Raw genomic sequence first — 54,810 nt, 5'->3', positions numbered from 1 at the left:
CGTGACGTGATGCGCGGGGCCCGGGCCCTGGTCGGCGAGGGCGCGCAGACAGGCGAGGAGGTTACGGGTGCGCAGGCCGTCGGCGTCGCGGTCCCGGAAGGGGATGACGATGTGGGCCACGGCGGGGCCGGAGACCGTGCCCGTCCCCACCGCCGGTGCCTCGTCCGGGGCCACGCCGTCACCCTCCCCCAGGTGGTAGTCGATCCAGATGTGCCGGTCCGCCTCCTCGACCGCCGCCGCGAGCCGGGCCCGCTCCTCCCCGCCCGCCGCCAGCGACCGCGCGAGGCGCCGCCGCAGTTCGAGCTGCGGCGCGAGCGCGGTCGGATCGGCGACCAGGTCCTTGTACGGCCGCGCCGCGTCCGGCCGGTCCGCCAGGAAACCGGCGAGCAGCGCGTCGACCGCCCGGTAGTGCGGCTCGCTCAGCTCCCAGTAGTCGGCGGCGATCCCCGGGACCGCCGGGTCGTGGGCCAGCACGGCGTACGCCGTCAGTCGCTCGGCAAGGGTCCTGCTCGGCACGTACGAACTCCTTCGACGAAGACGAAATACGAAGACGAAAGGGGTTTGAATTCAGGCGTGTTCAGAAGGGCAACGGCGTCGGTCCCATTCAAGCCTCACGCCCCGTCGTCCCCCGACCACGCCCGCAGCCAGCGCGGATCCGGCGTGTCGCCACACCGCACGAACCGGGCGTCCACCGACAGCCGCATCGCGTCCGTCGTCGTGTCCAGGGAGGCGTGGATGATGTGCGGCAGGTGGACCATGACGTCCCCCGCCGCGTAGTCCGCCCACATCCAACGGCGGCCCAGCGCACGGGCCGTCGTGGTCAGGTCGTGGCTGATCGGCCGACGGTCGCCGGGGCGGTCGCCCGTCGCCCGCAGCGGTGCGTACGCGGCGGGCGGCAGCGTGTGGGAGCCCTCCAGGTAGACCAGGCCGCCGGTGGCGGGCGGGCAGTCGCCCACCGGTATCCACATGGTCAGCACCCGGTCCGAGCCCCGGTCCATGTAGTCGCGGTCGACGTGGGCGCGGGAGGCGAGGCGCGAGCCCCGGTGGAAGTGGCGCAGGATCCGGCGGGGGAGCATCTGTACCGGACCGCCCAGCAGGGTCTCCGCGAGGGCGGACAGCGCCGGGTCGGCCAGGAAGCGGTGAAACGTTTCCGTGCGGACGAACGCGTGCGCCGGATGACCGGGGACACCGTGCGCGGGCAGCCCCGGCGGCACCCGGCCGGAGAAGACTCCCTCGCGGTGGGTCGTCCCGGGGGCGAGCAGCACCGGATCGCAGGACGCGAAGTACGCCTCGCGCAACCGCAGTACGTCCTCCCGCGCCAGCACCCCGCGCAGATACAGACAACCGTCCGCACGCAGCCGGGCCCGTAACGAGGACGGCCGGGACCGCAGCTCCGTACTGTCCCGCAGCGGTGTGAACAGCTCCTCGTCGAAGGAGAGCGGAAGGCCGTTCGAAGACAGCGTCGTCATGGTGTTTCTCCCCCGTTCAGTAGACGCCTTCGACGGCGCCCTCCCCGTCCCCTCCGCCCGCCCCCGACGCCCAGGGGCGGACGGCCGCGACGCCGTCCCACGGGAACCACGGGTGGGGGCCGGTCCTGACCGCGCTGTCCCGCTCCAGCAGGTTCGGCAGGAACAGGTCCTCCAGCAGCGTCGTCACCCGCACCCGGCCCCGCCCGCCGACGGCCACCTCCCGCCACGGGTCGTCGGGGTCGACGACCGTCATCACGGCGAACGGCGGCGGAAGGTGGTACGAGTGGCTCCCCGGCTCCGGCCCGTCCGCCTGGAGGGCGTGCCCGACCAGCGTGTTGCCGTAGGTGTCGATCCACTGCACGCCCCGCAGCTGCTCCTTCCGCAGGAACCGCGCCTCGGCCGCCGTGCAGGACGTACCGCCCGTGCACACCGCCCGCAGCCCGTACGCGTCGATCGGCTTCGGCAGCCGCATGGCGAGGGCCAGCAGCAGTTGCGCGGTGGTGAAGAGCAGGGTGGGCCGCTCGGCGGTCAGCAGCGCCTCCGTCTGCGCCACGAGGTGATCGGTGTACGCGTCGGCCTCGCCGTGCGCCCTGATCTCCGCCTTCACCCACCGGGGGTCGAAGTCGACGGCGAAGACGGCCCCGCGCCAGCTGTCGGCGAGCCCCTCCACGAAGTGCCCGTACGCGTGCGGCCCGGAGGGCGTCATCGCGAGGACGTCACCGCCCGCCACGCCCCGGGCCTCCAGCATCGCGCGGTAGACCACCACGTCGTACGCGAGCCGGGAGACGTTGACGACCCGGCACGGCGGCCCGGTGGTGCCACCGGTCTCGAAGACGCGGAACGGGCGGTCCCGGTACCCGCGCGGCAGCAGCTCCCGGGCGCTCGCGGCCCGTAGCTCCGCCTTGTCGAACAGACCGAAGAGCGCGAGAGCCGCGAACCCGTCGACGTCGGTGAGCGGGTCGAAGCCCAGGCCGGAGCGGCGGGAGACCCAGAACGGCGAGCCGGTCGCGGGGGAGAAGTGCCAGCGCATCATCCGCCGCGTCCACGCGTCGAGCCCGATCCGCAGCTCGGGCACGCGCTCGCACATCGTCGCGAAGAGGTCGGTGGTCATGCCGGTCCCTCCGGGGGCCTGTGGACGAACAGCGAGCCGGCGGCGATGGCCTCGGCCCCGGCGGGCGACGCGGGCACCACGGCCGCGAACGGGAAGGGCACCTCGTGTCCCACCAGCGGGTGGCCGGGGTCGTCGGACGCCAGCAGCGCGAGGGCGGGCAGGGCGTACACGTCCGAGCCGGCGGCGCCGGTCCGGGCCGTCGGCGGGCGCCGGGTCAGCAGCCGGTCGCCCGGGCGCAGCCGCTCCCGCACGCCCCGGGCCGCCCGCTCGGCCTCGCCGGGCGGGCGGCAGGCGGTCAGCGGCCAGGGGGCGGCGGGACCGGTGGGGAGGGCGTCGAGCGCCTCGGCCAGGGCGACGGCCAGGGTGTCCGCCCCCGGCCCCGGACACACGACCGTCCGGACATTGCCGCAGAACCGGCCCCCGTCACCCGCGACCAGCGGCAGCAGCCACGCCACGGCCTCGGGGACGGACGTCCCCGGCGGTACGAGCGCGCAGCCGCGCCCCGGGCCGTGGACGGTCAGTCGCGGCGCGCCGCGCACGGAAGCCGCCAGATCGGCGCCCCCGTAGACGATCTGACGATCCGTGAGCCGGACGAGACCGCGCAGCGTCCGCCGCTCGGTGGGGTAGAGGCCGAGCCGCCACGCGGGCCAGCCGACCGCCAGCAGAGCCGCCACGAGACGGGCGGCGGAAAAGGGTTCGCGGCGACTGGGGCGCACCCAGACCGCCGCGCTACGGGCCGCCTCGGACAGCACGGACTCCAGGCAGGAGAAGGTGTTGCCCGGCAGCGACACCAGGGACAGCGCGTCGTCCGGCACCCCGGCGTCGGGCACCGCCTCGCGCAGCAGCCCGCACCAGCGGTCCACGAGCGCGGCCGGGACACCCGCCGTCGCCCACATCGCCGCGCGGAACTCCGCCGGGCCCTGGACCAGGGAACCGCCGATGGTCACCGTGCCGTCCGTGAACAGGTCCAGCGCGCGGGCCAGCAGTCGCCGCCGGTCGGCGGGGCGGAACTCCGCTTCGTGCGCGAGGGCCTCCGCCTCCCACCAGCGCCGGTCGGCCGCCGCCACGACCTCGGGCACCAGCGCCAGTTCGGCGGGCGGGCCGGGCAGCCGGAGCGTGTCCGCCGAGGTGTGCCAGCCCGCCCGGCGGAAGGCGGGCAGCACTGCCGTGCGCGCGTTCACGACAGCTCGCTCCGCAGCGCGGCCGCCACCCTGATCTGCTCGGCCTCCGTCAGCGTGGGGTAGAGCGGCAGCGCGACGTGCCGCTCGGCGAACCAGCGGGCCCGCGGGAAGGCCGCCCCGTGACCCCGCTCGCGGAAGAACGGCTGGTCGCAGAGCAACGTGTCGTAGACCTCGCCCGCCAGGGCCACGCCGTGCCGCTCCCGCAGCCCGGCCTTGAGCCGCTCCCGGTCCACGGGATCGTCCAGATAGGCGAGGTATTTGTAGAAGTTGCTCTCCGACGCCTTGGGCGGGACGTACGGGCGCAAACCCGGGACGCCGACGAGGAGTTCGTCGTAGCGGGCGGCCAGGGCCCGGCGGGCGGCGAGGGCCGGGGCGAAGCGCTCCAGGTCGACCGTGCCGACCGCCGCGTGCAGTTCGCTCAGCCGCCAGTTGCCGCCGGGCCGGTCGTGCAGGGTGGAGCCCCGGGCGCTCTTGCCGTGGTCGCGCCAGCGCCGCGCGCTCTCCAGGTCCTCGGGCCCGGCGCCCGTCAGCAGACCGCCCTCGGCGCTGGTGGCCACCTTCGTCGGGAAGAAGGAGAACGCGCCGAAGCGCCCGAAGGCCCCGGCCGCCCGCCCGTGCAGCGTGCTGCCGAAGGCGTGCGCGGCGTCCTCCAGCACGGGGACGCCGCGCGCACGGCACTCCTCCAGGAGCGGTTCGAGGGCGGGCGAGACGACACCGCCGATGTGGACCGGCACGACGGCGGCGACCGGACCGGCCGCCGCGAGCGCCGCCCGCAGGGCGTCGGGGTCCATGCCGAGCCCGTCGAGTTCCACATCCACGAAGCCCACCCGCGCCCCGGCCCGGACGGCAGCGGCGGCGGTGGCGAAGAAGGTGTTGACCGGGACGAGGACGGTACGGCCGGCGACGTCCAGGATGCGCAGCGCGATCTCCAGGGCGGCGGTGCCCGAGGAGAGGGCGACGGTGTCCCGGCCGTCGGTCCAGGTGCGGGCCAGCGCCTCGAACCGCGTCACCTGCGGGCCCTGCGTGAGCACCCCGGAGGCCAGGGCGTCGTCCACCCGGTCCGCGATCGTCCGCCGCTCGTCCGCCGTGAAGCGGACGCGCTGCGCGGGCACCGGCGTGGCGGGGGTGACGGGCGCGGCGAGGGCGCGGGCGAAGAACGCGGCCGCGCTCTCCCGGTCGGTGCCGTGGCCCATGTCGAGCTCCAGCACGTCCAGCAGATCCGCCGCACCGGCGGCGGTGTACGCGCGACGGACCGTTCGGGCGGCCTCGCGGGCGTCGGCGGGGTCGAGGTAGGGGTCGCGCAGCCCGAACTGCAACTGGAGCGGGGCGGGAGCCAGGGCGCCGAGCAGTTCGGGCAGGTCGGCGTACTCCAGGATGCCCGGCAGCACCGCCCCCTCGAAGCCGGTCAGCAGCCGGGCGAAGAGCGCGGGGTAGCTGCCGAGGTGACCGGCCACGCAGACGGGCGTCGGCCCGCCCGTCAGGAGGGCCGTGTGCAGGGCCACGGCTCCGCCGAGGCTGTGCCCGAAGATCCCGGTGCGCCCGGGCGCGGCCCGGGGGTGGGCGCGCAGCCGGTCGAGGGCGGCGAGGGCGTCGCCGAGCAGGGCGCCCAGCAGCGAATGGCCGCGCAGCGCGAAGGCGTGCGCCAGGACCGTTCCCTCGTCCCGTCCGGCGAGCCGGTCCGGGTCGAGGCCGCCGCCGATGCCGTGGTCGACGGCGAGGGTGAGGAAGCCGGAGCGCGCCAGGTGCTCGGCGACGTTGCGGTCCGGGTGGTCGGGCGGTTCCTCGCCGGTCAGTTGGCCCAGCCGGGCGTTCTTGCCGCCGACGACGAGCACGGCGGGCAGCGGCCCGCTCCCGGCGGGGGCCAGCGCGGTGGCCCGGAACCGGCCCCGGGCCGGGCTGTCGAACAGCAGCCTCTCCCGGACCAGCCCGTCCACCGCCTCCGGCGGACCCTCGCTCGTCGCCGCGACCGGTCCGCGCTCGGCGCGCGCCAGCCGGTCCACGACGTCCCGTACGCGCCGGGACCACGCGGTGAACCCGTCGACCCCGGCCGCCTTGCCGGGGGCGGGCCCCAGTGCCCGCTCCACGGAGAGAAGTTGACGTAATCGATGGATCTGCATGGAGCCCTTCGCGGTGGAGGAGGTACGTCGTCGGCGGTAGGGCGCGCTCTGCCCGAATGCGCGGGACCGATGACGCAGGGCCGTGAGCGAGGCGTGCCCCGCCCGGCGTCAGACGAAGTCGGCGTGCAGGGTGCTGGGCACCTCGACCGCGTACGAGGCGAGCGCGTCGTCCAGCCGGATCCGGCCGCGCCGCAGCAGTTCGAGCAGCTCGTTCTGCGGGCGGTAGAAGCAGGACTTGCACAGGTCCGTCCGGAGCGGGTTGGAGGCCTCCCACTCGGCCCGCGGGCCGCCCTCCAGCACCTCGGCGTAGCCGTCGTCGATCACATTGCCGATGCGGTAGCGGCTGTTGAGATGGACCTGGGGGCACGGGTAGAGATGACCGTCGGCGCCGACGGCGGTCACGAAGCGGCTGTAGTGACAGCGGTCGAAGTCGCCCTCGACGGCCTCGACCTGGTCCATCGGCCCCCGGTCGAGCTTCGGGACCGACACCTCGAAGCCGTCGTCCGCCAGCGCCGCCGCCTCGGTCAGCGCCCCGGCGACCTCGGCCATGACCGCCTCGATCGTCTCGTGCCCGAGCGCGCTGTAGAACTCCGGCTCGAAGCGTACGTAGTGCGCCCCGGCCTCCCGGGCCACGCGGGCGGCGGCCAGGATCTCCCGGTGGTTCCGCTCGGTGATCACGTAGTTGAAGCCGATCCGGAAGTCCGGATCGATGGCCGATTCCCGCAGCCGGCTCACGTTCCGCAGGAAGGACGTGAAGGTGTGCTCACGGTCGCGGGTGATCTCGTCGAAGGTGGCCTCGGTGCCCGCGTTGAGCCCGATCCGCACCCAGGTGTGCGTGGAGGCCACGCACTCCGCCAGCGCCGGCCTGCCGAGCCGGGAGCCATTGGTGATCAGACCGATGCGCAGCCCCGCCTCGTGCCCGGCGTCGCAGATGGCGGAATAGCCCGGGTGGATGGTGCACTCACCGCTGCCGCAGAACGTCACCGCGCGGCCGTCGTTGGCGGCGAACTGGCGCATGAGGGAGACGGCGTTCTCCGTCGGGATGGAGTCCTTGAAGGAGAAAAGGTCGTAGAACTGCTCTTCGTTGGGGGAGTGGAAGTTGCAGAAGTTGCAGCGCATATTGCACGCGCCCATGATGCCGATGCGCATATGGACGGGCCGGATCTCCTCACCCTCCACGAATCGGCGCAGCAGGTCGCCGTGGGCGAGGACTTTCTGTGGGGAGTGCGCCCGGTCGAGATTGACCACGGGCAGTCCGGGGCGGTTGTTGGTGGGGGCGGCCGCGTCATAACTCCGCACGCCTGCGGTGTCGTTCATGGTGTTCCTCTCGCAGCTCTCGCAAGGCCAGAGGTTCGGCGTGGCGACACTATGAGCCCGCGTCGGGGGCGTCAATAGGTCTAGACCCGGACGGAAAAACGCGAATGCCCCCTCGTGGGGGAGGGGGCAGTTCGGTCTTTGCGATGAGGCGCAAGGGCGCCGGGTGGGTCAGTCCGTCGGCCGCTGAAGCCGCGCGACGCTGTGTTTTCCCGGGGGGTAACCCCCGGACCCCCAGCCCCGCGCGGTCCCGGTCCCCCTACTCCGTCGGCCGCTGAAGCCGCGCCACGAACTTGTACCGGTCCCCCCGGTACACCGACCTGACCCATTCCACCGGCGCGCCCTGGGCGTCCAGCGAGTGCCGGGAGAGCATCAGCATCGGCAGGCCCACGTCCGTGCCGAGCAGGCCCGCTTCGCGTGGCGTGGCCAGGGAGGTCTCGATGGTCTCCTCCGCCTCGGCGAGGCGGACGTCGTAGACCTCGGCCAGGGCCGTGTAGAGGGAGGTGTACTTCACCAGGCTCCGGCGCAGCGCCGGAAAGCGCTTCGCCGACAAATGGGTCGTCTCGATCGCCATCGGCTCACCGCTGGCCAGCCGCAGCCGCTCGATGCGCAGGACGCGGCCGCCCGCCGCGATGTCGAGCAGGGCGGCGAGCCGGTCGTCGGCGGTGACGTAGCCGACGTCGAGGAGCTGCGAGGTGGGCTCCAGGCCCTGGGCCCGCATGTCCTCCGTGTAGGAGGTCAGTTGCAACGCCTGGGAGACCTTGGGCTTCGCGACGAACGTTCCCTTGCCCTGGATGCGCTCCAGCCGGCCCTCGACGACCAGCTCCTGGAGCGCCTGGCGCACCGTCGTCCGAGAGGTGTCAAACTCCGCCGCCAGCGTCCGCTCCGGCGGCACCGGGGTGCCGGGAGGCATGGTTTCAGTCATTTCCAGCAAATGCCGTTTAAGGCGGTAGTACTTGGGAACGCGCGCCGTCCGCCCGCTCCCCGCGGCGTTGCCGCTCTCCGCCGTACCGCCCTCGGTCACCATGGTGCGCCTTCCCGACTCCGATCCTGCTGCCGTCACCGGCTCCTCCGTAAATCGCGGTCACATCGTGGCACGGGCAGAGCCCGAGGAGCCCGGAGACGCCCAGGTCGACCTCGAGGTGTCGGTCCGGTAACGGAGCCGACAGCGACTCTTATACACCCTTGACACCCCAAAAGGTCTAGGCCAAGCTGCGGGCACTGGTCTAAACCATTAAAGACCACATTCGGTCCTTGAGGAGAGTGCTGTGAAGCGTGGGCTCATAGCGGCGACGGGTGTCGCGGCCATGTTGGTGAGTGTTGCGGCCTGTGGGTCCAGCGACGGTGACAAGGAGTCGGGTGCCGGCGGTTCCCAGGGCAAGAGCCTGACCGTCTGGTTCATGGATGGCTCGAATCCGCCTGCGTGGACGAAGTCGGTACAGGCCGAGTTCGAACAGAAGACCGGGGCCAAGCTCGACGTCAAGATCCAGAAGTGGGACGGCATCCAGCAGAAGCTGACCACGGCCCTCTCCGAGTCCAGCCCGCCGGACGTCGTCGAGATCGGCAACACCCAGACCCCCTCCTACGCCCAGACCGGTGGTCTGCAGGACCTCGCCGACCTCAAGAAGGAGATCGGCGCGGACTGGACCGAGTCCCTCAACAAGCCGTCCGTCTTCGAGGGCAAGCAGTACGCGGCACCCTGGTACGCCGCCAACCGTGTCGTGATCTACAACAAGAAGATCTGGGCCGACGCGGGCATCAAGGACGTCCCGAAGACGCGCGCCGACTTCTTCAAGGCCCTGGAGGCCATCGAGAAGAAGGGCGACGCCGAGCCGCTCTACCTTCCCGGCCAGAACTGGTACTTCTTCGACGGCCTCACCATCGGCACCGGCGCGGACCTGGTGAAGAAGGACGGCAAGAAGTACGTCTCCAACCTCGGTGACCCCAAGGTCACCAAGGCAATGGAGATCTACAAGCAGTACCAGGCCTTCAGCAAGGCCCCCAAGGACAAGGACGAGGCCACCCCGCAGCAGGCCGACATCTTCGCCAAGGGCAAGACCGGCGCTTTCATCGGAATGGGCTGGGAGGCGCAGACCGCGATCAAGGCGAATCCGGCCATCGAGAAGGAGATCGGCTACTTCACCATCCCCGGTGAGAAGGCCGACAAGCCCGAGGGCGTCTTCCTCGGCGGCTCCAACCTCGCGATCTCCACGGGCAGCAAGAAGCAGGAACTCGCCAAGGAATTCCTCAAGATCGCGCTGTCCGACAAGAACGAGGCCGCGCTGGCCAAGGAGGTCGGCTCGATCCCGAACAAGGAATCCCTGCTCCCGAACGTGAAGGGCAACGCGGCCGCCGAGGCCGCCGCCCCCGCGGCCAAGGGCGGTGGCACCACCCCGCTGATCCCCGAGTGGGCCCAGGTGGAGAACGCGCCGAACCCGATCAAGGCCTATATGACGGCCGTCCTGAACGGAAAGTCGCCGGAGGACGCCGCCAAGCAGGTCGAGGCCGACATGAACAAGCGCCTCAGCCAGAAGCAGTGACCCGCGGCAGTGACCCGCGGCAGTGACCCGCGGCAGTGACCCGCGGCAGTGACCCGCGGCAGTGACCCGCGGCAGTGACCCGCGGCAGCGACCTGACGCAGTGACCTGATCGGTCCGTGACGGGGGCCGGCCGACGCCGGGCCCCCGTCCCACCGCGCACCACCGCACCTACGTAACACCGTTTTGACAGGGGAGAAGGCGGACGACGATGTCAGCGCAGCTCAAAGAGGCGGCGGCCGAGCCCGCGCCCCGGATCAGCAAGGGCGGTGCCCCGCCGCCCCGCCGCAGCCAGGAGCGGGCCGCGAAGAGCGTGCCGTACCTCCTGATCCTCCCCGCCGCCGCCGTGACGCTGCTGCTGCTCGGGTGGACGCTGGTGAAGAACGGCATGCTGTCGTTCCAGAACCTCAACCCGCGCCAGCTCATCCAGCACGTCACCGAGTGGAACGGCGTCGAGAACTACCAGGAGGCGCTCGGCAGCGCCGACTTCTGGCGCGTCACCGGCCGCTCGGTCGTCTTCACCGGCGCCAACGTCGTCCTGATCATGACGCTGGGCTGTCTGATCGGGCTGCTGCTCGCCCGGCTGGGCACCAAGCTGCGCCTGCTGCTCTTGCTCGGGCTCGTCCTCGCCTGGGCGATGCCCGTCGTCGCCGCCACCACCGTCTTCCAGTGGCTCTTCGACCAGCGCTTCGGTGTCGTCAACCACGTCCTGGACGCACTGGGCTGGCACGCCATGGCCGACTTCAACTGGACCAGCGGCCAGTTCTCCACCTTCTTCGTCATCACCGTGCTGATCGTCTGGCAGTCCATACCCTTCGTGGCGATCAACCTCTACGCGGCGACGACCACGATCCCCAAGGAGCTGTACGAGGCGGCCTCGCTCGACGGCGCCGGCCCCTGGAAGCAGTTCACCTCGGTGACCTTCCCCTTCCTCAAGCCGTTCTTCCTCGCGACGACCTTCCTCGAGGTCATCTGGGTCTTCAAGGCGTTCACCCAGGTCTTCGCGATCAGCGAGGGCGGCCCCGACCGGCTCACCGAGACGCTGCCCGTCTACGCCTTCGTCGAGGGCATGGGCAACCAGCACTTCGGGATGGGTGCCGCGATCTCCATCCTCACCATCGTGATCCTGCTGGCCCTCACCGCGTACTACCTGCGCCTGGTTCTGAAGCAAGAGGAGGACGAGCTGTGAGGCGTTCGCTGCTCGGTCGCGTCTGGCCGGGGGCGACGGCGGTCGTCCTCTTCATCGGCTTCGCGTTCCCCGTCTACTGGATGTTCGCGACGGCCTTCAAGGCCAACAAGGACATCGTCGCCGACACCCCGGTCTGGTTCCCGACCAGCCCCACCTTCGAACACTTCGAGACGGCCGTGAACGCCGACGGCTTCTGGACCTTCGTCGGCAACTCCTTCGCCGTCACCCTGATCGCGGTCGGGCTGTCCCTGGTGATCGCGCTGCTCGCGTCGTTCGCCGTCGCCCGCATGCGCTTCAAGGGCCGCAAGAGCTTCATCCTGGTGATGATGACGGCCCAGATGGCCCCCTGGGAGGTCATGGTCATCGCGTACTACATGATCGTGCGCGACGCGGAGATGCTGAACAGCCTCGTGCCGCTCACCGCCATCTACACGGTCATGGTGCTGCCCTTCACCGTCCTGACGCTGCGCGGTTACGTCGCCGCCGTGCCCAAGGAGCTGGAGGAGTCCGCGATGGTCGACGGGTGCACCCGCGCCCAGGCCTTCGTGCGCGTCATCTTCCCGCTGCTGGCACCGGGTCTGATGGCCACCTCGCTGTTCGGCTTCATCACCGTCTGGAACGAGTTCCCGATGGTCCTGATCCTCAACAAGGACGCCGCGGCCCAGACGCTGCCCGTCTGGCTCACCGGCTTCCGCACCACCTTCGGCGACGACTGGGGCGCCACGATGGCCGCCTCCTCCCTCTTCGCCGTCCCGATCCTGATCCTCTTCGTCATCCTCCAGCGCAAGGCGGTCGGCGGCCTCACGTCCGGCGCAGTGAAGGGCTAGCACTACTTCCATGGACACGCTCACCCGTGACGCCCTCACGGTCCTGCAGCCCGGCTTCACGGGCACCACGGCCCCCGACTGGCTGCTGCGCCGGCTCGGCGAAGGGCTCGCCTCCGTCGGCCTCTTCGGCCGCAACATCGCCACGCCCGAGCAGCTCGCCGCGCTCACCGCGCAGCTGCGCGCCGAGCGCGCGGACGTGCTCGTCGCCATCGACGAGGAGGGCGGCGACGTCACCCGCCTGGAGGTCCGCACCGGTTCCTCCTTCCCCGGCAACCTCGCGCTCGGCGCCGTCGACGACACCGCGCTGACCCGGGCCGTCGCCCACGAACTGGGCCGCCGTCTCGCCGCCTGCGGCGTCAACCTCAACTGGGCGCCGTCCGCGGACGTCAACTCCGACCCGGACAACCCGGTCATCGGCGTACGGTCCTTCGGCGCCGAGCCCGACCTGGTCGCCCGGCACACCGCCGCCTACATCGAGGGCATGCAGGCCGCCGGGGTCGCCGCCTGCGCCAAGCACTTCCCCGGCCACGGCGACACCGCCGTCGACTCGCACCACGACATGCCCCGCATAGACGCGGACCTCACCACGCTGTACGCCCGAGAGCTGGTGCCCTTCCGGGCGGCCGTCGCCGCCGGGACCAAGGCCGTGATGAGCGCGCACATCCTGCTGCCCGCGCTCGACGCCGCGCTGCCGGCCACCCTCAGCCCGGCCGCCCTGCACGGCCTGCTGCGCGGACCGGTCACCGAGGGCGGCCTCGGCTTCGACGGGCTCATCGTCACCGACGGCATGGAGATGCGGGCCATCTCCGGTACGTACGGCATCGACCGCGGCAGCGTCATGGCCATCGCCGCGGGCGCCGACGCGATCTGCGTCGGCGGCGGGCTGGCCGACGAGGACACCGTGCTGCGGCTGCGCGACGCGCTCGTAGCAGCCGTCCGCTCCGGTGAGCTGCCCGAGGAGCGGCTCGCCGACGCGGCCGCGCGGGTGCGCGCCCTGGCGCGCTGGACCTCGGGGGCGGGTGCGGAGCAGGAGGGGACCGGATCCGCCCCCGAGGTGGGGTTGACGGCGGCGCGACGCGCTCTGCGCGTGACCGTGGCCGAGGGGTATGTCCCACTCACCGGGTCGGCTTACGTCGCGGCGTTCACGCCGCTGGCGAACATCGCCGTCGGCGACGAGACCCCCTGGGGTGTCGGCGCCGAGCTGGCCCGGCTGCTGCCGGGCACGGAGACGGGTACGTACGGGCGGGACGCCGCCGGTATCGAGGAGGTGCTGCGGGCCGCAGGGGGTCGCAGGATCGTCGCCGTGGTGCGCGACGCGCACCGGCACCCGTGGATGGCCGAGGCACTGGACGCGCTCGTGGCGGCCCGGCCCGACACGGTGGTGGTCGAGATGGGCCTGAACCAGGCGCCCCCGGTGGGCGCTCTGCACATCGCGACGCACGGTGCGGCGCGGGTGTGCGGCTTGGCTGCCGCGGAGGTCATCGCGGGGGCGTAGGGCTTTCCCCTGCCCGCCCCTTCCCGCAACTGCGGGCGAGCCCCCAGGCCCCCTTCGTCCTCAATCGCCGGACGGGCTGGCAAATTCAGCCCGTCCGGCGATTGAGGACCGGGGTCCGGGGCGGAGCCCCGGTTACAGCCCCTGCCAGGCCGGCTTGTTCGCGTACGTGTGGCGGAAGTAGTCCGCCAGCTTCAGCTTGGACGCCGCGGCCTCGTCGACGACGACGGTCGCGTGCGGGTGCAGCTGCAGCGCCGAGGCGGGCACCAGCGCGGAGACCGGTCCCTCGACCGTCTGCGCCACGGCGTCGGCCTTGCCCTCGCCCGTGGCGAGCAGCACCAGGTGGCGGGCCTCCAGGATGGTGCCGATGCCCTGGGTGATGACGTGGTGCGGCACCTGCTCGATGTCGCCGTCGAAGAACCGCGCGTTGTCGACGCGGGTCTGCTCGGTCAGCGTCTTGATCCGGGTGCGGGAGGCCAGTGAGGAGCACGGCTCGTTGAAGCCGATGTGCCCGTCGGTGCCGATGCCGAGCAGCTGGAGGTCCACGCCGCCGGCCTCCGGGAGCGCGCGGTCGTACGCCTCGCAGGCCGCCTGGACGTCCTCGGCGGTGCCGTCGGGACCCATGAACGACGCCTCGGTCAGCCCGAGCGGCTCGACGACCTGGCGCAGCACGACCGACCGGTAGGACTCGGGGTGGTCGGCGGGCAGCCCGACGTACTCGTCGAGCTGGCAGATGCGGGCACGCGAGGCGTCGACGGCCCCGGAACGGACCTTGGCGGCCAGCGCCTCGTAGATGGGCAGCGGGGTCGAGCCGGTGGCCACGCCGAGCAGAGCGTCGGGCTTGCGGCTCAGCAGGGAGGCCATGGCCTCCGCGATGAGTTCGCCGCCTGCCTTGGCGTCCTGGACGATGACAACTTCCACGCTGGGCCTGCCGATCTGGAGAATGGGCTGGTGGTATAGACCAATCTAGCAGAGCGGGAGGGACGGGCAAGGTGGGTGCGCGCCGGGCCCGCCGGGGATCAGGCGGTGGCGGTGGCCGCGGCCTTGCGCCGGGCGCCGAGGGCGAGGAGTCCGCCGGTCAGGAAGGAGGCGGCGGCCAGGGCCGCGGAGAGGTGGAGGCCGTCGGTGAGGTGCTCGGAGGTGGCGCCGAGGGTGCCGAAGAGGGCGACGCCGACGGCGCTGCCCACCTGGCGGGAGACGTTGAAGACCGCCGAGGCCACGCCCGCACCGTCCGCCGGGGCCGATTCGATGATCGCGGCCATGGAGGCCAGGGCCGTCATGGTCTGGCCGAGACCGGTGGCGATCAGGGCGAACAGCAGCATCGGATAGGCGGTGCCGGACCCGGCGAGCAGCCAGCCGAGGAAGCCGACGGCGCCGAGGAAGAGCCCGAGGGTCATGGGGACGTACGGGCCGGTGCGGGCGGCGACACGGCTGAAGACGGGGGCCGCGATGAAGCCCATGCAGACCGACGGCAGCAGTGCCAGGCCGGTGGTCAGCGCGTCGTAGCCGCGTTCCTGCTGGAAGTAGAGCGTGGAGAGGAACAGCATGCCGTAGTAGCCGAGGCTGATCAGCATGCCGATCACGGCGGTGGCGGAGAAGGCGCCGGTCCGGAACAGCGACAGGCGCAGCAGCGGGGCACGGCCGTTCGGCCGGGTCCTCACCGAGGCCTCCAGGCGGCGCTCGACCGCGATGAAGAGGGCCAGGGCCACCACGCCCACGGCGAAGAAGCCGAGGACCAGGGGGGAGGCCCAGCCCTTCGAACCGGCCTCGTTGATGCCGCCGGCCAGGGCGACCAGTCCCACCACGCCGAGGACCTGACCCGCCGGATCCATCCGGTGGGCCGTGGGCTTACGGGTGGCGGCGGGCAGGTGACGCAGGGTCAGTACGACGGCGAGGGCGCCCACCGGCAGGTTCAGCCAGAACACGGCCCGCCAGTCCAGACCGGCGATCAGGAGACCGCCGACCACGGGGCCGGCGCCGAACGCGATCGAGGCGACGGCGCCCCAGACGGCGATCGCCCGGGCGCGGACGGCCCGGTCGGGGTAGGTGACCTGCAACAGGGCGAGCGAGGCCGGGACGAGGAAGGCGGCTCCGGCGCCCTGCGCCAGCCGGCCCCCCACCAGGACGGCCGTGGTGCCGGCGAGGCCGCAGACGATCGAGGCGGCGGTGAAGACGGCGAGTCCGGTGAGGAACATCCGGCGGTGGCCGAGCCGGTCCCCGAGGCCGCCGCCGAGCAGCAGCAGTCCGGCGAAGAGGGTGCTGTAGCCGTCGACGATCCACTGCAGGGCGGACGGGCCGGCGTGCAGGGATTCGCGGATGTCCGGCACCGCCACGGTCACGACGGTGACGTCCAGCATCACCAGGAAGTAGCCGAGGCTCAGCGCGATCAGAGGGGCGAGGGCGAGGGGCGGGCGCGCGGGCGCCGCGTCGGGATCGGCGACGTGCCGCCGATCGGCCGGGGAATCGGTGACGGTCATGGGGCCAGTCTCGGGTCCGGACACTTCGTCGGGGAGCGAAGTGTCGTCGGCATACGGTGAGGCCATGAGCGACGAGACCACCCCGCCGGCCGGTCGGCGCGCCGACCGGACCGCCGACCGGCTGAACCGCCAGACCGACATCGCCCGCGCCGCCGCCCTGATCGCGGACCCCTCCCGCGCCCGGATCCTCAAAGCCCTCTGCGACGGGCGGGCCCTGCCCGCCGGCGCCCTGGCCACCGAGGCCGGCGTCAGCGCCCCGACGGTCAGCGCCCACCTGGCCAAACTCGTCGAGGGCGGGCTGATCACCGCCGTACGCGACGGCCGGCACCGCTACTACCGGCTGAAGGGCCCCGAGATCAGCACCGCGCTGGAGGCGCTCGCCCTCATCGCCCCGCCGCTGCCGGTCACCTCGCTGCGCGAGAGCAGCGTCACCAACGCGCTGTACCGCTCCCGGACCTGCTACGACCACCTCGCCGGCCGGCTCGGCGTCGCCCTGATGCGGGCCCTGCTCGACGGGGACGTGCTCACCGGGCACGACGGCCTCCACCGCCCCGAGCGGGCCGTACGGGACCGGCCCTCGGCGTACGGGCACGACACCGACTACCGGCTGACCGACACCGGCCGCGGCCGCCTCGTCGCCTTCGGCGTCGACCCGGACCGGCTGCCCAAGCGGCGGCCGGCCATTCGCTACTGCGTCGACTGGAGCGAGCACCAGCACCACCTCGCGGGCGCGCTCGGCGCGGCGATCACCACCCGCCTGTTCGACCTCGGGTGGCTGCGGTACGGCGTGAGCCCGCGCGTGGTGCACCTGACCGACGCGGGTGCCGAGGGGCTGCGGCTGACGTTCGGCGTGGCCGTGGACGGCTAGGGGCTGTCCGTGCCGCCTGCGGCGGCGGGTGCCCTGCGGGCGCGTCCTCAATCTCCCCCAGCTACCGCTGGGAGGTGCCCCCAGCGGGCTGGAATCGGCTGAGCTCAGCCGCCAAGCCCGTCCGGCGCTTGAGGACACAGCACAGCAGCCCGTCCGGCGCTTGAGGACACCGCCGCGCAGCGGTGGTGCACGGCCGCGAGGCCGGACGCCGCCGCCGGTAGGCTCACACCGTGCCCTCCATGAACGACCTCGTACGCCAGCACACCGCCCTCGACGACTCCGACCTCGAGTGGCTGCATCTGCTGGTCTCGGAGTGGCAGCTGCTCTCCGACCTCTCCTTCGCCGACCTCGTCCTGTGGGTCCCCACCCTCGACGGCACCCGCTATGTGTCCGTCGCCCAGATGCGACCGAACACCGGCCCCACCTCCTACCAGGACGACATGGTCGGCCACCTCGTGCCGCGCGGCCGTCGCCCCATGCTCGACGCCGCCCTCGACGAGGGCCGGATCGTGCGCGAGGGTGACCCGGAGTGGCGGGAGGAGGTCCCGGTCCGGGTCGAGTCCATCCCGGTCCGCCGGGACGGCCGGGTGCTCGGCGTCATCGCCCGCAACACGAACCTGCTGACCGTGCGGACGCCGAGCCGGCTGGAGCTCACCTACCTCCAGAGCGCCTCCGACCTCGCCCAGATGATCGCCAACGGGGCCTTCCCCTTCCCGGGGCAACAAGTCGACATGGACGCCTCCCCGCGCGCCGGCGACGGTCTGATCAGGCTCGATGCCGACGGTGTCGTCCAGTACGCCAGCCCCAACGCCCTCTCCGCCTATCACCGCCTCGGTCTCGCCGCCGACCTCGTGGGGCATCATCTGGGCGACACCACCGCTCAGTTGGCGCCCTCGCGCGGCCCGGTCGACGAGGGCCTGGCCAAGCTCGCCAGCGGCTGGGCGCCGCGCGAGTTCGAGGTCGAGGGCGACGACGGAGTGATCCATCTGCGGGCCATTCCCCTCAAACCCAAGGGAAACCACATCGGTTCGCTCGTGCTGCTGCGCGATGTCACGGAACTGCGTCGCCGCGAACGCGAGTTGATCACGAAGGACGCGACCATCCGGGAGATCCATCACCGGGTGAAGAACAACCTCCAGACCGTCGCCGCCCTGCTGCGCCTCCAGGCCCGCCGGATCGGCTCGGCCGAGGGGCGGGAGGCGCTGGAGGAGGCGGTCCGGCGGGTCGGCTCGATCGCGATCGTGCACGAGACGCTCTCGCAGAATCTGGACGAGCGCGTCGAATTCGACGAGATCGCCGACCGGGTGCTGGCGATGGTCGCCGAGATCTCCCCGGGCCGGGTCGCCGCCCGCCGCACCGGCCGCTTCGGGATACTCGACGCCGAGGTCGCGACGCCGCTGTCGATGGTCCTGACCGAGTTGTTGCAGAACGCCATGGAGCACGGCTTCGGCCCGGGGGAGCAGGGCACGGTGGAGATCACCGCCGTGCGCGGCGGCGGCCGGACCGACGCCCGCCTGCTGATCTCCGTGCAGGACGACGGCCGGGGGCTGCCCGAGGGCTTCGACCCGCAGCGCGCGGGCAACCTGGGCCTCCAGATCGTACGGACCCTGGTCGAGGGGGAGTTGGGCGGCACGTTCGACATGGTGCCCGCTTCCGGGCAGGGCACGCGGGTGGTGCTCGACATCCCCGTACAGGCGGAGAAGTAGGAAGATCCGCCGGAGCCGCTCGTCGGCGGCCGGCGGACCTCGGCGGATCCGTGAACGCACTGAGCCCCGGACCTGATCCAGGTCCGGGGCTCAAAGCTTTATTGCTTAGCGCATATGGGGGGTACTGCGCGCTGCGGCTCGGGAGCCGAGGGGCATCGTCAGGCGGTAGCGTTACGCGCCCGGTTGCGAGCGGCGCGGCGCTTCATCGCCCGGCGCTCATCCTCGCTGAGGCCACCCCAGACGCCGGAGTCCTGGCCGGACTCGAGCGCCCACTGCAGGCACTGCTCCATGACGGGGCAGCGGCGGCAGACGGCCTTGGCTTCCTCGATCTGCAGCAGCGCAGGACCGGTGTTGCCGATGGGGAAGAAGAGCTCCGGGTCTTCCTCGCGGCAAACGGCGTTGTGACGCCAGTCCATGGCTGCTCCATCTCCTCGTAATTGCGGCTACGTTGCTTGTGAATGTGAACGCTTTCACGAATCCCCCCGCAAGGGAAGGGCCGACGCCCAGTCGGAAGACTGGTGCGGTCCAGGTAAATGAGGAGGGGGTTCGGGCTTTCGAAGGAGGCCGAATGAGCGGCCGTCCCGATCGCCATGAAGAGACTCGCAAACCTCGGCTGCGGATACAACCCCTTCTGGAAAGTTTTTTTTGATTCCTCGGTGTCGGCTAGGTCACAGCCGTACTTCCAGGGGGTGGAACCCAGTCTAAACGTTCGAGTGGAAGGACTTTAGGCCCTACCACTCACACAATCACACGCAGTGCACGGCGTACGCCTGTGAACGTCACGCTCGTACGCAGTCCGAGGTGGTCACCGTCCATCTGGAAGGGCAGTGGGGCCTGTGAATGCAAGGTGAAGGCGGTCTGGTCATGCAATGACACAGCGTGTTTGCCCTGGGGGCCACGCTCCGGAGTCGAGGTCAGCAGCTGAGTGACGTAGCGGCCGGCCGTCGCGGTCGACAGCTTGGTGAATCCCAGCACGTCAAGGGCGGTGTCGAAGGACGCCTGCGGCGATGCGTAGACCGGCCGGTTGCCCAGATAGGTCCACGGCGCGGTGTTGCAGATTATCGACATGACGAGATTCGCGAGTGGCTCCTCGCCAGGCCGTTCGAGGGTGATCGTGCCCCGTCTGCGGTGCGATTCGCCGAGGAATTGCCGCATCACTTGGCGTACATACAGCGCGTGCGTCGAACGCTTGCCACGCTCCCGCTGCTGCTCCACCCGGCCGACGACCCCCGCGTCGAAACCGAAGCCCGCGCAGAAGGTGAACCAGCGGGGCGGCACGGATTCGTCGTCGGTGCCGGGCGTACCGGCCGCGAGGCCCAGGCCGACCGTCCGCTCGGTCCCCTCCCGCAAGGCGTCCAGCAGCGCCCCCGTCGCCTCGACGACGTCGTTGGGCAGGCCCAGGGCGCGGGCGAAGACATTGGTGGAACCGCCGGGGACCACGGCCAGCCGGGGCAGGTTATCCGGGTCGGGGCCGGCGTGGAGCAGACCGTTGACCACCTCGTTGACCGTGCCGTCGCCGCCGAGCGCGACCACGAGCCCGGTGTTGCCGTCCTCGGCCGCCCGGCGCGCCAGATCGCGGGCGTGACCCCGGTACTCGGTGGTGGCGACCTCCAGCTTGAGGTCGCTGGCGAGCGCGTGCACCAGGACATCACGGGTACGGGCACTGGTGGTGGTGGCCGACGGATTGACCACGAGAAGCGCACGCATGACCGCCAGCCTACCTACCTGTCGGTACAGCCACGGTCCCAGCCCCGCCCCCGCAGCCGCCGCCCGCTCCCGGGCGGCAGGGCTACCCTGCATGGGTGAGCAGCAAGCAGTCAGCGCCCAAGGGCGCCCGCAAGACCACCCGCGCGAGCCGGCCGACGGCGGAGGCCGCCGCGCGGTCCTCCCGCCCGTCCAGCACGGCCCCCGAGCCCACCGGCCCCCGGCCGCGCCGGCTGACGGCCGCGGCGGTCCTCACGGGCCTGGAAGGGGCGGCCCTCGTCGTCTGCGGGGTGACGCTGCTGGTCCTGGTGGTGACGGACAAGCCGGACAGCATGCGGCAGGCGGTGACGGGCGGACTGACCGTGCTCGCGCTGGCCGCACTGCCGCTGGCGGCGGCGCGCGGACTGTGGCTGCGGCGGCGCTGGAGCCGCGGGCCCGCGATGATCACGCAGATCATGGCGATGCCCGTCGCGTGGACGCTCTTCAACGGCGGCGGCATGCTGATCGCGGGCGCCGTGGTGCTCGCGCTCGTCGCCGTGGCCGCCCTGGGACTGGTGGTGAACCCGACGGCGACCGAGGCGCTCGGCATCGGCCCCCGCGAGACGTGAGCTGATGCCGGCCGTTCCCCGGCCCGTCGTTCCCCGATCCGCGCTCCGGGGCCCGGCTACTCCTCGATGAGCAGCCGGTCGCGGAGCTGGGCCAGCGTGCGGGCCAGCAGCCGGGAGACGTGCATCTGGGAGATGCCGACCTCCTGGGCGATCTGCGACTGGGTCATGTTGCCGAAGAAGCGCAGCAGCAGGATCTTCTTCTCGCGCGGCGGCAGGTCCTCCAGCAGCGGCTTGAGCGACTCGCGGTACTCGACGCCCTCCAGCGCCTCGTCCTCGGCGCCCAGGGTGTCCGCGACGGCCGGCGACTCGTCGTCCGTGTCGGGCACGTCCAGGGAGAGCGTGCTGTAGGCGTTCGCCGACTCCAGACCCTCCAGGACCTCCTCCTCGGAGATCCCGATGTGCTCGGCCAGCTCGTGGACCGTGGGCGCGCGACCGTGCCGCTGGGACAGCTCGGCCGTGGCGGTGGTCAGGGACAGCCGCAGCTCCTGGAGGCGCCGCGGCACCCGCACCGCCCAGCCCTTGTCCCGGAAGTGCCGCTTGATCTCGCCGACGACCGTGGGGGTCGCGTAGGTCGAGAACTCCACCCCGCGGTCCGGGTCGAACCGGTCCACCGACTTGATCAGGCCGATCGTGGCGACCTGGGTCAGGTCGTCGAGCGGCTCACCACGATTGCGGAACCGCCGCGCCAGGTGCTCCACCAGCGGCAGATGCATCCGCACGAGGTGATTGCGCAGCTCGGCCCGCTCGGGCGAGCCGTCCGGGAGCGCCCGCAGCTCGATGAACAGGGCACGGGCACCGCTGCGATCCTGCGCATGGGGGTGCTGGTGCCACTGCTGATGCTGGTCCATGTGGTCCGCCCGCTCTGGTGGGTCGCTCGCCCGCTCCGGCTCCACATCCGAGGGATGCGGCCGGGCGGGTTGCTGCGGGATGGCCGGGGTGCGCACTCCCCGCGACGATGCAGTACTCACGGAGCCCCCTCTTCCGTCACGGCTGTCCGGGGCCGGCGCCGCGCTTCTTGTGCAGGCTGATGCTGACCGTACGGTCGTCGGCGACGGTCGAGTCGACCTCGCCGGCCAGCGCGGAGAGCACCGTCCAGGCGAAGGTGTCGCGCTCGGGCGCGCGGCCGTCGGTGGTGGGTGCCGAGACGGTCACCCGGAGCGCGTCGCCGACCAGGCGGAAGACGCAGCTGAGAACAGAGCCGGGAACGGCCTGTTGCAGAAGGATCGCGCACGCCTCGTCCACCGCGATGCGCAAGTCCTCGATCTCGTCGAGGGTGAAGTCCAAGCGGGCTGCGAGGCCGGCTGTCGCCGTCCGCAGCACCGACAGGTAGGCACCCGCAGCGGGCAGCCGGACTTCCACGAAGTCCTGGGTCCCGGGCTCGCCTGCGATTGGGGACACCCTCACCTCCAAGGTGGCACAAGCTTCTTGAGCTGTTACGAGCGCCGGTCGCGCGCCTCTCGGGCGAGGGGCGGGGCGGTCCGGCGCGGCACATGGTTCGGATGCGACGCTATCGCGATCCGAGGTTCCGTGCCGCAGCCCCACGACTGTCACTCATGGTAAGCCCATGAGTACGGACAGTGGGTAGGGGCGTGCGGTCTCAAATCGAAAGAGAAGTCGCCTTGTTGGGATTTTCGTCACTCTGCGCGAACCCCGCAAGAGTGCGGAGCGGTTCTCCGGACATGCGTTGCACCGTCCACTCGTCCATCGGCTCCGCGCCGAGCGACTTGTAGAACGCGATCGAGGGTGCGTTCCAGTCCAGCACTGACCATTCGAAACGCTGATAGCCGCGGTCCACGCAGATCCGGGCGAGCGCCGCGAGGAGCGCCTTGCCGTGCCCGCCGCCGCGCGCCTGCGGGCGGACGTAGAGGTCTTCCAGATAGATACCGTGCGTACCCGTCCAGGTGGAGAAGTTACGGAACCAGAGGGCGAAGCCGACCGGCTCGCCGGCGGCGATCGTGCCGTCGCCCGAGGATTCGTCACTCTCCGCTATCAGGGCGAAGACGGCGGGGTCCGCCCCGAACAGGGCTTCGCGCAACTGCTGCTCGGTCGCCTTCGCGTCCTCCAGCGCCCGTTCGTACTCCGCGAGTTCACGGACCATCGCATGGATGAGGGGAACGTCGGCGGGTGTCGCGGGTCGGATCATGTGTGCATGCTAGCGGGCCGCGCCGACGGCCTCCCGGGAACCGGGGGGCCGCGGAGCCCGCGCGGGGGCATGCCGGGAGCGCGCCCGGGGCAGCCGGGGGCACGTCTCGGGCAACTGACGGCCGCAGTCAGACGATCCGCAGGTCCACGTAGCACCAGCGCCAGCTCTGCCCGGGCTCGAAGCTGCGCATCACCGCGTGCCCGGTCTCCGTGAAGTGCCCGGTGGCGTGCCGGTACGGCGAGGAGTCGCAGCAGCCCACGTGCCCGCACTCCAGGCACAGTCGCAGCTGCACGGGATGGCTGCCCGCCGCCTCGCACTCCGGGCAGGTGGCGTGCAGCGGCGCCGGCTCGGGGCGCGGCAGCTCGGGAACGTGCGGGCACTCGCTCATGATTGCCAGGTTAGATCGCCCTGCCGACGATCATCGAACGGCCGTCGGGCCTCGGCTGCCGTTGACGGACGGTGACAGATGGTGGCGACGCGACGGACGGCGCGGGAGGCACGGATGGAGACGGGCGGGGACCGATGGACGTAATGCCACTGCTGATGCTGGTCGCGGGCGGGGCCGCCATCGCCGGCGCGGCCCGCCGCACGCCCGTGCCCGCACCCCTGCTGCTCGTCGCCGCCGGGCTCGTCGCCTCGTACGTCCCCGGCGTGCCGGACTACACCCTCGACCCGGAGATCGTGCTGCCGCTGTTGCTGCCGCCCCTGCTGCACACCGCCGCGCTCGAGAGCTCCTACCTCGACCTCCGCGCCAATCTGCGACCCGTCGCCCTGCTCTCCGTCGGCTACGTCCTCTTCGCGACCGTCATCGTCGGCTATGTGGCGTATCTGGTGGTCCCCGGCCTGCCGCTGCCCGCGGCCCTCGTGCTCGGCGCGATCGTCGCCCCGCCCGACGCGGTCGCCGCCACCGCCATCGCCCGCCGTCTCGGGCTGCCCTCGCGGATCACCACGATCCTCCAGGGCGAGTCCCTGGTGAACGACGCCACCGCGATCACCGCCTACAAGGTGGCGCTCGCCGCCGCCGTCGGCGAGGGTGCGACCTGGGGCGAGGGCATCCGGGAGTTCGCCGTCGCCTCGGTCGGCGGGATCGGCGTCGGCCTGATCCTCATGGTGCCGCTGCACTGGCTGCGCAGACGGCTGCGCGAGCCGCTGCTCCAGAACACCCTGTCGCTGCTCATCCCCTTCGCCGCCTACGCCGCCGCCGAGGAGGTCGAGGCGTCCGGGGTGCTCGCCGTCGTGGTCGTCGCCCTCTACCTCGGACACCACTCCTGGCAGGTCGACTTCGCCACCCGGCTCCAGGAGGCCGCCGTGTGGCGCATGGTGGCCTTCGTGCTGGAGTCCGCGGTCTTCGCGCTGATCGGGCTGCAGCTGCCCGTGGTGCTGCGCGGGCTCGGGGAGTACAGCTTCAGGGAGGCCGCCGTCTGGTACGCCTCCGCCGTCTTCTTCACCGTCGTGGCCGCCCGCTTCGTCTGGGTCTACCCCGCCACCTTCCTGCCGCGCGCGCTGTCCGCCCGGATCCGCGAGCGGGAGACCGACACGACGTGGAAGAGCGCGCTCGTCGTCGGCTGGGCCGGGATGCGCGGCGTCGTCTCCCTCGCCATCGCCTTCTCGATCCCGGTGACCACGCACAGCGGGGAGCCCTTCCCGGCCCGCAACCTCGTCCTCTTCCTCACCTTCACCACCGTCATCGGCACCCTCGTCGTCCAAGGCCTCACCCTGCCCCCGCTCATCCGCCGTCTGCGGCTGCCCGCCCGCGACTCGAGCGCCGAGACCCTCGCCGAGGCCCAGGCCCAGAGCGAGGCGTCCCAGGCCGCCGAGCGCCGCCTCGACGAACTCCTCGCCGAAGGCGGCAACGCGCTTCCCTCCCCGCTCGCCGACCGGCTTCGCGCGGTCATGGAGCGGCGCCGGAACGCGGTGTGGGAACGGCTCGGTGCGGTCGACGAGGCGACGGGGGAGTCGGCGGACGACACATATCGCCGGCTGGCGCGGGAGATGATCGACGCCGAGCGGGAGGTGTTCGTGGCGTTGCGGGATGCTCGTCGCATTGATGACGAGATGCTTCGTACGTTGTTGCGGCGGTTGGATCTGGAGGAGGCCGCGGCGTATCGGGAGGGGTGAGGAGGGGTGAAGAAGGGGAGGACGGGAGCTTTCTCCCCTACCCACCCCTTCCCGCACCGGGGCTCCGCCCCGGACCCCGGTCCTCAAACGCCGGACGGGCTGGGAGGTGCTCCCGTCACCACCGCCACCACGGTCATGCCCCGTGCGAACGCGCCCTCCTCGGCCAGGGTCGTCAGGCCGTGCAGCGCCTTGGCCACGTACAGCCGTTCCAGTGGCAGGCCGTGGCGGGCGGTGAAGTCTTCGGCGAAGGCGGTCAGCTCGGGGTTCGTCCTCGCGTAGCCGCCGCCGTGGAAGCGGTCGTCCAGGTGCCAGTCGCCGCGCCGGCCGCCGAAGGCCTCGGTCTGGAGCCGTTCGACCTCCGCTTCGAGGAAGCCGCCCTTGAGCACGGGGAAGCCCACGGCCCGCTGCCCCTCGGCCAGCCCGGCGGCGAGACCGGCGAGGGTGCCGCCCGTGCCGCAGGCGACCCCCACGACGTCCGCGGCGCCCCGCAGCTCCTGGCCGAGCCCGGCGCAGCCGCGCGCGGCCGCGGCGTTGCTGCCGCCCTCGGGCACGACGAGACAGTCGTCGGCGGCCAGCCCCGCCTGTGCCGTCACCCGCGCCAGCACCTCCGGCTCCGCCTTCCGGCGGTACGTGGCGCGGTCGACGAACAACAGGCGCATCCCGTCCGCCGCGCAGCGCGCGAGGGACGGGTTGAGCGGACGGTCCGCCAGCTCCTCGCCGCGGACGACGCCGACGGTGGCGAGGCCGAGGAGACGGCCGGCGGCGGCGGTCGCCCGCAGATGGTTGGAGTACGCACCGCCGAACGTGAACAGCGTGTGCCGTCCGGACGCGGCGGCGCCCAGGTTCGGCTCCAGCTTCCGCCACTTGTTGCCCGGCAGCTCGGGGTGTATCAGGTCGTCCCGCTTGAGCAGCAGCCGCAGCCCGCGACGGGCGAACCGCTCGTCCCGCAGCTCTTCGAGCGGGGACGGCAGCCGCGGATCCAGGGCGGCGAGTGCGGCGGGGCCACAGGGGAGGTCGCTGGTCACACCCCCATTGTCACCTCGGAGGGCTACTTGAGCCGGTCGTGGACCCGGGCCCGCAGCGAGTCCATCGTGAAGCCCTTGGGGTCGATCTTGCCGAGCCGCCACTCCTTGTGGCCGATGACGGACCGCTCGGTCCACCCGTGGTGGCGGCAGATCGCGGCCGCCACCCGCTCGATGGCCTCCAGCTGCTCCTCGGGCCAGGGGTCCTTGCCGTCACCGAGGTTCACGCACTCGAAGCCGTAGAAGTGGACGTTGCCGTCGGTGTCGGCCGCACGGACCGGGGGCAGCCGCTTCTCGGCGATCACGGCGCGCAGCACGTCGCCGTCACCCCGCCCGGCGTGGTTGGCGCGCCCGTAGCCGACGAGATGGACCGTGCCGTTGTCGGCGATGACGCCGTGGCAGAGCGGACCTGGCAGATCGGGGTGGCCGTTCCAGCACATCTTCACGCTCTTGGCGGTGCCGGTGGAGGCCGTGTGGTGGATCATCACTCCGTGGACCGGCCCCCAGGGGCCGTGCCCGGCGCGGTTGTGGGTGCGCCAGCCGTCCACCTCGACGAGGCGGGCGCCTTCCGCCTTGAGCTTGCCGAGAAACGTTCCCGCGGACATGGGTGAGGCCATGGCCGCCTCCTTGCCATTCGAGTGGCGTACGCCGATCGCGCACGACGAATGACCTCCTTGTACCCAAAAGTTCGCAGCTGGGCCGGGCGTTCGGATATCGTGCGAGCCGATCCGGCCTCAGGCTGAAAAGCGTGTTGTCGGTACGGGGCGGGACGCAAAAGGCCCGCCCGGGGACGACCGGAACAGAAGGCGCGCAGCAGTGGACTACCAGGCCGTACTCGAAGAGGTCGCCGCCTTCGCGCGGCCGCTGGTCGGCCGCGGACAGGTGGCCGATTACATCCCGGCCCTGGCCGGGGTGGACACCGGTCACTTCGGGATGGCCGTCGCCGACGTCGACGGCGGTGTCTACGGCGTGGGGGACTGGGAGCGGCCGTTCTCGGTGCAGTCCATCTCCAAGGCGTTCGGTCTGGCGCTCGTACTGGCCGAGGGCGGCGAGAAGATCTGGGAGCGGGTCGGCACGGAACCGTCCGGAAACCCGTTCAACTCCCTGGTCCAGCTCGAATACGAGAACGGTATTCCGCGCAATCCGTTCATCAACGCGGGCGCCCTCGTCGTCACCGACCGGCTCCAGACGCTGACCGGGGACGCCAGCACGACGCTGCTGGAGTTCCTGCGTGCGGAGAGCGGCAACCCGTCCGTCTCCTTCGACCCGTCCGTCGCCGCGTCCGAGTCCGAGCACGGCGACCGCAACGCGGCCCTCGCGCACTTCATGGCCAGCTACGGCAACCTCGACAACCCCGTGCCGGCCGTCCTGGAGCACTACTTCTGGCAGTGCTCCATCGAGATGAGCTGCCGCGACCTCGCCCTGGCGGGCGGCTTCCTGGCCCGGCACGGGCTGCGCGCCGACGGCACGAGGCTGCTGCCGCGCCGGGAGGCCAAGCAGGTCAACGCCGTCATGCTCACCTGCGGTACGTACGACGCCGCCGGCGACTTCGCCTACCGCGTGGGCCTGCCCGGCAAGAGCGGCGTGGGCGGCGGCATCATCGCGGTGATACCGGGCCGCTGCACCCTGTGCGTCTGGAGCCCCGGCCTCGACACCCGCGGCAACTCGGTCGCGGGCGTGGCGGCGCTCGACCACTTCACTACGTTGACCGGATGGTCGGTGTTCTGAGCGCGGCCACGGGGTCGGCGGGATCGGCCGGGGGTGCTCCACCCCTCGGTGGGTGGGCTGGCGGGGTACCCGTCAGTACCCCATCGTTGATCCCGGAGGTGGTGTCGCCATGGAGCACGAGCTGCGTGCCGAGTACAAGGACGGAAACACCCCGCGGGACCCGGACGCCGAGGTCAAGGCCTGGCACGTGGTCCGACAGGAGGGCATGACCGCCATGTGCGGGCGCGAGCTGGATCCCGGCTCCGCCACCCGGTCGACCGACGACTGGGGTACCTCCGGACTTCCGCTGTGCCACTCCTGCGGGGCGCTGTACCTCCGCGAGTCGCCGTAGCCGGACTGTGTCCGGCGGATCTTGCCGGCTGCCGCCCGGCTGCCGGCTGCGGTGGGAGCGCCCTTCGGGCGCGTCCTCAAACGCCGGACGGGCTTGGTGTGGCTGATGCGCGTCCGGCGCGCTACGGACAGCGGACGACCTGACCGGCGTACGAGAGGTTGCCGCCGAAGCCGAACAGCAGGACGGGCGCGCCCGAGGGGATCTCGCCGCGCTCCACCAGCTTGGACAGGGCGAGCGGGATGCTCGCGGCCGAGGTGTTGCCGGACTCCGTCACATCGGTGGCGATCACCGCGTTCACCGCGCCGATCTTCCGCGCGACCGGCTCGATGATCCGCAGGTTGGCCTGGTGCAGGACGACCGCCGCCAGCTCCTCCGGCGCGACCCCGGCCCGCTCGCACACCTTCCGGGCGATCGGCGGCAGCTGGGTCGTGGCCCAGCGGTAGACGGACTGGCCCTCCTGGGCGAACCGGGAGGGGGTGCCCTCGATCCGTACGGCGTGCCCCATCTCGGGCACCGATCCCCAGACCACCGGGCCGATGCCCGGCTCCGCGGCGGCGGTCACCACGGCCGCGCCCGCGCCGTCGCCGACCAGGACGCAGGTGGTGCGGTCGGTCCAGTCCGCCACGTCGGTGAACTTCTCGACGCCGACGACCAGGGCGTTGACCGAGGACCCGGCGCGGATGGCGTGGTCGGCGGTGGCCAGGGCGTGCGGGAAGCCGGCGCAGACGACGTTGATGTCCATGACGGCGGGCGCGGTGAGCCCCAGCCGGGCGGCGACGCGGGCGGCCGTGTTCGGGCTGCGGTCCACGGCGGTGCAGGTGGCGACGAGCACCAGGTCGATGTCCGCGGCCTCGAGACCGCTGTTCGCGAGGGCCTTGGCCGCGGCCTCGGCGGCCATCGAGGCGACCGTCTCGTCGGGCGCGGCGATCCGGCGGGTGCGGATGCCGACGCGGGAGCGGATCCATTCGTCGCTGGTGTCGACCATGGCGGCCAGGTCGTCGTTGGTCAGCACCCTGGAGGGCTGGTAGTGGCCGAGGGCGAGTACGCGTGACCCGGTCATCGGTCCTCCTGCGCGAGCGGCTGTAGTACGGATGACACAGTCTTGACGCTGGAGCGTTGCTACCGGGTGTGTGATCCGCCAATGTTCGGGCGAGATAACTGGCACAACCGGCAGGGCCCGGCCGCGGAAGCGGCCGGGCCCTGCGGTGGTGTGCGAATCGTTGTGCGAACCGTTACCGGGCGGTGTCAGCGCAGCGAGAGCGCCGTGCGGATCGTGCCGAAGAGCTGGGTCTGGTCGGTGACACCGAGGACGCGGTGGGCCTGCGGGCCCTGGGCCGCGATGCGGACCTGGGTGCCGGTGTGCTCCTGTGCCTGGCCCGGGGTGTTGGTCGAGTAGTTCACCTTGAGCTGCTGACCCTCGTTGGTGACGAGGGTGGAGGACAGCCCGGGCGGGGTGGCCTCCAGCGGCACGATCTGGCTGGTGTGGCCGTGGTCGGCGGTGGTGACGACCAGGGTGTCGGGGTGCTTGGCGGCGTACGCGCGGGCGACCTTCACCGCGCGGTCGAGGGCCGCGGTCTCGCCGATCTGGCCGCACGGGTCGGCGGCGTGGTCACGCTTGTCGATCGAGGCGCCCTCGACCTGGAGGAAGAAGCCGGGCTTCTTGCCCTTGCCGCTCTGCTTGGCCTCCAGCAGCTGGAGCGCCTTGCGGGTCTGCTCGTCCAGGCTCGGCGTACCCGCCTTGCGCTCGGGGTTGCCCGTCACGCAGCGCTGCGGCTCGGTGCCGCCCTGGGCGGCGGCCTTGCCGGTCCACTCGACGGGGACGTTGCCCGGGGCGAAGAGACCGAGGACGGGCTTGCCGGCGCGGGCGTTCTTCAGCGCCTTGTCGTCGGTGACGAGCTGGTAACCGAGCTTCTGGGCCTGCTCGGTGACGGTCAGGCCCTTGTAGCGGCCCTCGGTGATCTTCTGGTCGAAGCGGGCCTTGCCGCCGCCCAGCAGCACGTCCACCTTGTGGTTCACGCTCTGCTCGGCGATCGAGCCCGGGCCGCCCTTGGCGATCGTGTCGTTCGGGCACGCCTTCATGTCGGCCGGGCCCGCGCAGCTGCGGTCGGTGGCGTGCGAGGCGAGGACCGCGGGGGTGGCGTCGGTCAGCTCGGCGGTGGTGACGCTGCCGGTGGCCAGGCCGTTGCGCTGGGCCAGCTCCAGGATCGTCGTCATGGGCTTGTCCGTGCCGGGCGTCTTGGATATCCGGCCGTTGACGGTCTTCTGCCCGGTCGCCCAGCCGGTGCCGCTGGCCGCGGAGTCGGTGACGTAGTCCGGCTTGCCGTTCTTGTCGACGGAGTACGTGGTGTACGAGCCGGTCATCGGGAACTTGTCCATGTTCAGCCGGCCGGCCGCGCCCACGGTGTAGTCACGGGCCAGGGTGATCTCCGAGTCGCCCATGCCGTCACCGATGAGCAGGATGACGTTCTTGGCCTTCTGCTTGGTGCCGTGGGCGGCGCTCAGCGACGGGGCGTCCGACGTGTCGTCCGGCCCGGACGCGGCGGCGGTGGCCGGCACCGCGACACCGGCGACGAGCAGTGCGGCGGCGCTCCAGGCGAGACGGCGCCGGTACGGACGAGAACCCATGGTTTTTCCTCCTAGCTGCGCCGGGCGGGACTGCCCGGCGGAAGGAAGCTCACCAGGGGCGGGTGTACCGGAGGGGACGCCCAGGTGAAGTGAAGATCACCGGCGGCTGTCGGCGGGGCTCCCGGGGGCGGCGGCCTCCGCGGACGCGGCGGTTCCGGCCGCGTCGGCCCCGTCGGACCTCATCGCTCTGGCCTCGCTCTTGAGGATGCGCATGGACTTGCCGAGCGCGCGGGCGGTGTCCGGCAGCTTCTTGGAGCCGAACAGGACCACCACCGCGAGTACGACGACGAGTATGTGCCAGGGCTCCAGGGCATTGCGCAGCATCGGCGGCCCCACCTTCCTTGTGCGTCCGGTGCGTAACGAATTCGCCCTCACCATACTTGCTAGATTGCGCAACTGGACAACCAAAACACCTGGCCGGCCGTCTAGGTCGGTGAACCAGCACGGACCGGGGGAGCGGATGAGGGCACGGATATGACGGGCACCCGAGGCAAGCCGACGCACCGGACGCGGAGGGTCACCTCCGTCGGGGTGGCGTTCCTGGTACTGCTGGCCGCGGGTGCCGGATGGCTCTACCTCCGGCTGAACGGCAACATCGACGTGTTCGACGCCGACGGCCTGTCGCGCGACCGGCCCGGCGCCGGCGCGTCCGGGCAGAACGTCCTCGTCATCGGCTCGGACTCGCGCTCCGGCGGCAACAGCGGGCTCGGCGGCGGGGAGGGCGACGTGGGCCGCTCGGACACGGCGTTCCTGCTGCACGTCTACGGCGACCGCGAGCACGCCGTCGCCGTCTCCATCCCCCGGGACACGCTGGTGGACATCCCGCCGTGCAAGCTGCCCGACGGCAGTTGGACGGCGCCGCGCACCGGCGCGATGTTCAACTCCGCCTTCTCGGTGGGGGAGTCGGCCAAGGGCAACCCCGCCTGCACCCAGAACACCGTCGAGAAGCTCACCGGGTTGCGCGTGGACCACACGGTCGTCGTCGACTTCGAGGGCTTCTCCGCGATGACCTCCGCGGTGGGCGGCGTCCAGGTGTGCGTGCCGAAGGACGTCTACGAGGGCGACCTCAACCCGAACCGCGGCGCCCGCGGCGAGCTGCTCTTCCACAAGGGCTCGCAGAGCGTCTCCGGGCAGAAGGCGCTGGACTACGTGCGGGTGCGGCACGGCATCGGCGACGGCTCCGACATCGGCCGCATCCAGCGGCAGCAGGCGTTCGTCGCCGCCATGATCAAGAAGGTGCGGTCGCAGGGGTTCAGCCCCGGCACGCTGCTGCCGCTGGCGGACGCGGCCACCAGGTCGATGACCGTCGACCCCGGGCTCGGCTCGGCCGACAAGCTGCTCTCCTTCGCCATGTCGCTGAAGAAGATCGACCTGCACGACACCAAGTTCGTCACCGTGCCCTGGCGCTACGCGGGCAATCGCGTCGCCCTCGTCCAGCCCGAGGCCGACGCCCTGTGGGCCTCGCTGCGGGCCGACCGCACGCTCGACGGCAAGAACGCGGAGAAGAAGCAGGCGGGCGAGAAGGGCGGCAAGCCCGGACCGTCCCCCTCGGAGCCGGTCTCGGGCGCGGGGGTGAGCGTCTCGGTCGCCAACGGCACCACCGTCACCGGCCTCGCCGCCCGCGCGGCCGCCTCGCTCAAGGAGCACGGGTTCACCGTCGCCGACACCTCCACTTCCCGGACCCGGGACCAGCGCGTCACCGTGATCGAGTTCGGCCCCGGCGAGGCGGGGCAGGCGCGGAACCTGGCCCGGCTGTTCCCCGGCGCGTTCGTCCGGGGAACGGCCGTCAAGGGCATCGCGGTCACCGTCGGCCACGACTACGCCGAAGCGCCCGCCACGCCGCCCGCCATCGCGGCGGCCCCCGCCGAGGCGACGCCCGGCCCGGTGCCCTCCGAGGTCGCCGGTACCGCGCGGTCGGCCGACGACGATCCCTGCGCCAACCTCTCGTACGGCTGACGGCGGGGGCCGGCCGTGGGGTGGGCGAGGGCAGGAGGGATGGGGAACAGAGTGTCTGATTGATCCGTTTTCGTGGTAAACGCTGAGTGAGCCGACGCCTATGCGATGCGTGTCCGATCCGTACGTGATGAGTACCAGTGAGTAATTGCCGTACAGCCCGTCTCTCCCGTGCCCCGCTCTCTTGTCCGAGGAGAACCGCCATGTCCGCCATCCCACGGGCGCTGCCCAGGCCGCTGCTGGCCCTGCTCGTCGCCCTCTTCGCGTTGGCCGGTGCGGGACTCTTCGCCCCGGCGGCGCACGCCGCCACGGGAGTGGACACCGTGGCGGAGGCGCTGAAGAAGAGCCCGGTCTACGTCGACCCCCGGGTGTCCGCGCAGCTTCCGGCGGCCGACGCCGAGGCACTGGCGAAGAAGATCAAGGACGCGGACAAGCCGGTCTTCGTCGCGGTCCTGCCGGACAACGCGGACTTCCCCCGGGCCACCGTCATCCAGGACCTGCGGACCAAGGTCGGCATCGCCGGCGTCTACGCCGTCCACCTCGGTGACAAGGCCTTCAGCGCCAAGGCCGACCGTTCGGTGATGTCCGGCAACGCCGTCACCAACCTCGTCGGATCCGTCCAGCGGTCCGGCGGTGACACCACGACCATGCTGAACGGCTTCGTCGACCAGGCGGTCCGGGTGTCCAGGGGCCACGCGCCCGACGCCTGGGGCGGCGGTTCGGAGGGCGTCGGCACGGCCGGTCTGATCACGGGTGGCGCGGTCGTCGTCGCCGGTGGCGCGGGCGCGTACGCCCTCTACCGGCGGAACAAGAAGAGGAGGGAGGCCCGCGAGCGCGCGGAGCTCGACGCCCTGCGGGTCGTGGTCGACGAGGACATCACCGCCTTCGGCGAGGAACTGGACCGGCTCGACTTCTCCCCCTCCGAGGCCGGTGCCGACGACACGATGCGCGCCGACTACGAGCGGGCCCTCGACGCGTACGAGGACGCCAAGTCGAAGATGGCGGCGGCGGGCAAACCGGGCGACGTCAAGGGCGTGACCGAGTCCCTGGACAATGGCCGGTTCGCCCTCGCCACCCTCGCCGCGCGCCGCACCGGCGCCCCACTGCCCGAACGCCGCATGCCCTGCTTCTTCGACCCGCGCCACGGCCCGTCCGTCTCCGACGTCGAGTGGGCGCCCCCGGGCGGCGCGCCGCGCACCGTGCCGGCGTGCGCCGCCGACGCGGCCCGGCTCGCCGACGGCGAGGAGCCGATGTCCCGCACGGTCCAGACCGCGAACGGCCCCCAGCCGTACTGGAACGCCGGACCCGCCTACGCCCCCTGGGCGGGCGGCTACTTCGGCGGCGGACTGCTGCCGGGCCTGCTCGTGGGCACGATGCTCGGCAGCATGATGAGCGGCCCCGCGTACGCGTCCTCGGGCTACGGCGGCGGGGGACCGGAAGGCGGCGACTACACCGGCTCGGACTACAACCCCGACGACTTCGGCGGTGGCGGTTTCGGCGACGGCGGCGGCTTCGGCGACGGAGGAGGATTCGGAGGCGGCGGCGACTTCTGACCTCCGGCCGGGTCCGATTCCAGCCCGCTGGGGGCACCTCCCAGCGGTAGCTGGGGGAGATTGAGGACACCGCCGCGCAGCGGTGGTGCGCTCGCCACGGCCCGCAGGGGCCCGCACACCTGCCCGAAGGTCGGCTGCGGGCCGTCTTGCCGCCTGCGGCGGCGGGCACCCTGCGGGCGCGTCCTCAAACGCCGGACGGGCTTGGTTGGCGCGCCCGCGCAGCCGCCAACAGCCCCCCGTACACCACCAGCACGAGCGCCAACAGCCCGTAATAGACGGGCGGCAGCGGCGTCATGGACAGCGGCGGGCCCAGCGGGGACAGCGGCAGCAGCAGGCCGACCACCGCCAGCGCCGCCGTCGCCAGCCGGATCGGCCCCGGCACCCGCCCCTCGGCCGCATGCCGGCCCGACCGCAACAGCAGCATCACCAGGGCCTGCGTCAGCAGGTTCTCCGTGAACCAGCCCGCGTGGAACGCGGACTGCCCCTCCCCTTCCCCCAACGACCGTACGGCCAGCGCCAGCACCCCGAACGTGGCCACGTCCGCGACGGCGTTGAGCAGCCCGAAACCCGTCACGAAGCGCAGCAGCGCGCGCGGCCGCAGCAGCGCCGGACGCAGCTGGGCGCCCGGGCCGGGACGGTCGAAGGCCAGCGCCAACTGCGCGGCGTCGAAGCACAGGTTCTGCACCAGCACCTGCGCCGGGAGCATCGGCAGGAACGGCAGCAGCAGCCCGGCCACCAGCATCGCGATGACGTTGCCGAAGTTGGACGACAGGGCGATCCGCAGATAGGCGGCGATGTTGCCGGTGCTGCGCCGACCGGCGACGATCGCCCGGTCGAGGGCCGTGAGGTCCTTCGACGCCAGCACCACATCGGCGGCCTCCCGCACCACGTCCACCCCGTCGCGCGGGCAGATCCCCACGTCGGCGGAGCCCATCGCGGCCAGGTCGTTGACCCCGTCGCCGAGGAAACCGGTCGTGTGGCCGGCGGCCCGCAGCGCCCGGACGACCCGGGCCTTGTGCTCGGGCGCGCACCGCGCGAAGACGGTGGTGCGCACGGCGAGCCCGGACAGTTCCGCGTCGGCCAGGGCGTCGATCCGGTCGCCGGTGACCACCTCGCCCGGGGCCACGCCCAGCTCACGGCAGACGCGGGCGGCGGTGCCCGGGTGATCGCCGGTGAGGACCTTCACGTCCACCCCGTGGCGGGCGAGGACGGCGAGCGCCTCGGCGGCGCTGGGTGCGGGCGCGTCGCTCAGGGCGACGAAGCCGACGAAGTCCAGATCCCGCTCGTCGGCCGGGGTGTACGGGCGGGCACGGGCCGGTCGGGCGGCGCGGGCGACGGCGAGCACGCGCAGGCCCTCGGCGGCCAGCTCCCCGGCGCGGCGGGCAAGCCGCTCCCGACCCGTGGCGTCGAGTTCCGCACCGGCCGCCCGGGCACAGCGCTCCAGGACGTCTTCGGGCGCTCCCTTGACGACGAGGGTGTGGCGGGCCGCCAAGGCGAACCGGGGATCGCCCGGCGGGCGCACGACGGCGGTCGAAAGCCGCCGGCCGGGACCGCAGGGCAGGGCCTCGATCCCCTCGAACTCCTCGAAGAGATCGCCACCCGGCGGGCACTCCTCGGCCGCGTCGAGGATCGCCTCGTCCAGGGCGTCCGGCACGGGCAGCTCGGAGAGGTGCAGCGTCCACAGGGCGTTGACGGCGGCCCAGCGCAGCACCTCGGGGTCCTCGCGGCCGTCCGGACCCTCGGAGAGCGTGAGGACGGGACGGTCCTCGGTGAGGGTGCCGGTCTTGTCGACGCACAGCACGTCGACGGCGCCGAGGTCGTGCAGCGCGGGCAGCCGTCTGACGATCACTTCCCCGTCGCGCGCGAGCAGCGCCGCGCCGCGCGCCAGCGCGGTCGTCACCACGACCGGCAGCATCTCGGGGGTCAGCCCCACCGCCACCGCCACGGCGAACGGCAGCGTCTCCAGCCCCCGCCCGCGCAGCAGGGCGCTCGCGATCAGCACCAGCGGTGCGGTGAGCAGCGTGAAGCGGATGAGCGTCCACGCGATGCCGTTCACCGAGCGGTCGAACGGGCTCGGCGGCCGTCGCCTGCCGTCGGCCCGGGGCAGGGCACCGGACAGCACGGTGCCGGCCCCGGTGGCCACGACCACGCCACTGCCGCTGCCGGAGACGACGCTGCTGCCCTGGAAACAGAGGTGGGGGTGACCGAGGGGGGACGCGCCCGGCCCGGGGGCGGGGCGGTCGGGCACCGGGGCCGGTGCGCGGCCGTCACCACGCGGCGCGGTGCCCTCCGGCGCGGTGGCCGCGCCGGTACCGCTGTGCCTGATCGGGGCGGGAGAGGCGCAGGGTGCGGTCGTCGTGCGGCTGTCGTGGCCACTGTGCGGCGCGGCCGACGCGGGCGTGCCGCCGTCCCCCGACCGGTCGGGCAGACGCGCGGCGTCCGCGCACTTCTCCACCGGCGCCGACTCGCCCGTCAGGGCCGCCTCGTGCACCGTGAGGGCCGTGGCCCGCAGCAGGCGCAGGTCGGCGGGGACGACGTCGCCCGGGGCGAGCAGGACGACGTCGCCCGGCACGAGCTGGTCGACGGGCAGTTCGCGGGTCAGCGGCGGCGAGCCGGCCGTGGCGCGGCGGCGGACGGTCGCCGTGGTGGCGAGGAGGTCGCGGAGCGCGGCCGCACTGCGGTCGGCGCGGTGTTCGCCCGTGGTCCGCAGGACGCAGCTGACCGTGACCAGGACGGCGATGACGCAGGCCGTGCCCCACGCGGCCACGGCCGCCGACACCAGGCCGAGAACGAGGAGGACGGCGGTGAAGGGGTCACGCGGGCTACGGGCGAAACGGCGCGGCCAGGAGTCCGGGCGGCGCCCGGGGAAGGTGTTCTCACCGTGGCGGACGAGCCGCTCCTCGGCCTGTTCCTCGACCAGCCCGCGCGGCCCGCTCCCCAGCGCGCGCAGCACTTCGAGCGTCGTGCCGTCCGCGCCGCGCACGGCCGCCGTACGGGCCTCAGGCGCCCAGGCCACGAAGGCGCCCGGCCCGGGCACCGGTCTGCGCACCGGCACCCTCGGCCCTGCGGTCGGCGAGCTGGCCGACCATGAGCCGGACGATGGTCACCACATCGGGGTCGTCCACGAGATACACCACGCGGCGCCCCTCGCGCCGGGACCGCACCAGCCCCGCCAGCTTCAGCTTCGCCAGGTGCTGGCTGATGGCGGGCAGCGCGCCGCCCACCCGCTCGGCGAGCCCGCTCACATCGCTCTCGCCCTGGGCCAGCGCCCAGACGAGGTGCAGCCGGGCGGAGGAGGCGAGCAGCCCGAACGCGGCGGCGGCCTCGGCCAGCACCTCGGCCGACGGGTCGTCCGCGTCGGCCGACGGGTCGTCGAAGCCCCCTTCGAAGCTTTCGAAGCTCCCGGCGCCTGCGGCCACTGTCTGATCTCCCGTCCCTTTCGGGCATCCCTACGCCCGGAAGGGACCAGTCTAGGCACCCCGACCGGGGACAACGGGCTGACATGCGCCCGTCGCGGCTGGGCAGACCTAACACGAGGAAACCGGCTGCAAAGGGGAAGTCGTGGAAATCTCAGGCGTAATCAGTGCGATTGTGATCGGCGTCATCATCGGAGTCCTGGGCCGCCTGGTGGTCCCGGGGCGGCAGCACATCGGTGTGCTGTGGACGATCGCCGTCGGCATCGTCGCCGCCTTCGTCGGTGCCTACCTCGCCCACCTGCTGGGCGTGGGCGACACCAAGGGCGTCGACTGGATCAAGTGGCTCATCCAGATCGCCCTGGCCGCACTGGGCGTATACGCCCTGGACCGCCACAAGTCCCGTGCCTGACCCCTACTGATCGGCGCTCCCCGTGCTGCCCTGAGCTCCGCCCTCCGCCGCGCCCGGCACCGGCGGGGCTCAGGACAGCTTGCCGTCGTAGTCCGGCAGCTTGAAGGTCCGCTCCGCGTGACCGCCCACCAGATCGGTGGTGTTGTTCCCGATGTTGGCGATGATCGTGTACCCCTTCGCCTCGATCTCCGCCCGCTTCGCGGTCTTGTACGTGCTCACGCCCTGGAAGAGGTCCGGGAGGTGGCGTACGTACACACCGCTGACCGGATAGCCCACCGCCCGGAGGTTGTAGGCGGTGACGGACTCGAGGATGCCGGGCCGCGCGGTGACGAAGAAGACGGCAGCGCCGCGCTCGTGCGCGTACCGGGTCAGCTCCAGGACGGACTTGATGGCCGGGGTGGGGAACGTCGTCCAGTGGAAGTCGGTCTCCAGCGAGCTGTTGTCGATGTCGAGGACGACGGCCTGCTTCCGGCCGCGCGGGTCGCGGGTGCGGTCGGTGACGTAGGGGCGCGCCTCGTCGATGACGGCCTTCACGTCGCGCTGCCAGGTGTCGTAGTCGACGCCCTTGAGTCCGGCGGTACCGGAGGTCCGCGCGGCGTTCTCGGCGTTGCTCGTGGTGGCGGCCGTGGTGGCGGCCTGGGCGGGGGCGGAGGCAAGGGTCGCGCCCAGGGCCAGAGTGGTGACGGCCGTGGTGACGGCGGCGCGGCGGGCCCGGATCGATGCGGTCATGCGTGGCATGTTCACGTTGGGCAATGACCGGAAGGGAAAGGTGAACTTACCGGCGGGTAACGGTTGGCTTCCCTCTCCCGCCTCTCTCGTCCCTCCTGTCGTGCTCGTCCCGCCCGGCCCGCCCGCCTCGCCCGTCCATGCCCTTCCGACGGCTCCTCAACTTCCCTCACGAATCCACCCATTCCGTTAATTCCGCCTCCGGCGAAACCCGTAGGCATGCCCGTGTCGGGGTCGGGTAGGCGGACCTGAGCCAATACACGGACCCGGGGAGGACGACGTGACCATCACGGCATCTGCGACAGAGCTTTCTGCGGCTGCTACGCAGCGGTCCGAAGAAGCGGTCGGGGGGCTGCCGTACATCGAGGACGCGACTGCTGTGGCCCCGCGCGACGCCCGCGATCTCTCAAAGGTCTTCTTCGACCGGCTTCAGGAGCTCGAAGAGGGAACGCACGAATACCAGTACGCACGGAACACCCTGATCGAAATCAATCTCTCGCTCGTGCGCTTCGCGGCGTCGCGCTTCCGCAGCCGGGGCGACCAGATGGAGGACATCGTCCAGGTCGGCACCATAGGGCTGATCAAGGCGATCGACCGGTTCGACCTGGCGCGCGAGGTGGAGTTCACCACCTTCGCCGTCCCCTACATCGTGGGCGAGATCAAGCGCCACTTCCGGGACACGAGCTGGTCCGTCCACGTGCCCCGCCGCCTTCAGGAACTGCGCGTCGACCTCGCCAAGGCCACCGGTGAACTCTCCCAGAGCCTCGATCACGCGCCGACCGCCGCCGACCTGGCCGAATACCTCGGGCTGAGCCAGGAAGAGGTCATCGAGGGGATAGTCGCCAGCAACGGCTACACCGCAGGGTCGATCGACGCCCCCGTCGACGAGGGCTCCGAACAGGCCGGCGCCACCTACGCGGACCGGCTCGGCGAGCTGGACCCCGCCCTGGAGGGCGTCGAGAACGTGCACGCGCTCAAGCCGCTGATCGCCGGTCTGGGCGAGCGCGACCGGGAGATCCTGCGCATGCGCTTCGGCGGCGAGATGACGCAGTCGGAGATCGGCGCCGAGCTGGGCATCTCGCAGATGCACGTGTCGCGGCTGCTGGCCCGCATCCTGACCAAGCTGCGGACGGAACTGCTGGGGCGGGTGTAGTCGCACGCGGGTGCGGCGGCGCGGACGACGGTGAACGGACAGGCTGACCAGGCTGACGGGGTACGGACCGGGCTGAACGACCGGGCCGCCCCGTCAGCCGTCTGAGGTCACCGCCCCAGAGGACCCCCAGAGGACACCGCCTGGGATCAGGCCACGTCAGCCCCTCAGCCCCTACGGCACATCAGCCGACCGAGCCTGCCGACAGCGCCGTGGCCGACGGAACTGTCGGCATGGACGGTGCGGGTCGCAGCCATGTGGCCCGCACCGTCTTGCCCTCCGGGCGCTGGTCCACCTCCACCCGGGTGGCCAGCCGCTCCACCATGTGCCAGCCGAACCCGCCGCCGCCGGTGAGGCTCGGCGCGCGCGGCTCCGGCGGCCGGGGGCTGGCGTCGGCGATCTCCACCACGAGGAGCCCCCGGGCGGCCCGTACGCACAGCCGCCACCAGCCGTCGGTGTGCCGGATGGCGTTCGCGACCAGCTCGGAGACGACGAGCACGACGGCGTCGAGGTCGGCCCACGGGCAGTGCCGGGCCAGGAACTCCGCCGTCGCGCGGCGGGCCCCGGCGGCGTCCCCCTCAGGGGATTCGATGACAACCATCTGGCGGCTCCTTTGGTCCACTCCGACGCCTACCCAGCGATCAGCGGCTCATTACCGCGCATCGGTGCGAGCCGCCGGGACCCTGTCCGGTGGATCTTCGCGGGCTTGCGGCACCCGGGGTGGCCGGGGAGCTCGCCGCCTGGTCGGAGCCGCCCGAGTGCGCCCGGCACGAGGGCGGCCTCCGTCTTGCGCTCGCACGCACCGGACGCCGCTCGCTCCGGCGTGCGGGGCGAGCCCGCGAGTCGGCCGTACTCCTCGTGGCGGGGCCGACCGCCGTGGCCGCGCGGAGTGAGCCGTGGGGGGGGGCGGCGAACCGCCCACCGGCCGCGCACGTGGTGGGCGCCTCACACCCGTACGGGCCTCGCGGCGGCCGCCGTCACCAGTGCTCCCGCCGCCAGCAGGCCGCCCAGCCACAGCGCGCCGGACAGCGAGACCGCGTCCACGGCCCGTCCGCCCAGCAGCGCCCCCAGCGAGATCGCCACGTTGAACACCGCCACGAACAGCGCCGACGCCGTCTCCCGCGCCCCGGGGGCCGCCGCCAGCAGCCAGCTCTGCGTACCGACCGACACCCCGCCGTAGGCCAGCCCCCACACGACCATCAGCACGGCCGCCCCCACCGGGCCGCCCCCGGCGACCGTCACCGCCGGCATCACCAGTCCCAGTACCGCGCAGATCACCACCAGGACCGTGCGGGGACCGCGCGCGACCGCCGCCCCGGCGAGGAAGTTTCCGGCCACGCCCGCCACTCCGTACGCCAGCAGCAAAGCGGTGATCAGCCCGGCGTCGGTCCCCGGCACCCGCTCCAGCACCGGCCGTACGAAGGTGTAGCCCGCGAAGTGCCCGGTCACCAGCAGCAGGATGACGAGCAGCCCGACCCGTACGCGCGCGTGGCGCAGCAGTTCCGGAACGTCCCCGAGCCGTGCCGCCCGCTCGGCCGGCAGCGGCGGCAGCGTCACGGCCAGGGCGGCCGCGACGGCCAGGGACACGGCCCCCATGATCGCGAAGGATGCCCGCCAGCCGCCCAGTTCGCCGGTCAGCGTGCCGGCCGGTACGCCCAGCACCGACGCCACCGCGATGCCGCTGAAGATCAGTGAGGTGGCGGGCCCGACGGACCTCTCCGGTACGAGCCGTACGGCCAGCCCCGCCGCGACGGCCCAGACGCCGCCGATGCACACCCCCACCAGGACCCGCAGCCCCACCAGCACCGTGATGTCCGTCGCGCACGCCGACAGCAGATTGGCCGCCGCCAGCAGCCCCATCAGGGCGACCAGCACCCACCGCCGGTCCCAGCGCCCCGCCGCCGCCGTGACCAGGGGCGCCGCCACCGCCGCCACCAGTCCGGGAACCGTCATCGTGAGCCCGGCCGTACCGGCCGAGACGCCGAGGTCGGCGCCTATGGGGGTGAGCAGCCCGACCGGCAGCATCTCGGTCGTGACGACCGAGAACGTAGCGGCCGCGACCGCCGTGACGGCGGGCCAGCCGCCCGCGGATTCGTTGATCTTCGACATGGGCCCAGCCTCGGCAGCCGCCCGCCCGGGAACAACGCCGGATGTCTCACCCTTCCATGAGCAGGGCTAATCGATCACGCCTCGTCGATCGTGGCTCATCGGTCACGGGCGAGCGGGAGCGGGGGAGTGGGGCGCGTGGAATTGCGGGAGCTGGAGTGCTTCCTGGTGCTCGCCGAGGAGTTGCACTTCGGCCGCACCGGCGAGCGGCTGTACGTGTCGCAGGGCCGGGTCAGCCAGCTGCTGCGCGCGCTGGAGACCCGTATCGGCGCGCGCCTGGTCGAGCGCACCAGCCGCAGGGTCGCCCTCACCCCGCTCGGCGAGAGCTTCCTCGCCGGGTTGCGGCCCGCCTACGACGCGCTCAAGGGCACGGTCGAGGAGGCCCGCGAAGCCGCCCGCGGGGTGGCGGGGAGGCTGCGCGTCGGCTTCCAGGGCACGGCCGACGGCCGGGTCATGGCGGCCATCGACGCCTTCCAGGGGGACCATCCCGGGTGCGCGGTCGACATCACGGAGATCCCGCTGTGCGACCCGTTCGGCGCGGTCCACCGGGGTGAGGTCGACACCGCCATCGTGCTGTTGCCCGTGCGGGAGCCGGGCCTCGTGCTCGGCCCGGTCTTCTCCCGGCAGCGGCAGACCCTCGCGGTGTCGGTACGCCACCCCTTCGCCGACCGCTCCTCGCTGTCCGCCGAGGACCTCGCCGGGTGCCCCCTCGTCACGCCCGCCGGCACCGCGCCCGGCTACTGGCGCGAGGCCCAGGCCCCGGCCGTGACGCCCGGCGGGCGGCCCGTACCCCGCGGTCCGCTGGTGGCCACGCTCCAGGAAGGTCTGACGCAGGTCGCCGCGAACCGGGGCGGGATGCTGCTGTGCCGGCCGACGGCCGACTACCACGGCCGGGGCGACATCACCTTCGTGCCCGTCACCGGCCTGCCGGACTCGGTCCTCGGCCTGGTCCGCCGTCGCGACGCCGAGACGGCCAGGCTGCGGGCCTTCGCCGCCGCGGTGGCCGCTGCCACGGAGTCGTCGTGACCGCCGGGCGGACTACCGCCCGCCGGGGAACCCGCTCGGGAATCCGGTGGGCAGGTCGGTGGGGAAGCCCTCGGGCGGGCCGGTCGGGAAGTCGTCCGGCGGCCCGGTCGGCAGGGCGGGCATGGAGGGCGGTGCGGGACGGGAGGGGGTGCCGGGGGTTCGAGCCGGGGCGTTCACCCCGTCCTCCGACCGTTCGATGACGTCCTCCGCCTTGTCCTTCAGCCCGCTGAAGACGGTCAGGTAGAACACGCCGAACCCCACGCAAGCGGTGATGAAGACGGTGAGGAAGGCGAGCAGCACCCCGGTGCCCACCAGGGTCTTCGTGTCACCGGGCGGAATCGCGGTCGCCCGGTCAGGACGCCCGGCCGGGTAGCGCACGGGGACCGTGTCCCCGGGGACGACCGACGACGGGCCCCCCGACTCCTCGAAGCGCAGCGTCTGCCCCTCGGGAGTGGCGAATTCGTAGAGGTGGGTCAGCGTGGTCGAGCTGCTGCGGTGCATGCCGTTCCGTCGGGTCCGCGTGGTCGCGTACGAACGCAGGCAGACGGCATGGGCGGTGAGCCCGCTGCGCCAGGCCGATCTGAGCCGGCGTAACCGGACGACCGCCCAGATCATCGCCGCGATACCGCCGACGGCCAGCAGACTGGGCAGCGCCAGGGCGAAGACATCGAACATGAGTCCCCCAGTTGTGCGGATGTATGGCCACATCCAACAGTGAGACGCCTTTGGGGGGCTAATGGTTAGGCGAACGGTCAGGCGGCGCGGCAGAGCTCTGCGGGGCTGGTCGGGGCCGAGGTGCGGGCCACGGTCGTGTGCACGGGGTGGGCGGTGCGGACGGTGGTCGCGGCGTGCGCGTGGTTCCGCGCGAAGACGACGAGGCGCAGCACCGCGAATCGCGCGATGCCGGCGAGTGCGGAGGCGGAGAGGTAGATGACCTGCTCGAGCGCTGCACCGGGTGCCGCCACCAGCTGTTGCAGGACGAGCATCGCCGTGCAGGTCACCGCGTACGCGGCTGCCGCGGAGCCGGCCGACTGTGCGTGCTGGCGCCGGGTCGCGCGTCCGCCGGCGCCGAAGGTGAAGCGGGCGTGCAGCTCGGTGGCGAGGAGTGTGGAGACCACGGTGATCAGGGCGTTGGCCAGGGCCCAGGGAATCCAGGAGGCGATGGCCGTCACGGCGAAGCTGGAGGCGATCCCCACCCCGCCGCCGCAGAGCACGAAGCGGGCGAAGGCGCTGAAGGCGCCGGCCGCCGCCTGCTCCTGGCTCTGTGCTGTCTCCATGATCCGACCCCTTTGATGGCTCACTCCGCGCAACGGGCACCCCTCGGCCTGCGAGGCCGAGGGGTGCGTTGCCCCCCCGTGGCGTCATCATGGCACATAAATGGCACCACTGTGAGTCAGGCGTGGCGCCGTTGGTGTCGGTAATGGCGCCACGGCGTGCAAGGAGTCGCAAATGTGCAGGTCAGCGGCTCGGCGCAGCTTCGGTGCGCGCCGGGGGCGTGGCGCATGCCGTGGCACGCATGGGAGGTGCTTCTGTCTGCCCTGACGTCGGCTCATGCCGGTCCGGGGGCTTGAGGGGTTCCGTCCGGGGGCGAGGAAGGCGGGGAAGGCGAGCTGGACTTCAGGTTCGGGGCGACCGACCCTCCGCCGGCCTTGGGTACCGTGCAGCCATGAAGCTAGGACCTGCTCAAGCTCGGGCACGCTTCGAGGCGGCGCCGGTCGCGCGCTTGGCTACCGCCGACGAGGCAGGCCAGCCGCATCTCGTGCCCATCACTTTCGCGCTGGGCCGGAGCGTTCTGTACTTCGCCATCGATCACAAGCCGAAGAGCACGCAGAACCTTCGCCGTCTGCGCAACATCCGGCAGAACCCGCAGGTATCCGTCCTGGTCGACCACTACTCCGACGACTGGCACACCCTGTGGTGGGCCCGTGCCGACGGCCACGCAGAGATCTGGACGGACCCCGCGCAACGCGGCGCGCCGATCGAGATGCTTCGGGAGAAGTACCCCCAATACGCTGATCATCCACCCGAGGGCCCGATCGTCGCGATGGAAGTAAGTGCGTGGAGTGGGTGGGCGTTCAGAGGCTGATGGGGAGGGGGAGACTGCCCCTGACGCCGTGCGGCCCGCTGCGGGAGCCGAAACGCTCGACATCATGCGGTCGAACGGCTGAACCTCTTGGCTGCGGACGCGGCGCGAGCGAGCCGCTTCCCCCAAGGAGATGACGTCGGACGATCCTCCACTCGATCACTGGAATGCGAGGAGGGCACCATGAGCGACGATTGCGACCACGACTGGGCCCAATGGAGTGGCGCGACGCGATGCCGTAAGTGCGGGACCACGCAGTAGTCCGGCCAACCGTGGGTGGGGGCGGACAGCCCCCACCCACCAGGGGAGGACCCCCATGACGCCCCGCACCCATTGGAACGACCTCCCCCTCGCCCTCCGCGCCGCCGTCGAAGCCCGGACCGGGCCCGTCGTCGCCGTGGGAACCGTCCCTCACGGCCTCAACTGCGCCACGGCCACCAGCCTGACGACGGCCGAGGGTTCGACGTTCGTGAAGGGCGTTCCTCTCCACGACGCCGATGTGTGCGCCGCGCAGCGGTGGGAAGCGACAGTGAACCCCTACGTCCTCGACGTCGGCCCCCGGCTCCGCTGGCGGATCGAAGCCGACGGCTGGGAGTTGCTCGGGTTCGAGCACATCGAGGGACGGCACGCGGATCTCTCGCCCGGGTCGGCCGACCTGCCGCTGGTCGGGGAGGTACTCCGTACGGCCCAGACCATCCGCGCCCCACGACACATCTCCGTGCCCAGGTTCGCGGATCGTTGGACGCGGTTCCTCGGCCCCGGGGAACTCCGTCTCCTGGACGGTGAGATGCTCCTGCACACGGACACCAACCCGCACAACCTGATGGTCACCGGGGACCGCGTACATCTCGTCGACTGGGCGACGCCCGCCCTCGGCCCCGCCTGGGTGGACATCGCCTACACGGCCGTGCGGCTGCTCGAAGCCGACCGCACCCCCGATGACGTCCGAACGTGGGCCGCCCGGTTTCCCTGCTGGGCATCGGCGGATCCCCAAGCCGTGGGGGCGTTCGTCTCGGCGAACTGTCGTCGGTGGGAGACCGTCGTCGGGTCCGCCGCCGCTCGCTCGAGCAACGCCCGGTTCGCCGCGCTGCTCACCATGGTGTGACGGCATCCACCGGTTCGCAGTCCGTGTTTTCCCCGGCCCATCATGGGGGCGGCGTACGCCGACGCGGTGTCGGAGTGCGCCGCCCTCGGGCGGGACGAGCTGCGGGAGGCGTCCCGCGGTCGTCCCGGCTACTTCGGATCGCGGTTGAAAGCCGCCTTCGACCAGAAGTAGCCGAGCACCGTGAGCCCCAGGCACCAGGCGACCGCGAGCCATCCGTTGTGGCCGATCTCGGTGCCGAGCAGCAGTCCGCGCAGGGTCTCGATCGCGGGCGTGAACGGCTGGTACTCGGCGATCGGCCGGAACCAGCCCGGCATCGAGTCGACCGGGACGAAGGCGCTCGAGATGAGCGGCAGGACGATCAGCGGCAGCGCGTTGTTGCTGGCCGCCTCGGCGTTCGGGCTGATCATGCCCATCCCGACCGCGATCCAGGTGAGAGCCAGGGCGACCAGAGCCATCAGCCCGAACGCCGCCAGCCACTCCAGGACCGTGGCGTCGGCGGACCGGAAGCCGATGGCCACGGCGACGGCGCCGACGAGGACCACGCTGGCGATCGATTGCAGCACGCTGCCGATGACGTGCCCGATGAGCACGGAGCCGCGGTGGATCGCCATGGTGCGGAAGCGGGCGATGATGCCCTCGGTCATGTCGTTGGAAACGGACACCGCGGTCCCGACCACGGTGCCTCCGATGGTCATCATCAAGATGCCCGGTACGACGTAGGCGATGTACGCGGCGCGGTCACCGCCCCCCATGCCCGCGCTCATCACGTCGCCGAAGATGTAGACGAAGAGCAACAGCAGGACAACTGGCGTGAGCAGCAGGTTCAGGGTGAGGGACGGATAGCGCCGGGCGTGCAGGAGGTTGCGGCGCAGCATCGTGGACGAGTCGCGCAGGGTGAGGGAGAGGGAGCTCATCGGACGGCCTCCTGGTTCCGGTTCGGCTGGTTGGAGCCGGTGAGGGCGAAGAACACGTCGTCGAGGTCGGGGGTGTGCACGGTGAGCTCGTCGGCCTCGATGCCGGCGGAGTCGAGCCAGTCGAGGAGGGAGCGCAGCTCGCGCTGGCTGCCGTCGCTGGGGATCTGGAGCGACAGCGCCTCGTCGTCCCGGGTGGTCTCGCGCAGTGCGGAGGCGGCGGACCGGTACGCGGCAGGGTCGGTGAAGCGGAGCCGGACGTGCCCGCCGGGGATGAGGCGCTTGAGCTCCTCGGCGGTGCCCTGGGCAGCGATCCTGCCGTCGTTGAGCACGGCGATGCGGTCGGCGAGCTCGTCGGCCTCCTCCAGGTACTGGGTGGTGAGGAAGACCGTCACCCCGTCGGAGACGAGCTCGCGGATGATCTGCCACATGTTGTGACGGGAGCGCGGGTCGAGGCCGGTGGTCGGCTCGTCGAGGAAGATGATCCGCGGGCTGCCGACCAGCGTCATGGCGATGTCCAGACGGCGCTTCATGCCCCCGGAGTAGGTGGAGGCGGGCTTCTTCGCCGCCTCCACCAGGTCGAAACGCTCCAGCAGCTCGGCAGCGACCCGCCGCCCCTCACGCTTGGACAAGTGGTGCAGGTCCGCCATGAGGAGCATGTTCTCCTCCCCCGTGATCAGCCCGTCGACAGCGGAGAACTGCCCGGTGACACCGATCGCGCCACGCACCGCCTGCGGGTCGACGGCCGGGTCGTGGCCCGCGACCTGGATCTGCCCGCCGTCGGCGGTGATGAGCGTGGAGAGGATCTTCACGACCGTGGTCTTGCCGGCGCCGTTGGGCCCGAGCAGCGCGAAGACCGAGCCGGCCGGGATGAGCAGATCGATTCCGTCGAGGACGGTCTTGTCGCCGTACGACTTGCGCAGACCGACGGTCGAGACGGCGGCCGGCGACGCGTAACCGTTGAACCGACTGGATGTGGGCATGACAAAGGAGCTCATGGGGCCCTCCGTTCGAAGGCTGAAGCGAGTGGGGGACGGGGCTGGTTGAGGGCGTGGTGCTCAGGCCTTGGCGTGGCGGATGTCGATGTTGCCGTGCCGGGTGCGGGCGCGGACCTTGACGGTGTCCTCGGTCCTGTCCGGAGCCTCGGACGCGGTGAGCGTGTTGCGCACGTGGCCGGAGCCCGAGTTGACGTCGAGCCAGGCGGCCGTGCCCTCGCGGATGCCGACCTCGATGGCGCCGTAGGCGGTCTCCAACTCGACGGTGCCGCGAGCCACTTCGCCTACGCGCAGGGTGCCGTGGGCGGTGGTGGCGGTGACCGAGTCCTCCGCGCGCGCGATGTCGATGTCGCCGTTGGCGCCGCGCACCCGCAGCTCCCCGGTCGCGGCACCGACGGTCGTGGTGCCGTGCGAGTTCTTCAGGACGGCGGGGCCGTCGACGAGGCCGACGCGCAGGCTGCCGGAGCTGGTGGTGATCTCGGCCGTGCCCTCGACCCGGTCCACGGTGATCGAGCCGTGGGAGGCGGTCAGCTTCAGCGGGCCGGTGGTGTCGAGGCGGACGTCGCCGGACGAGGTCTTCACGCGGGTCTCGCCGAGCTGCCCCTCGCCGAGCACCTGGGTCCAGGCGCCGGTCATGTCGATGCGCGAGCCCGTGGGCAGTTCGACCGACACGTCGACGATGCCGGTGCGGCCGAACGGACCGGACTTGGGCGTCCTGACGGTCAGTGCGCCGCTCGCGTACGTGACCTCGGTCTGGCCGGCCGTCCGCACGTCCCGGTCCTTCTTCGGGTCGCGGGGCCGCACCTCGACGACGGTGTCGAGGCGGTCGCCCGCGATGAACTGGATGGAACCGGCCTCCACGTGCGCCGTGGCCGAGATCGGTTCGGGAGTGTCGAAAGAAGGCATGGCTGTCCCGTCCTCTTGAGTCCTTGAGCCGTCCCCGCTGGTGGGACGTGGTGTGGGTGAAGTGGTGCGGGCGGGGGCGCGGTCAGCGCACCCAGCCGGTGATGCTCTGTCCGATGGTCGGGGTCTTCGCCGTCGTACGCGGCCGGGTGCCGCCGTCGACCGCGGCCGACACGGCGCGCACCAGCCACGCGTTGACCGACAGGCCCTCGCGGCTCGCGGCCTCCTCGGCGCGGGCCTTGAGGTGGGACGGCAGGCGCAGGTTGACACGGGCGGTGCCACCCTCGTCGCCGTCGGCCGGGGCCGGGGTCTTGAACGGTTCGACGGGCGCGGCCGGTTCCGCGGGGGCGCCGCCGTCGGTGGGCGGGAGCGTCACCACGAAGTCGGGGTCCAGCCCGCGCAGCCGTACGTCGACCGAGCCGGGGGCGAGCTCGCGGGTGATCTCGTCCATCGCGGCGGAGAGCACATTGAGCATGGCCAGACGGGTCGCCGACTCCAGGGGGGCGGTGAGTCGCTCGGCCAGCTCGCGGGCTTCGTCGCCACCGGCTTCGGCTGCCACCGCGAGTTCGCGGCGCAGGGTGTCGACATACGGGGTGAGGTCCATGACGTCATCATGGCACCACTATGGCGCCATGCGCAAGCCTGAGGGCCATTTCGTGGGGGTGAGCTCGAGGGTGGCCCGTCCTGCCTGCGGAAACGTGGAGGGGGCGACTCGCGTCATGGTGTCGCCATGTGCGGCCATGTACTTTCGGGGGCGCGGAATGGCGCCGGGCGGCGCCGAATGGTGCCAAGTGGTGCCACTCGACATCATGTGGCGCCATGTGGTGTCGCGGAGAAGATGGCCTGCCCCGCCGCGCAGTCTGCCGGGGTCACCGACGTGACCATGTGACCGGCGGGGGCGGAAGCCGGAAAAACGACCGCACCCGGTCCGTCGTGGGCTCCATGCCAGGAGCCCCACGGGCCGGGTGCGGGCAAACGCGGGCCTAGGCCCGCGTCACGCCTTCTTCGTCTCCCAGAAGATCTTGTCGATCTCCGCGATGAGCTCCAGCGCCTTCTCACCGGTCTTCGGGTCCGTCGAGGCCTTGGCGGTGCTCAGGGCCTTCAGGGTGTCGTTGACCAGCTGGTGGAGCTGGGGGTACTTCTCGAAGTGCGGGGGCTTGAAGTAGTCGCTCCAGAGCACCGAGACGTGGTGCTTGGCGAGCTCCGCGCGCTGCTCCTTGATGACCGTGGCGCGGGCGCGGAAGTGCGCGTCCTCGTTGGCCAGGTACTTCTCCTGGACTGCCTTGACCGACTCGGCCTCGATGCGGGCCTGGGCAGGGTCGTACACGCCGCAGGGGAGGTCGCAGTGGGCGCTGACCTTCACCTTGGGGGCGAACAGGCGGGAAAGCATGTGCTGTCCTTCCTCGTGATCGTCTTCTCAGGTGCGAGATTACTCGGTGTGGGAAGGCTTTTCTCGGGTGCCCCGGGGGGCTTAGGACAAAAGACCGGTGACAGTCTGGGACCGGTGGCGGAACGGACCGGGAGGTGCCGTGGTGCAGGAGCAGGTGGACGAGCGCGGTCAGGAGCTGGAGCGCGAACGTCGCGGACTGCTGCGGATCGGGCTGGCCGAGGTCTACAACCCGTCGATGGTGCCGACGCTGAACCCCGGGGACCAGATCGTCGTCCAGTACGGGGCGTCCGTCCGGCCGGGTGACGTCGTGGTGCTGCGGCACCCCTTCCGGCAGGACCTGCTGATCGTCAAGCGTGCCGTGGAGCGGCGGGCCGGCGGGTGGTGGGTCGTGGGGGACAACCCGCTGGTGGAGAACGACAGCCGGGAGTTCGGCACCGTGCCGGACGAGTTCGTGGTGGCCCGCGCCCGGCTGCGGCTGCGGCGGCCGCCCGGGGCGGGTCAGCGGTCGGCGGTCGCGCTGCTGTCCTGGGCCGCCTCGGCCGTGCGGCCGTTGTCGCCCGAGCCGTCCTCCGGGCGCGTGGCTTCCTGGCTCTCGCGGCGCTTGCGGGCGCGGTAGGCGGCGACGTTGGCGCGGGTGGCGCAGCGGTCGGAGCAGTAGCGTCGCGAGCGGTTGGTGGAGGTGTCGAGGTAGGCGTTGCGGCAGGGGCTCGCCTGGCAGATGCCGAGACGGTCGACCCCGTACTCCGTGAGGTGCACGGCGAGGCCCATGCAGGCGGTCGCGGTGTACGACGCGCCGGCGTTCACCGCGTGGTCGGCGATGTGCATGTGCCACTTGGGACGGCCGTCCTCGTCGCGGAACTCGTGGCCCGAGACCTGCGGGCTGACCGGGAACTCCATCAGCAGCGCGTTGAGCAGGTCCACGGCCCGCACCTCGTCGCCCTCGGACGCCGCCTCGAAGACCGCGCGCAGCCGGGCCCGCACCGACCGCAGCCGGGTGACGTCGCTGTCGGTCGCGCGCCGCGCGCCCTGGGCGCCGGCGCCGAACAGCTCCCGCACGGCTTCGACGGAGGTGAGCGTGTCGGTGCCGCGCGTGGGCTCCTCGCTGTTGACCAGCCGCACGGCGTAGTCCGAGTAATAGGCCAGTTCCACTTGTGGTCCTTACGAGGGCGGTCTATGGTCGCTGATGTCGATCAGTAATGGTCGGTTCAGTACCGAGGGTATTACAGGACTGCGCGCGTGGGAGGCACCACCATGACCGAGACCCCCAACACGGACTGGAACGCCTGGCAGACCAGCTGGGACCGCCAGCAGGAGTGGTACCTCCCCGACCGCGAGGAGCGGTTCCGCGTCATGCTCGACATGGTCGAGGCCTTCGCCGGGGCCGAGGCGCGGGTGCTGGACCTCGCCTGCGGCACGGGCTCGATCTCCGGCCGGCTGCTGGAGCGCTTCCCCAAGGCCGTCTCCGTCGGCGTCGACCTCGACCCCGCCCTGCTCGCCATCGCCCACGGCACCTTCGCCGACGAGCCGCGCGTCACGTTCGTGACCGCCGACCTCACCGACCCCGCCTGGACCGCGAAGCTGCCGTACGACTCCTTCGACGCCGTCCTGACCGCCACCGCCCTGCACTGGCTCCACCTCGAACCGCTGCGCGCGCTGTACGGACAGCTCGCCGGGCTCGTCCGCGAGGGCGGCGTCTTCCTCAACGCCGACCACATGCCGGACGAAACGACACCCCGGATCAACGCCGCCGACCGCGCCCAGCGGCACGCCCGCATGGACCGCGCCAAGGCCGAGGGTGCCCTCGACTGGCGCGCCTGGTGGGAGCTGGCCGCCGCCGACCCGGTGCTGGCCGGGCCCACCGCCGAGCGGTTCGAGATCTACGGCGAGCACGCCGACGGCGAGACGCCCTCCGCCGACTGGCACACGGCGACCCTGCGCGAGGCCGGGTTCGCGGAGGCCCGCACGGTGTGGCGCTCGCCCTCCGACGCGATGGTGCTCGCGCTCAAGTAGCCCGGCGCCTGAAAAGGTCAACCTCCTTTTGTCGCATGGCAGTTAGCTGCAATCCGGGTGGTGTCGTGATCACGCGGCCACGGACGATGAACGGGTTCCTCACCTTTGTGAAAAGGAGATACCCATGCGTTTCGTCAAGTCGGCCAGGCTCGCGGCCGTGGCGCTCGCCGCGGCTTCGGGTGTGGCCCTTGCGATCGCTCCGGCGAACGCCGCCACGACGCCGCTGAAGTCGGTCTCGTGCGACCGCAGCGACACCACCCAGCTGCAGTTCGAGGGCTTCATCTCGGCGTTCCCCCTGGGCTGTTACAAGGGCTCCGGGGATCTGGACGTCAATGTGAAGAACGCGATGTACGGGCGGGCCGGTGACCACTCCGGCTACGTGCTCTTCGAGGACGGCACCAAGGTGTCGTTCACGAAGGGTGGCCACATCAGCCCCCCGGCGGGCTGGAAGACCGTGGTCCACATCCACACCAACTGAGCCCGGCCCATCACTGACAGAAGGAGTACCCATGCGTTTCATCAAGTCTGCCAAGCTCGCCGCCGTCGCGCTCGCCGCGGCTTCGGGTGCGGCCCTCGCGTCCGCTCCGGCGAACGCCGCCACGACGCCGCTGGCGCCGGTCACGTGCGACCGCGAGAACACCACCCAGCTGCAGTTCGAAGGCTTCGTCCAGCCGTGGCCCATGGGCTGTTTCAAGGGTTCCGGGGACCTGGACATCAACGTGAACTACGTGTTCTACATGCGGGCCGGTGACCACTCCGGCTACGTGGTCTTCGCGGACGGCTCCAAGGTGTCGTTCACCAAGGGGGCCGTCTTCAGGCCCACCGAAGCGGGCTCGAAGAACGCGGTGCACATCCACACCAACTGAGCCCGGCCCACCACTGACAGAAGGAGGACCCATGCGTCTCGTCAAGTCTGCCAAGCTCGCCGCCGTCGCGCTCGCCGCGGCTTCGGGTGCGGCGCTCGCGTCCGCTCCGGCGAACGCCGCCACCACGCCCCTCAAGGCGGTCGAGTGTGCCTCCGGCGCCGGCCAGCTGCAGTTCCAGGCTTTCGTGTCGATGTGGCCGCGGGCCTGCTTCAAGGGCTCCGGGGACCTGGACGTCAACGTGACGTCGTCGATATTCGGCACGGCCGGTGACCACTCCGGCTATGTGATCTACGACGACGGCACCAAGGTGAACTTCACGAAGGGGACGACCTTCGGTTCCGCCAAGACCGTGGTCCACATCCACACCGACTGACCCGGTCACCATCGAAGACGCCGAAGACAAGGAGAAAGCCATGCGCGTTGTCAGGTCGGTCAAGCTCGCGGCCGTGGCGCTCGCCGCGGCTTCGGGTGTGGCCCTCGCGTCCGCTCCGGCGAACGCCGCAACGACCCCGCTGCAGAGGGTCCGGTGCAACCCCGGCGACACCACCCAGTTGCAGTTCCGCCTCTTCATGGGGTCGTCGCTGACGGACCCCTGTTACACGGGCTCCGGTGACGTCGACGTCAACATCACGTCGGCGATATTCGGCAGGGCCGGCGACCGTTCCGGCCATGTGGTCTTCGCGGACGGCACCAAGTCGTCGTTCACGAAGGGCGGGGACATCGCCCTGCGCGGCACGATCGTCCACCTCCACACCGACTGAGATCAGCCCCCAGCGCAGAACAGCGCGGGGGTACGAGCCTCCATGGCCCGTACCCCCGCGCTGTGCGTATCGCGGTGCTCCGTCAGAGGGCATTGCCGATGCCGGATGGGGGGTGTTCCTCGCGATCCTGAACGCAAAGGCTGAGGGCGCCGGGCGGGAAGTGATGTCTGTGGCCCCCCGCAATACCTCCCGCACATGCTGAATGCGAGCGCACCGCGCGAAGGGGAAACCGGCCCACGCAGGAGAGGTTCTACTGGAGCCTGCGGCCACAATGCGCACTCTGACGCGGTGGGCTCCGTCAATGTTCTTACGGGCCGGGCTGGTCTGTCGCGAAGCCAGTCGGCATAGCGCGAAGCCGCCCCTTCCGAAGGGAGGGGGAGTCACGAAGACCAGCGCGTCGCGGGCCTGTCGGCCGATCGATAATCAGCTTGCCGGGCGAAGGCCACCTCGCGCGTCATGACAATCAACGTATGCCCCTCGGCTAGGCCCGCATGGCGTCCCGGACGGCACCGCCCCCGATCCGGGGTGAGCGTGGCGGTCGCCTTCTGGTTGTTGAACCAACTCCAGAGTGCGGCTCGGGTAATGAAATAGTCCCGTCAGCCCCTTACTGCTCGGCGGTCGCCTGCCGAAAGCCCCGGTCGATAGTGGCTGGTTTGCCATCGAGTGCACTTGCGAGGTGAGCTCCCCTGTCTGTCCCGGGGGGCGGCGGAAGACGGTGTATATCTGGCGCACCGTATGCATGTGCGATCACCTTTGCCAAGGTCAGTGCGATGCGGCGACCTCTGGAGTGCGACGCAGTCTCCTCGAGGAGTGTCCAAGGATGATCGAATTTCGCTTATTTCAATGCTTCAGGGGAGGGCGAGTTCGAGTCAAAAATGAT

General features: G+C 71.7%; 56 protein-coding genes (1 of these 56 cut by a window edge). 23 read left to right on the top strand and 33 right to left on the bottom strand.

From position 1 onward, the window contains the following. The 7 genes from FHS38_RS36030 to FHS38_RS09290 form a co-directional block, all read right to left on the bottom strand. On the bottom strand, positions 1-516 hold the 5' end (the start) of the coding sequence (locus FHS38_RS36030; RefSeq protein ID WP_184732734.1) for a glycosyltransferase family 2 protein. It extends 666 nt beyond the left edge of the window; the window shows 516 of its 1,182 coding nt (coding positions 1-516); its start codon is at positions 514-516; its stop codon lies beyond the left edge, outside the window. Between the two features lie 95 nt (positions 517-611). Next, a complete protein-coding gene (locus FHS38_RS09315) occupies positions 612-1,469 on the bottom strand; it encodes a phytanoyl-CoA dioxygenase family protein (RefSeq protein ID WP_184732732.1) in 858 nt (285 codons plus the stop codon). 16 nt (positions 1,470-1,485) lie between these two features. Continuing rightward, positions 1,486-2,580 carry an acyl-CoA synthetase family protein gene (locus FHS38_RS09310; RefSeq protein WP_184732730.1) on the bottom strand — a complete coding sequence of 365 codons (1,095 nt, stop codon included), beginning with the start codon at positions 2,578-2,580 and terminating at the stop codon, positions 1,486-1,488. Next, positions 2,577-3,761, bottom strand: a complete 1,185-nt coding sequence (locus FHS38_RS09305; RefSeq protein ID WP_184732729.1) for a hypothetical protein — start codon at positions 3,759-3,761, stop codon at positions 2,577-2,579. The genes FHS38_RS09310 and FHS38_RS09305 overlap by 4 nt, the downstream gene beginning before the upstream one ends. Continuing rightward, positions 3,758-5,878: a DegT/DnrJ/EryC1/StrS family aminotransferase gene (locus FHS38_RS09300; protein WP_184732727.1), complete on the bottom strand. Its 2,121-nt coding sequence runs from the start codon at positions 5,876-5,878 to the stop codon at positions 3,758-3,760. The genes FHS38_RS09305 and FHS38_RS09300 overlap by 4 nt, the downstream gene beginning before the upstream one ends. 108 nt (positions 5,879-5,986) lie before the next feature. Continuing rightward, positions 5,987-7,195: a radical SAM protein gene (locus FHS38_RS09295; RefSeq protein ID WP_184732725.1), complete on the bottom strand. Its 1,209-nt coding sequence runs from the start codon at positions 7,193-7,195 to the stop codon at positions 5,987-5,989. Positions 7,196-7,451: 256 nt separating this feature from the next. After that, entirely contained in the window at positions 7,452-8,219 is a 768-nt protein-coding gene (locus tag FHS38_RS09290) for a GntR family transcriptional regulator (RefSeq protein WP_184732723.1), read from the bottom strand. A gap of 241 nt (positions 8,220-8,460) precedes the next feature. On the opposite strand from FHS38_RS09290, the gene FHS38_RS09285 reads away from it, so the two are divergent. From FHS38_RS09285 to FHS38_RS09270, 4 genes are all read left to right on the top strand, one after another. Next, positions 8,461-9,732, top strand: coding sequence for an extracellular solute-binding protein (locus tag FHS38_RS09285; protein WP_184732722.1), 1,272 nt, complete (start codon positions 8,461-8,463; stop codon positions 9,730-9,732). 208 nt (positions 9,733-9,940) lie between these two features. Beyond that, positions 9,941-10,918, top strand: coding sequence for a carbohydrate ABC transporter permease (locus tag FHS38_RS09280; protein WP_184732721.1), 978 nt, complete (start codon positions 9,941-9,943; stop codon positions 10,916-10,918). Continuing rightward, a complete protein-coding gene (locus FHS38_RS09275; RefSeq protein ID WP_184732720.1) occupies positions 10,915-11,745 on the top strand; it encodes a carbohydrate ABC transporter permease in 831 nt (276 codons plus the stop codon). Before FHS38_RS09280 ends, FHS38_RS09275 begins: the two co-directional genes overlap by 4 nt. Positions 11,746-11,755: 10 nt before the next feature. Continuing rightward, positions 11,756-13,240: a glycoside hydrolase family 3 protein gene (locus tag FHS38_RS09270; RefSeq protein ID WP_184732719.1), complete on the top strand. Its 1,485-nt coding sequence runs from the start codon at positions 11,756-11,758 to the stop codon at positions 13,238-13,240. A 132-nt stretch (positions 13,241-13,372) separates the two neighbouring features. Here the strand turns inward: FHS38_RS09270 and nagB are convergent, their stop codons facing one another. Both nagB and FHS38_RS09260 read right to left on the bottom strand, forming a co-directional pair. Continuing rightward, positions 13,373-14,158 carry a glucosamine-6-phosphate deaminase gene (gene nagB, locus FHS38_RS09265; protein WP_184732718.1) on the bottom strand — a complete coding sequence of 262 codons (786 nt, stop codon included), beginning with the start codon at positions 14,156-14,158 and terminating at the stop codon, positions 13,373-13,375. Positions 14,159-14,256: 98 nt separating this feature from the next. Continuing rightward, positions 14,257-15,714, bottom strand: a complete 1,458-nt coding sequence (locus tag FHS38_RS09260) for an MFS transporter (protein WP_184732717.1) — start codon at positions 15,712-15,714, stop codon at positions 14,257-14,259. Positions 15,715-15,778: 64 nt separating this feature from the next. Between FHS38_RS09260 and FHS38_RS09255 the strand changes: the two genes are divergently transcribed. After that, complete coding sequence (locus FHS38_RS09255) at positions 15,779-16,582, top strand: ArsR/SmtB family transcription factor (RefSeq protein WP_184732716.1); 804 nt, start codon at positions 15,779-15,781, stop codon at positions 16,580-16,582. 239 nt (positions 16,583-16,821) lie between these two features. Beyond that, positions 16,822-18,288: a sensor histidine kinase gene (locus FHS38_RS09250; protein WP_184732715.1), complete on the top strand. Its 1,467-nt coding sequence runs from the start codon at positions 16,822-16,824 to the stop codon at positions 18,286-18,288. A 158-nt stretch (positions 18,289-18,446) separates the two neighbouring features. Here the strand turns inward: FHS38_RS09250 and FHS38_RS09245 are convergent, their stop codons facing one another. Continuing rightward, the gene (locus FHS38_RS09245) at positions 18,447-18,704 is read right to left on the bottom strand and encodes a WhiB family transcriptional regulator (RefSeq protein WP_004937597.1); all 258 of its coding nucleotides are present in this window, start codon (positions 18,702-18,704) and stop codon (positions 18,447-18,449) included. 322 nt (positions 18,705-19,026) lie between these two features. Next, positions 19,027-19,995 carry a diacylglycerol/lipid kinase family protein gene (locus FHS38_RS09240; RefSeq protein ID WP_184732714.1) on the bottom strand — a complete coding sequence of 323 codons (969 nt, stop codon included), beginning with the start codon at positions 19,993-19,995 and terminating at the stop codon, positions 19,027-19,029. Positions 19,996-20,090: 95 nt separating this feature from the next. Between FHS38_RS09240 and FHS38_RS09235 the strand changes: the two genes are divergently transcribed. After that, positions 20,091-20,600 (top strand): hypothetical protein, encoded by a 510-nt coding sequence (locus tag FHS38_RS09235; protein ID WP_184732713.1) that lies wholly within the window; start codon positions 20,091-20,093, stop codon positions 20,598-20,600. Between the two features lie 56 nt (positions 20,601-20,656). On the opposite strand, the gene FHS38_RS09230 is transcribed toward FHS38_RS09235, so the two are convergent. From FHS38_RS09230 to FHS38_RS09215, 4 genes are all read right to left on the bottom strand, one after another. After that, positions 20,657-21,568 carry an RNA polymerase sigma factor SigF gene (locus FHS38_RS09230; RefSeq protein ID WP_229822314.1) on the bottom strand — a complete coding sequence of 304 codons (912 nt, stop codon included), beginning with the start codon at positions 21,566-21,568 and terminating at the stop codon, positions 20,657-20,659. A gap of 16 nt (positions 21,569-21,584) precedes the next feature. After that, the gene (locus FHS38_RS09225) at positions 21,585-21,998 is read right to left on the bottom strand and encodes an ATP-binding protein (protein WP_030366270.1); all 414 of its coding nucleotides are present in this window, start codon (positions 21,996-21,998) and stop codon (positions 21,585-21,587) included. 199 nt (positions 21,999-22,197) lie between these two features. Next, the gene (locus tag FHS38_RS09220; RefSeq protein WP_184732712.1) at positions 22,198-22,743 is read right to left on the bottom strand and encodes a GNAT family N-acetyltransferase; all 546 of its coding nucleotides are present in this window, start codon (positions 22,741-22,743) and stop codon (positions 22,198-22,200) included. A 127-nt stretch (positions 22,744-22,870) separates the two neighbouring features. Next, on the bottom strand, positions 22,871-23,131 hold the full coding sequence (locus FHS38_RS09215) for a UBP-type zinc finger domain-containing protein (protein ID WP_184732711.1): 261 nt from the start codon (positions 23,129-23,131) through the stop codon (positions 22,871-22,873). A gap of 134 nt (positions 23,132-23,265) precedes the next feature. Between FHS38_RS09215 and FHS38_RS09210 the strand changes: the two genes are divergently transcribed. Beyond that, a complete protein-coding gene (locus tag FHS38_RS09210) occupies positions 23,266-24,861 on the top strand; it encodes a Na+/H+ antiporter (RefSeq protein WP_184732710.1) in 1,596 nt (531 codons plus the stop codon). Positions 24,862-24,944: 83 nt separating this feature from the next. Here FHS38_RS09210 and FHS38_RS09205 read toward each other — a convergent pair whose 3' ends face one another. Then, positions 24,945-25,886, bottom strand: coding sequence for a 1-aminocyclopropane-1-carboxylate deaminase/D-cysteine desulfhydrase (locus FHS38_RS09205; RefSeq protein ID WP_184732709.1), 942 nt, complete (start codon positions 25,884-25,886; stop codon positions 24,945-24,947). A 23-nt stretch (positions 25,887-25,909) separates the two neighbouring features. Continuing rightward, positions 25,910-26,500, bottom strand: coding sequence for an N-acetylmuramoyl-L-alanine amidase (locus tag FHS38_RS09200; protein ID WP_184732708.1), 591 nt, complete (start codon positions 26,498-26,500; stop codon positions 25,910-25,912). A gap of 199 nt (positions 26,501-26,699) precedes the next feature. Between FHS38_RS09200 and FHS38_RS09195 the strand changes: the two genes are divergently transcribed. Both FHS38_RS09195 and FHS38_RS09190 read left to right on the top strand, forming a co-directional pair. After that, the gene (locus tag FHS38_RS09195; RefSeq protein WP_184732707.1) at positions 26,700-27,611 is read left to right on the top strand and encodes a glutaminase; all 912 of its coding nucleotides are present in this window, start codon (positions 26,700-26,702) and stop codon (positions 27,609-27,611) included. Between the two features lie 109 nt (positions 27,612-27,720). Further along, a complete protein-coding gene (locus FHS38_RS09190) occupies positions 27,721-27,942 on the top strand; it encodes a hypothetical protein (protein ID WP_184732705.1) in 222 nt (73 codons plus the stop codon). Positions 27,943-28,063: 121 nt separating this feature from the next. On the opposite strand, the gene FHS38_RS09185 is transcribed toward FHS38_RS09190, so the two are convergent. The 3 genes from FHS38_RS09185 to tatA all read right to left on the bottom strand — a co-directional run bounded on the left by FHS38_RS09185 (position 28,064) and on the right by tatA (position 30,891). Next, on the bottom strand, positions 28,064-29,002 hold the full coding sequence (locus FHS38_RS09185) for a beta-ketoacyl-ACP synthase III (protein WP_184732703.1): 939 nt from the start codon (positions 29,000-29,002) through the stop codon (positions 28,064-28,066). 185 nt (positions 29,003-29,187) lie between these two features. Further along, positions 29,188-30,567 (bottom strand): alkaline phosphatase, encoded by a 1,380-nt coding sequence (locus tag FHS38_RS09180; RefSeq protein ID WP_184732701.1) that lies wholly within the window; start codon positions 30,565-30,567, stop codon positions 29,188-29,190. 96 nt (positions 30,568-30,663) lie between these two features. Next, complete coding sequence (gene tatA, locus FHS38_RS09175) at positions 30,664-30,891, bottom strand: Sec-independent protein translocase subunit TatA (protein WP_184732699.1); 228 nt, start codon at positions 30,889-30,891, stop codon at positions 30,664-30,666. Between the two features lie 150 nt (positions 30,892-31,041). Here tatA and FHS38_RS09170 point away from each other — a divergent pair, with 150 nt between their 5' ends. Beyond that, a complete protein-coding gene (locus tag FHS38_RS09170) occupies positions 31,042-32,523 on the top strand; it encodes an LCP family protein (RefSeq protein WP_184732696.1) in 1,482 nt (493 codons plus the stop codon). A 200-nt stretch (positions 32,524-32,723) separates the two neighbouring features. Next, entirely contained in the window at positions 32,724-34,073 is a 1,350-nt protein-coding gene (locus FHS38_RS09165) for a hypothetical protein (protein ID WP_184732694.1), read from the top strand. A gap of 184 nt (positions 34,074-34,257) precedes the next feature. Here FHS38_RS09165 and mgtA read toward each other — a convergent pair whose 3' ends face one another. Continuing rightward, positions 34,258-37,089: a magnesium-translocating P-type ATPase gene (gene mgtA, locus FHS38_RS09160; protein ID WP_229822315.1), complete on the bottom strand. Its 2,832-nt coding sequence runs from the start codon at positions 37,087-37,089 to the stop codon at positions 34,258-34,260. Beyond that, the gene (locus tag FHS38_RS09155) at positions 37,073-37,492 is read right to left on the bottom strand and encodes an ArsR/SmtB family transcription factor (protein ID WP_373301798.1); all 420 of its coding nucleotides are present in this window, start codon (positions 37,490-37,492) and stop codon (positions 37,073-37,075) included. Before FHS38_RS09155 ends, mgtA begins: the two co-directional genes overlap by 17 nt. A gap of 142 nt (positions 37,493-37,634) precedes the next feature. Here FHS38_RS09155 and FHS38_RS09150 point away from each other — a divergent pair, with 142 nt between their 5' ends. Then, on the top strand, positions 37,635-37,898 hold the full coding sequence (locus FHS38_RS09150) for a GlsB/YeaQ/YmgE family stress response membrane protein (protein WP_184732690.1): 264 nt from the start codon (positions 37,635-37,637) through the stop codon (positions 37,896-37,898). Positions 37,899-37,967: 69 nt separating this feature from the next. Here FHS38_RS09150 and FHS38_RS09145 read toward each other — a convergent pair whose 3' ends face one another. Then, positions 37,968-38,627, bottom strand: coding sequence for an HAD family acid phosphatase (locus tag FHS38_RS09145; protein ID WP_184732688.1), 660 nt, complete (start codon positions 38,625-38,627; stop codon positions 37,968-37,970). 283 nt (positions 38,628-38,910) lie between these two features. On the opposite strand from FHS38_RS09145, the gene FHS38_RS09140 reads away from it, so the two are divergent. Next, positions 38,911-39,777: an RNA polymerase sigma factor SigF gene (locus FHS38_RS09140; protein ID WP_184733377.1), complete on the top strand. Its 867-nt coding sequence runs from the start codon at positions 38,911-38,913 to the stop codon at positions 39,775-39,777. 181 nt (positions 39,778-39,958) lie between these two features. Here the strand turns inward: FHS38_RS09140 and FHS38_RS09135 are convergent, their stop codons facing one another. Continuing rightward, on the bottom strand, positions 39,959-40,375 hold the full coding sequence (locus tag FHS38_RS09135) for an ATP-binding protein (RefSeq protein WP_184732686.1): 417 nt from the start codon (positions 40,373-40,375) through the stop codon (positions 39,959-39,961). A gap of 344 nt (positions 40,376-40,719) precedes the next feature. Further along, positions 40,720-41,883 (bottom strand): MFS transporter, encoded by a 1,164-nt coding sequence (locus FHS38_RS09130; RefSeq protein WP_184732684.1) that lies wholly within the window; start codon positions 41,881-41,883, stop codon positions 40,720-40,722. 126 nt (positions 41,884-42,009) lie between these two features. On the opposite strand from FHS38_RS09130, the gene FHS38_RS09125 reads away from it, so the two are divergent. Then, positions 42,010-42,906 carry a LysR family transcriptional regulator gene (locus FHS38_RS09125; protein WP_184732682.1) on the top strand — a complete coding sequence of 299 codons (897 nt, stop codon included), beginning with the start codon at positions 42,010-42,012 and terminating at the stop codon, positions 42,904-42,906. Positions 42,907-42,918: 12 nt separating this feature from the next. On the opposite strand, the gene FHS38_RS09120 is transcribed toward FHS38_RS09125, so the two are convergent. Together FHS38_RS09120 and FHS38_RS09115 are read right to left on the bottom strand one after the other, a co-directional pair. Beyond that, the gene (locus FHS38_RS09120; protein ID WP_184732680.1) at positions 42,919-43,581 is read right to left on the bottom strand and encodes a DUF3592 domain-containing protein; all 663 of its coding nucleotides are present in this window, start codon (positions 43,579-43,581) and stop codon (positions 42,919-42,921) included. Positions 43,582-43,658: 77 nt separating this feature from the next. After that, complete coding sequence (locus FHS38_RS09115) at positions 43,659-44,183, bottom strand: hypothetical protein (RefSeq protein WP_184732678.1); 525 nt, start codon at positions 44,181-44,183, stop codon at positions 43,659-43,661. Between the two features lie 389 nt (positions 44,184-44,572). Between FHS38_RS09115 and FHS38_RS09110 the strand changes: the two genes are divergently transcribed. After that, positions 44,573-44,992 (top strand): TIGR03668 family PPOX class F420-dependent oxidoreductase, encoded by a 420-nt coding sequence (locus tag FHS38_RS09110; protein ID WP_184732676.1) that lies wholly within the window; start codon positions 44,573-44,575, stop codon positions 44,990-44,992. A gap of 313 nt (positions 44,993-45,305) precedes the next feature. After that, entirely contained in the window at positions 45,306-46,094 is a 789-nt protein-coding gene (locus tag FHS38_RS09105; protein WP_184732674.1) for a phosphotransferase family protein, read from the top strand. A 128-nt stretch (positions 46,095-46,222) separates the two neighbouring features. On the opposite strand, the gene FHS38_RS09100 is transcribed toward FHS38_RS09105, so the two are convergent. The 5 genes from FHS38_RS09100 to sodN all read right to left on the bottom strand — a co-directional run bounded on the left by FHS38_RS09100 (position 46,223) and on the right by sodN (position 50,293). Next, positions 46,223-47,008 carry an ABC transporter permease gene (locus tag FHS38_RS09100; RefSeq protein ID WP_184732672.1) on the bottom strand — a complete coding sequence of 262 codons (786 nt, stop codon included), beginning with the start codon at positions 47,006-47,008 and terminating at the stop codon, positions 46,223-46,225. Next, on the bottom strand, positions 47,005-47,988 hold the full coding sequence (locus tag FHS38_RS09095) for an efflux ABC transporter ATPase subunit, DrrA-related (protein WP_184733376.1): 984 nt from the start codon (positions 47,986-47,988) through the stop codon (positions 47,005-47,007). Before FHS38_RS09095 ends, FHS38_RS09100 begins: the two co-directional genes overlap by 4 nt. A gap of 75 nt (positions 47,989-48,063) precedes the next feature. After that, positions 48,064-48,906 carry a DUF4097 family beta strand repeat-containing protein gene (locus tag FHS38_RS09090; protein ID WP_184732670.1) on the bottom strand — a complete coding sequence of 281 codons (843 nt, stop codon included), beginning with the start codon at positions 48,904-48,906 and terminating at the stop codon, positions 48,064-48,066. 82 nt (positions 48,907-48,988) lie between these two features. After that, the gene (locus FHS38_RS09085) at positions 48,989-49,507 is read right to left on the bottom strand and encodes a toxin-antitoxin system HicB family antitoxin (protein WP_184732669.1); all 519 of its coding nucleotides are present in this window, start codon (positions 49,505-49,507) and stop codon (positions 48,989-48,991) included. A gap of 390 nt (positions 49,508-49,897) precedes the next feature. Then, complete coding sequence (gene sodN, locus FHS38_RS09080; RefSeq protein WP_130879876.1) at positions 49,898-50,293, bottom strand: superoxide dismutase, Ni; 396 nt, start codon at positions 50,291-50,293, stop codon at positions 49,898-49,900. Positions 50,294-50,435: 142 nt separating this feature from the next. On the opposite strand from sodN, the gene sodX reads away from it, so the two are divergent. Further along, positions 50,436-50,909: a nickel-type superoxide dismutase maturation protease gene (sodX, locus tag FHS38_RS09075; protein WP_184733375.1), complete on the top strand. Its 474-nt coding sequence runs from the start codon at positions 50,436-50,438 to the stop codon at positions 50,907-50,909. On the opposite strand, the gene FHS38_RS09070 is transcribed toward sodX, so the two are convergent. After that, complete coding sequence (locus FHS38_RS09070) at positions 50,792-51,442, bottom strand: CGNR zinc finger domain-containing protein (RefSeq protein ID WP_184732667.1); 651 nt, start codon at positions 51,440-51,442, stop codon at positions 50,792-50,794. The two genes, sodX and FHS38_RS09070, sit on opposite strands and share 118 nt — an antisense overlap. A 102-nt stretch (positions 51,443-51,544) precedes the next feature. On the opposite strand from FHS38_RS09070, the gene FHS38_RS09065 reads away from it, so the two are divergent. From FHS38_RS09065 to FHS38_RS09045, 5 genes are all read left to right on the top strand, one after another. Next, positions 51,545-52,303 (top strand): class I SAM-dependent methyltransferase, encoded by a 759-nt coding sequence (locus FHS38_RS09065; protein WP_184732665.1) that lies wholly within the window; start codon positions 51,545-51,547, stop codon positions 52,301-52,303. 124 nt (positions 52,304-52,427) lie between these two features. Further along, on the top strand, positions 52,428-52,781 hold the full coding sequence (locus FHS38_RS09060; protein ID WP_184732663.1) for a hypothetical protein: 354 nt from the start codon (positions 52,428-52,430) through the stop codon (positions 52,779-52,781). Between the two features lie 31 nt (positions 52,782-52,812). Beyond that, positions 52,813-53,169, top strand: coding sequence for a hypothetical protein (locus tag FHS38_RS09055; protein ID WP_184732661.1), 357 nt, complete (start codon positions 52,813-52,815; stop codon positions 53,167-53,169). A gap of 31 nt (positions 53,170-53,200) precedes the next feature. After that, on the top strand, positions 53,201-53,542 hold the full coding sequence (locus FHS38_RS09050; RefSeq protein WP_184732659.1) for a hypothetical protein: 342 nt from the start codon (positions 53,201-53,203) through the stop codon (positions 53,540-53,542). A gap of 40 nt (positions 53,543-53,582) precedes the next feature. Further along, a complete protein-coding gene (locus tag FHS38_RS09045) occupies positions 53,583-53,930 on the top strand; it encodes a hypothetical protein (protein WP_184732657.1) in 348 nt (115 codons plus the stop codon). Positions 53,931-54,810: the final 880 nt, after the last annotated feature.

Source organism: Streptomyces netropsis, assembly GCF_014203545.1.
GTDB classification, from domain to species: domain Bacteria; phylum Actinomycetota; class Actinomycetes; order Streptomycetales; family Streptomycetaceae; genus Streptomyces; species Streptomyces netropsis.
This window is presented reverse-complemented; position numbering and strand designations above follow the sequence as displayed.

Bases quoted from the DNA above. Each gene is read 5' to 3' on its own strand.
- FHS38_RS09105 (WP_184732674.1), top strand. From the start codon at position 45,306: ATGACGCCCCGCACCCATTGGAACGACCTCCCCCTCGCCCTCCGCGCC.
- FHS38_RS09090 (WP_184732670.1), bottom strand. From the start codon at position 48,906: ATGCCTTCTTTCGACACTCCCGAACCGATCTCGGCCACGGCGCACGTG.
- FHS38_RS09310 (WP_184732730.1), bottom strand. From the start codon at position 2,580: ATGACCACCGACCTCTTCGCGACGATGTGCGAGCGCGTGCCCGAGCTG.
- FHS38_RS09270 (WP_184732719.1), top strand. From the start codon at position 11,756: ATGGACACGCTCACCCGTGACGCCCTCACGGTCCTGCAGCCCGGCTTC.
- FHS38_RS09055 (WP_184732661.1), top strand. From the start codon at position 52,813: ATGCGTTTCATCAAGTCTGCCAAGCTCGCCGCCGTCGCGCTCGCCGCG.
- tatA (WP_184732699.1), bottom strand. From the start codon at position 30,891: ATGCTGCGCAATGCCCTGGAGCCCTGGCACATACTCGTCGTCGTACTC.
- FHS38_RS09060 (WP_184732663.1), top strand. From the start codon at position 52,428: ATGCGTTTCGTCAAGTCGGCCAGGCTCGCGGCCGTGGCGCTCGCCGCG.
- FHS38_RS09250 (WP_184732715.1), top strand. From the start codon at position 16,822: ATGAACGACCTCGTACGCCAGCACACCGCCCTCGACGACTCCGACCTC.
- sodN (WP_130879876.1), bottom strand. From the start codon at position 50,293: ATGCTTTCCCGCCTGTTCGCCCCCAAGGTGAAGGTCAGCGCCCACTGC.
- FHS38_RS09065 (WP_184732665.1), top strand. From the start codon at position 51,545: ATGACCGAGACCCCCAACACGGACTGGAACGCCTGGCAGACCAGCTGG.
- FHS38_RS09255 (WP_184732716.1), top strand. From the start codon at position 15,779: ATGAGCGACGAGACCACCCCGCCGGCCGGTCGGCGCGCCGACCGGACC.
- FHS38_RS09215 (WP_184732711.1), bottom strand. From the start codon at position 23,131: ATGAGCGAGTGCCCGCACGTTCCCGAGCTGCCGCGCCCCGAGCCGGCG.
- FHS38_RS09100 (WP_184732672.1), bottom strand. From the start codon at position 47,008: ATGAGCTCCCTCTCCCTCACCCTGCGCGACTCGTCCACGATGCTGCGC.
- FHS38_RS09120 (WP_184732680.1), bottom strand. From the start codon at position 43,581: ATGTTCGATGTCTTCGCCCTGGCGCTGCCCAGTCTGCTGGCCGTCGGC.
- FHS38_RS09085 (WP_184732669.1), bottom strand. From the start codon at position 49,507: ATGGACCTCACCCCGTATGTCGACACCCTGCGCCGCGAACTCGCGGTG.
- FHS38_RS09300 (WP_184732727.1), bottom strand. From the start codon at position 5,878: ATGCAGATCCATCGATTACGTCAACTTCTCTCCGTGGAGCGGGCACTG.
- FHS38_RS09210 (WP_184732710.1), top strand. From the start codon at position 23,266: ATGGACGTAATGCCACTGCTGATGCTGGTCGCGGGCGGGGCCGCCATC.
- FHS38_RS09180 (WP_184732701.1), bottom strand. From the start codon at position 30,567: ATGGGTTCTCGTCCGTACCGGCGCCGTCTCGCCTGGAGCGCCGCCGCA.
- FHS38_RS09260 (WP_184732717.1), bottom strand. From the start codon at position 15,714: ATGACCGTCACCGATTCCCCGGCCGATCGGCGGCACGTCGCCGATCCC.
- FHS38_RS09220 (WP_184732712.1), bottom strand. From the start codon at position 22,743: ATGATCCGACCCGCGACACCCGCCGACGTTCCCCTCATCCATGCGATG.
- FHS38_RS09240 (WP_184732714.1), bottom strand. From the start codon at position 19,995: ATGCGTGCGCTTCTCGTGGTCAATCCGTCGGCCACCACCACCAGTGCC.
- FHS38_RS09290 (WP_184732723.1), bottom strand. From the start codon at position 8,219: ATGGTGACCGAGGGCGGTACGGCGGAGAGCGGCAACGCCGCGGGGAGC.
- FHS38_RS09050 (WP_184732659.1), top strand. From the start codon at position 53,201: ATGCGTCTCGTCAAGTCTGCCAAGCTCGCCGCCGTCGCGCTCGCCGCG.
- FHS38_RS09200 (WP_184732708.1), bottom strand. From the start codon at position 26,500: ATGGCCTCACCCATGTCCGCGGGAACGTTTCTCGGCAAGCTCAAGGCG.
- FHS38_RS09145 (WP_184732688.1), bottom strand. From the start codon at position 38,627: ATGACCGCATCGATCCGGGCCCGCCGCGCCGCCGTCACCACGGCCGTC.
- FHS38_RS09315 (WP_184732732.1), bottom strand. From the start codon at position 1,469: ATGACGACGCTGTCTTCGAACGGCCTTCCGCTCTCCTTCGACGAGGAG.
- FHS38_RS09165 (WP_184732694.1), top strand. From the start codon at position 32,724: ATGTCCGCCATCCCACGGGCGCTGCCCAGGCCGCTGCTGGCCCTGCTC.
- FHS38_RS09095 (WP_184733376.1), bottom strand. From the start codon at position 47,988: ATGCCCACATCCAGTCGGTTCAACGGTTACGCGTCGCCGGCCGCCGTC.
- FHS38_RS09045 (WP_184732657.1), top strand. From the start codon at position 53,583: ATGCGCGTTGTCAGGTCGGTCAAGCTCGCGGCCGTGGCGCTCGCCGCG.
- FHS38_RS09245 (WP_004937597.1), bottom strand. From the start codon at position 18,704: ATGGACTGGCGTCACAACGCCGTTTGCCGCGAGGAAGACCCGGAGCTC.
- FHS38_RS09135 (WP_184732686.1), bottom strand. From the start codon at position 40,375: ATGGTTGTCATCGAATCCCCTGAGGGGGACGCCGCCGGGGCCCGCCGC.
- FHS38_RS09190 (WP_184732705.1), top strand. From the start codon at position 27,721: ATGGAGCACGAGCTGCGTGCCGAGTACAAGGACGGAAACACCCCGCGG.
- FHS38_RS09280 (WP_184732721.1), top strand. From the start codon at position 9,941: ATGTCAGCGCAGCTCAAAGAGGCGGCGGCCGAGCCCGCGCCCCGGATC.
- FHS38_RS09130 (WP_184732684.1), bottom strand. From the start codon at position 41,883: ATGTCGAAGATCAACGAATCCGCGGGCGGCTGGCCCGCCGTCACGGCG.
- FHS38_RS09170 (WP_184732696.1), top strand. From the start codon at position 31,042: ATGACGGGCACCCGAGGCAAGCCGACGCACCGGACGCGGAGGGTCACC.
- FHS38_RS09110 (WP_184732676.1), top strand. From the start codon at position 44,573: ATGAAGCTAGGACCTGCTCAAGCTCGGGCACGCTTCGAGGCGGCGCCG.
- FHS38_RS09295 (WP_184732725.1), bottom strand. From the start codon at position 7,195: ATGAACGACACCGCAGGCGTGCGGAGTTATGACGCGGCCGCCCCCACC.
- FHS38_RS09115 (WP_184732678.1), bottom strand. From the start codon at position 44,183: ATGGAGACAGCACAGAGCCAGGAGCAGGCGGCGGCCGGCGCCTTCAGC.
- FHS38_RS09185 (WP_184732703.1), bottom strand. From the start codon at position 29,002: ATGACCGGGTCACGCGTACTCGCCCTCGGCCACTACCAGCCCTCCAGG.